This is a genomic window from Streptomyces sp. NPDC050422 (assembly GCF_044458665.1).
Classification (GTDB): domain Bacteria; phylum Actinomycetota; class Actinomycetes; order Streptomycetales; family Streptomycetaceae; genus Streptomyces.
Genome location: NZ_JBITIE010000004.1, coordinates 130,033 through 186,683, shown reverse-complemented (window position 1 = coordinate 186,683; position 56,651 = coordinate 130,033). Strand labels below are relative to the sequence as shown.

Annotated in this window: 46 protein-coding genes (1 of these 46 running past the window's edge); 25 read left to right on the top strand and 21 right to left on the bottom strand. The window is 71.8% G+C overall.

The genetic code is table 11. The annotated features are described in order from the left end of the window. Positions 1-55 precede the first annotated feature (55 nt). Together ACIBJG_RS07170 and ACIBJG_RS07165 are read right to left on the bottom strand one after the other, a co-directional pair. A complete protein-coding gene (locus tag ACIBJG_RS07170; RefSeq protein ID WP_399304889.1) occupies positions 56-577 on the bottom strand; it encodes a lamin tail domain-containing protein in 522 nt (173 codons plus the stop codon). A gap of 392 nt (positions 578-969) precedes the next feature. Beyond that, entirely contained in the window at positions 970-1,590 is a 621-nt protein-coding gene (locus ACIBJG_RS07165) for a DUF6629 family protein (protein ID WP_399304886.1), read from the bottom strand. Between the two features lie 284 nt (positions 1,591-1,874). On the opposite strand from ACIBJG_RS07165, the gene ACIBJG_RS07160 reads away from it, so the two are divergent. Together ACIBJG_RS07160 and ACIBJG_RS07155 are read left to right on the top strand one after the other, a co-directional pair. After that, positions 1,875-2,459 (top strand): RICIN domain-containing protein, encoded by a 585-nt coding sequence (locus ACIBJG_RS07160; protein WP_399304883.1) that lies wholly within the window; start codon positions 1,875-1,877, stop codon positions 2,457-2,459. Further along, on the top strand, positions 2,380-3,036 hold the full coding sequence (locus ACIBJG_RS07155; protein WP_399304880.1) for a pectate lyase: 657 nt from the start codon (positions 2,380-2,382) through the stop codon (positions 3,034-3,036). Before ACIBJG_RS07160 ends, ACIBJG_RS07155 begins: the two co-directional genes overlap by 80 nt. Before the next feature lie 88 nt (positions 3,037-3,124). On the opposite strand, the gene ACIBJG_RS07150 is transcribed toward ACIBJG_RS07155, so the two are convergent. Beyond that, the gene (locus ACIBJG_RS07150) at positions 3,125-3,424 is read right to left on the bottom strand and encodes a DUF1876 domain-containing protein (RefSeq protein ID WP_399304877.1); all 300 of its coding nucleotides are present in this window, start codon (positions 3,422-3,424) and stop codon (positions 3,125-3,127) included. A gap of 277 nt (positions 3,425-3,701) precedes the next feature. Between ACIBJG_RS07150 and ACIBJG_RS07145 the strand changes: the two genes are divergently transcribed. Both ACIBJG_RS07145 and ACIBJG_RS07140 read left to right on the top strand, forming a co-directional pair. Next, positions 3,702-4,535: a PP2C family protein-serine/threonine phosphatase gene (locus ACIBJG_RS07145; protein ID WP_399304875.1), complete on the top strand. Its 834-nt coding sequence runs from the start codon at positions 3,702-3,704 to the stop codon at positions 4,533-4,535. A gap of 63 nt (positions 4,536-4,598) precedes the next feature. Beyond that, a complete protein-coding gene (locus ACIBJG_RS07140) occupies positions 4,599-5,594 on the top strand; it encodes an MASE1 domain-containing protein (RefSeq protein ID WP_399305390.1) in 996 nt (331 codons plus the stop codon). A 22-nt stretch (positions 5,595-5,616) separates the two neighbouring features. Here ACIBJG_RS07140 and ACIBJG_RS07135 read toward each other — a convergent pair whose 3' ends face one another. Next, a complete protein-coding gene (locus ACIBJG_RS07135) occupies positions 5,617-6,876 on the bottom strand; it encodes an FAD-binding protein (protein ID WP_399304872.1) in 1,260 nt (419 codons plus the stop codon). Between the two features lie 418 nt (positions 6,877-7,294). Here ACIBJG_RS07135 and ACIBJG_RS07130 point away from each other — a divergent pair, with 418 nt between their 5' ends. Beyond that, positions 7,295-8,797, top strand: coding sequence for a sugar transferase (locus ACIBJG_RS07130; protein WP_399304869.1), 1,503 nt, complete (start codon positions 7,295-7,297; stop codon positions 8,795-8,797). A gap of 100 nt (positions 8,798-8,897) precedes the next feature. Here ACIBJG_RS07130 and ACIBJG_RS07125 read toward each other — a convergent pair whose 3' ends face one another. Continuing rightward, on the bottom strand, positions 8,898-9,881 hold the full coding sequence (locus tag ACIBJG_RS07125) for a GDP-L-fucose synthase family protein (protein ID WP_399304866.1): 984 nt from the start codon (positions 9,879-9,881) through the stop codon (positions 8,898-8,900). 113 nt (positions 9,882-9,994) lie between these two features. Here ACIBJG_RS07125 and gmd point away from each other — a divergent pair, with 113 nt between their 5' ends. The 5 genes from gmd to ACIBJG_RS07100 are packed head-to-tail and all read left to right on the top strand — an operon-like array spanning position 9,995 to position 17,553. Beyond that, positions 9,995-11,008 carry a GDP-mannose 4,6-dehydratase gene (gene gmd / locus ACIBJG_RS07120; RefSeq protein ID WP_399304863.1) on the top strand — a complete coding sequence of 338 codons (1,014 nt, stop codon included), beginning with the start codon at positions 9,995-9,997 and terminating at the stop codon, positions 11,006-11,008. Continuing rightward, on the top strand, positions 11,005-13,794 hold the full coding sequence (locus ACIBJG_RS07115; RefSeq protein WP_399304860.1) for a LamG-like jellyroll fold domain-containing protein: 2,790 nt from the start codon (positions 11,005-11,007) through the stop codon (positions 13,792-13,794). The genes gmd and ACIBJG_RS07115 overlap by 4 nt, the downstream gene beginning before the upstream one ends. Further along, positions 13,791-16,046 (top strand): LamG-like jellyroll fold domain-containing protein, encoded by a 2,256-nt coding sequence (locus ACIBJG_RS07110; protein WP_399304857.1) that lies wholly within the window; start codon positions 13,791-13,793, stop codon positions 16,044-16,046. Before ACIBJG_RS07115 ends, ACIBJG_RS07110 begins: the two co-directional genes overlap by 4 nt. Beyond that, complete coding sequence (locus tag ACIBJG_RS07105) at positions 16,043-16,729, top strand: hypothetical protein (protein WP_399304854.1); 687 nt, start codon at positions 16,043-16,045, stop codon at positions 16,727-16,729. Before ACIBJG_RS07110 ends, ACIBJG_RS07105 begins: the two co-directional genes overlap by 4 nt. Then, positions 16,726-17,553 carry a glycosyltransferase family 2 protein gene (locus ACIBJG_RS07100; RefSeq protein ID WP_399304851.1) on the top strand — a complete coding sequence of 276 codons (828 nt, stop codon included), beginning with the start codon at positions 16,726-16,728 and terminating at the stop codon, positions 17,551-17,553. The genes ACIBJG_RS07105 and ACIBJG_RS07100 overlap by 4 nt, the downstream gene beginning before the upstream one ends. Here ACIBJG_RS07100 and ACIBJG_RS07095 read toward each other — a convergent pair. Then, on the bottom strand, positions 17,525-18,715 hold the full coding sequence (locus tag ACIBJG_RS07095; RefSeq protein ID WP_399304848.1) for a glycosyltransferase: 1,191 nt from the start codon (positions 18,713-18,715) through the stop codon (positions 17,525-17,527). The genes ACIBJG_RS07100 and ACIBJG_RS07095 overlap by 29 nt on opposite strands. A gap of 115 nt (positions 18,716-18,830) precedes the next feature. Between ACIBJG_RS07095 and ACIBJG_RS07090 the strand changes: the two genes are divergently transcribed. Continuing rightward, the gene (locus ACIBJG_RS07090; protein WP_399304845.1) at positions 18,831-20,348 is read left to right on the top strand and encodes a hypothetical protein; all 1,518 of its coding nucleotides are present in this window, start codon (positions 18,831-18,833) and stop codon (positions 20,346-20,348) included. Here the strand turns inward: ACIBJG_RS07090 and ACIBJG_RS07085 are convergent. The 3 genes from ACIBJG_RS07085 to ACIBJG_RS07075 are packed head-to-tail and all read right to left on the bottom strand — an operon-like array spanning position 20,317 to position 24,559. Further along, on the bottom strand, positions 20,317-21,561 hold the full coding sequence (locus ACIBJG_RS07085; protein WP_399304842.1) for a hypothetical protein: 1,245 nt from the start codon (positions 21,559-21,561) through the stop codon (positions 20,317-20,319). The genes ACIBJG_RS07090 and ACIBJG_RS07085 overlap by 32 nt on opposite strands. Further along, complete coding sequence (locus tag ACIBJG_RS07080) at positions 21,558-23,300, bottom strand: lipopolysaccharide biosynthesis protein (RefSeq protein WP_399304840.1); 1,743 nt, start codon at positions 23,298-23,300, stop codon at positions 21,558-21,560. Before ACIBJG_RS07080 ends, ACIBJG_RS07085 begins: the two co-directional genes overlap by 4 nt. Continuing rightward, on the bottom strand, positions 23,297-24,559 hold the full coding sequence (locus tag ACIBJG_RS07075) for a glycosyltransferase (protein ID WP_399304837.1): 1,263 nt from the start codon (positions 24,557-24,559) through the stop codon (positions 23,297-23,299). The genes ACIBJG_RS07080 and ACIBJG_RS07075 overlap by 4 nt, the downstream gene beginning before the upstream one ends. A 215-nt stretch (positions 24,560-24,774) precedes the next feature. Here ACIBJG_RS07075 and ACIBJG_RS07070 point away from each other — a divergent pair, with 215 nt between their 5' ends. Beyond that, entirely contained in the window at positions 24,775-25,221 is a 447-nt protein-coding gene (locus tag ACIBJG_RS07070) for an adenylyltransferase/cytidyltransferase family protein (RefSeq protein WP_399304834.1), read from the top strand. On the opposite strand, the gene ACIBJG_RS07065 is transcribed toward ACIBJG_RS07070, so the two are convergent. Continuing rightward, complete coding sequence (locus tag ACIBJG_RS07065; RefSeq protein ID WP_399304831.1) at positions 25,190-25,921, bottom strand: CDP-alcohol phosphatidyltransferase family protein; 732 nt, start codon at positions 25,919-25,921, stop codon at positions 25,190-25,192. The two genes, ACIBJG_RS07070 and ACIBJG_RS07065, sit on opposite strands and share 32 nt — an antisense overlap. Before the next feature lie 154 nt (positions 25,922-26,075). Beyond that, a complete protein-coding gene (locus ACIBJG_RS07060; protein WP_399304828.1) occupies positions 26,076-26,768 on the bottom strand; it encodes a ribonuclease H in 693 nt (230 codons plus the stop codon). A gap of 192 nt (positions 26,769-26,960) precedes the next feature. Between ACIBJG_RS07060 and ACIBJG_RS07055 the strand changes: the two genes are divergently transcribed. From ACIBJG_RS07055 to ACIBJG_RS07045, 3 genes are all read left to right on the top strand, one after another. Beyond that, positions 26,961-27,143: a DUF6381 family protein gene (locus ACIBJG_RS07055; RefSeq protein ID WP_399304825.1), complete on the top strand. Its 183-nt coding sequence runs from the start codon at positions 26,961-26,963 to the stop codon at positions 27,141-27,143. A 170-nt stretch (positions 27,144-27,313) separates the two neighbouring features. After that, positions 27,314-28,048 (top strand): SDR family NAD(P)-dependent oxidoreductase, encoded by a 735-nt coding sequence (locus ACIBJG_RS07050; protein WP_399304822.1) that lies wholly within the window; start codon positions 27,314-27,316, stop codon positions 28,046-28,048. Positions 28,049-28,070: 22 nt separating this feature from the next. Then, on the top strand, positions 28,071-28,598 hold the full coding sequence (locus ACIBJG_RS07045; RefSeq protein WP_399304819.1) for an HAD domain-containing protein: 528 nt from the start codon (positions 28,071-28,073) through the stop codon (positions 28,596-28,598). 15 nt (positions 28,599-28,613) lie between these two features. On the opposite strand, the gene ACIBJG_RS07040 is transcribed toward ACIBJG_RS07045, so the two are convergent. Beyond that, positions 28,614-29,486 carry a UbiA family prenyltransferase gene (locus ACIBJG_RS07040; RefSeq protein ID WP_399304816.1) on the bottom strand — a complete coding sequence of 291 codons (873 nt, stop codon included), beginning with the start codon at positions 29,484-29,486 and terminating at the stop codon, positions 28,614-28,616. A 118-nt stretch (positions 29,487-29,604) separates the two neighbouring features. Between ACIBJG_RS07040 and ACIBJG_RS07035 the strand changes: the two genes are divergently transcribed. The 6 genes from ACIBJG_RS07035 to ACIBJG_RS07010 all read left to right on the top strand — a co-directional run bounded on the left by ACIBJG_RS07035 (position 29,605) and on the right by ACIBJG_RS07010 (position 34,338). Continuing rightward, positions 29,605-30,660, top strand: a complete 1,056-nt coding sequence (locus ACIBJG_RS07035) for a type III polyketide synthase (protein ID WP_399304814.1) — start codon at positions 29,605-29,607, stop codon at positions 30,658-30,660. Between the two features lie 12 nt (positions 30,661-30,672). Next, positions 30,673-31,194 (top strand): isoprenylcysteine carboxyl methyltransferase family protein, encoded by a 522-nt coding sequence (locus ACIBJG_RS07030; RefSeq protein WP_399304811.1) that lies wholly within the window; start codon positions 30,673-30,675, stop codon positions 31,192-31,194. Further along, a complete protein-coding gene (locus ACIBJG_RS07025; RefSeq protein WP_399304809.1) occupies positions 31,191-32,204 on the top strand; it encodes an NAD(P)/FAD-dependent oxidoreductase in 1,014 nt (337 codons plus the stop codon). Before ACIBJG_RS07030 ends, ACIBJG_RS07025 begins: the two co-directional genes overlap by 4 nt. Positions 32,205-32,353: 149 nt before the next feature. Continuing rightward, positions 32,354-33,139 (top strand): SAM-dependent methyltransferase, encoded by a 786-nt coding sequence (locus ACIBJG_RS07020; protein WP_399304806.1) that lies wholly within the window; start codon positions 32,354-32,356, stop codon positions 33,137-33,139. A 30-nt stretch (positions 33,140-33,169) separates the two neighbouring features. Then, the gene (locus tag ACIBJG_RS07015; RefSeq protein WP_399304804.1) at positions 33,170-33,802 is read left to right on the top strand and encodes a class I SAM-dependent methyltransferase; all 633 of its coding nucleotides are present in this window, start codon (positions 33,170-33,172) and stop codon (positions 33,800-33,802) included. A gap of 188 nt (positions 33,803-33,990) precedes the next feature. Then, positions 33,991-34,338 carry a DoxX family protein gene (locus ACIBJG_RS07010; RefSeq protein ID WP_399304801.1) on the top strand — a complete coding sequence of 116 codons (348 nt, stop codon included), beginning with the start codon at positions 33,991-33,993 and terminating at the stop codon, positions 34,336-34,338. A 34-nt stretch (positions 34,339-34,372) separates the two neighbouring features. Here the strand turns inward: ACIBJG_RS07010 and ACIBJG_RS07005 are convergent, their stop codons facing one another. Further along, a complete protein-coding gene (locus ACIBJG_RS07005; protein ID WP_399304798.1) occupies positions 34,373-35,479 on the bottom strand; it encodes a DnaJ C-terminal domain-containing protein in 1,107 nt (368 codons plus the stop codon). A gap of 254 nt (positions 35,480-35,733) precedes the next feature. Between ACIBJG_RS07005 and ACIBJG_RS07000 the strand changes: the two genes are divergently transcribed. Beyond that, entirely contained in the window at positions 35,734-36,426 is a 693-nt protein-coding gene (locus ACIBJG_RS07000) for a hypothetical protein (RefSeq protein WP_399304795.1), read from the top strand. 90 nt (positions 36,427-36,516) lie between these two features. Here the strand turns inward: ACIBJG_RS07000 and ACIBJG_RS06995 are convergent, their stop codons facing one another. Continuing rightward, positions 36,517-37,032 carry a MarR family winged helix-turn-helix transcriptional regulator gene (locus ACIBJG_RS06995; protein ID WP_399304792.1) on the bottom strand — a complete coding sequence of 172 codons (516 nt, stop codon included), beginning with the start codon at positions 37,030-37,032 and terminating at the stop codon, positions 36,517-36,519. Between the two features lie 120 nt (positions 37,033-37,152). Between ACIBJG_RS06995 and ACIBJG_RS06990 the strand changes: the two genes are divergently transcribed. Further along, complete coding sequence (locus tag ACIBJG_RS06990) at positions 37,153-37,566, top strand: organic hydroperoxide resistance protein (RefSeq protein WP_399304789.1); 414 nt, start codon at positions 37,153-37,155, stop codon at positions 37,564-37,566. Between the two features lie 70 nt (positions 37,567-37,636). On the opposite strand, the gene ACIBJG_RS06985 is transcribed toward ACIBJG_RS06990, so the two are convergent. From ACIBJG_RS06985 to ACIBJG_RS06975, 3 genes are all read right to left on the bottom strand, one after another. Next, positions 37,637-39,421 carry a serine/threonine protein kinase gene (locus ACIBJG_RS06985; RefSeq protein WP_399304786.1) on the bottom strand — a complete coding sequence of 595 codons (1,785 nt, stop codon included), beginning with the start codon at positions 39,419-39,421 and terminating at the stop codon, positions 37,637-37,639. 81 nt (positions 39,422-39,502) lie between these two features. After that, positions 39,503-40,261, bottom strand: a complete 759-nt coding sequence (locus ACIBJG_RS06980) for an IclR family transcriptional regulator (protein WP_399304783.1) — start codon at positions 40,259-40,261, stop codon at positions 39,503-39,505. Positions 40,262-40,393: 132 nt separating this feature from the next. Then, positions 40,394-41,038, bottom strand: coding sequence for a DUF1345 domain-containing protein (locus ACIBJG_RS06975; protein WP_399304780.1), 645 nt, complete (start codon positions 41,036-41,038; stop codon positions 40,394-40,396). A 268-nt stretch (positions 41,039-41,306) separates the two neighbouring features. On the opposite strand from ACIBJG_RS06975, the gene ACIBJG_RS06970 reads away from it, so the two are divergent. Next, positions 41,307-43,640: an FdhF/YdeP family oxidoreductase gene (locus tag ACIBJG_RS06970; protein WP_399304777.1), complete on the top strand. Its 2,334-nt coding sequence runs from the start codon at positions 41,307-41,309 to the stop codon at positions 43,638-43,640. A gap of 48 nt (positions 43,641-43,688) precedes the next feature. On the opposite strand, the gene ACIBJG_RS06965 is transcribed toward ACIBJG_RS06970, so the two are convergent. Together ACIBJG_RS06965 and ACIBJG_RS06960 are read right to left on the bottom strand one after the other, a co-directional pair. Beyond that, the gene (locus ACIBJG_RS06965; RefSeq protein WP_399305387.1) at positions 43,689-46,172 is read right to left on the bottom strand and encodes an ATP-dependent Clp protease ATP-binding subunit; all 2,484 of its coding nucleotides are present in this window, start codon (positions 46,170-46,172) and stop codon (positions 43,689-43,691) included. A 122-nt stretch (positions 46,173-46,294) separates the two neighbouring features. After that, the gene (locus ACIBJG_RS06960) at positions 46,295-46,507 is read right to left on the bottom strand and encodes an MbtH family protein (protein ID WP_399304774.1); all 213 of its coding nucleotides are present in this window, start codon (positions 46,505-46,507) and stop codon (positions 46,295-46,297) included. Between the two features lie 119 nt (positions 46,508-46,626). On the opposite strand from ACIBJG_RS06960, the gene ACIBJG_RS06955 reads away from it, so the two are divergent. Further along, the gene (locus ACIBJG_RS06955; RefSeq protein ID WP_399304771.1) at positions 46,627-47,742 is read left to right on the top strand and encodes an alpha/beta hydrolase-fold protein; all 1,116 of its coding nucleotides are present in this window, start codon (positions 46,627-46,629) and stop codon (positions 47,740-47,742) included. 169 nt (positions 47,743-47,911) lie between these two features. Here ACIBJG_RS06955 and ACIBJG_RS06950 read toward each other — a convergent pair whose 3' ends face one another. Both ACIBJG_RS06950 and ACIBJG_RS06945 read right to left on the bottom strand, forming a co-directional pair. Beyond that, the gene (locus ACIBJG_RS06950; RefSeq protein ID WP_399304768.1) at positions 47,912-49,612 is read right to left on the bottom strand and encodes an ABC transporter ATP-binding protein; all 1,701 of its coding nucleotides are present in this window, start codon (positions 49,610-49,612) and stop codon (positions 47,912-47,914) included. Then, positions 49,599-56,651, bottom strand: partial view of an amino acid adenylation domain-containing protein gene (locus ACIBJG_RS06945; protein ID WP_399304765.1) — the 3' portion only. It continues 3,849 nt past the right edge of the window; 7,053 of the gene's 10,902 nt are visible here — the last part of the coding sequence; its start codon lies beyond the right edge, outside the window — the gene reads right to left on this strand; the stop codon is at positions 49,599-49,601. The genes ACIBJG_RS06950 and ACIBJG_RS06945 overlap by 14 nt, the downstream gene beginning before the upstream one ends.

Genomic DNA, 56,651 nt, shown 5'->3' with positions numbered 1-56,651 from the left:
GCCGCGGTCAGGGCGTCGGCAGGCGCCCAGGGTTCAGGGGGCGGCTGCCGACGGGTCAGCGGCGGCCGCCGTAGCGGTGGCCCCAGGACTTGGAGTCGACCTTGTGGCCGTTCGTGTCACGCAGGGTCGCCGTGTCGCTGTTGTCCCAGACGTAGCGGCGGAGGTCCTGGTAGACGTCGGTGCGGGTGTCGCGGCCGACGCCGGTGTGCACACGCACCGAGGAGCGGCCGGGCAGCCGGAGGTCGAACCGGTAGGTGCGGCGGCTCTCGTCGCGGAGGGTCCAGCCGCGCAGGTTGACCGAGTGGCGGCTCGTGTTGGTGACGGTGACCCACTCGCCGTTCAGGCTCCGGTTGGAACCGTTGTCGCGGCCGGGGCTGTTGTACTGGATCTTGCCCAGAACGACGGCCGAGTGTTGGGCGTGACCGCGTCCGTGGCCGTGGCCGTTGCCGTGGCCGTGGCCGTTGCCGTGGCCGTGGCCGTGGCCGTGGCCGTCGGCGACCGCCGGGAGGGCGGCGGCAGCGACCAGTGCGCCGGAGGCGAGAACGGCGGCGGTGATCCGTCGTGCGGAACGGGACATGAAGACCCCTCAAGTGCAGGCCCGGGCCTGTGGTCCGGGCGTTGTTCGGCCCCGGCGTGGTGCCGGGAAGGCATACTTTGACCCGGTTGCCCGGTGGCCGGAAAGTGCCCCGGAGTCGTGTTACAAGATGCAGACATTTCCGTCACACGCGGTTGTAAGCGACATCCACCGAAACCTCCGGGTACCTGTCAATCGCTGCCCGCTGCACCCACCCCTACGACGCCGGGTTGACGGAAGCCGGGGCGCCGCCGACCGCCCGTCACGCGTCCGCCGGGGCCCGGCCGGCCGGGCCCCGGAATCCGTAACAGCAGCCGCCCGGCCAGATCTGAACACCCGTTCCGCTACCCCGGGAAAGCAGCACGAAAGTTCCCTCGAACACCGGCCGAGGACCGTCACATCCGTCCGTCCGGACGCCTCCCGGACCAGCCGAGCAGGACCACCGAGCAGACCGCGGCGAACGCGCACCAGGTGGAGATGAACTCCAGGCGCCACAGCGCGGCGCAGACCGCGGCCCCGCCCGCGGCCAGCACGCCGAGCCACACCAGCACCCGGTCACCGGACAGGAGCAACGCTCCGACGGTGGCCAGGAGGTAGCCCGCCACGAGCAGTTCGGCACGCGGCAGTTCGAGGACGTACCCGAGGGTGTGCCCACGGACCTGCGCCGTCACCGGCCGGGTCGCCAGACTGTGCGCGAGGGCGGCCGAGGTCGCCACCCCCGCCGCCAGCGGCACCGCGAGCCGGCGCCGGGCCTGCGGCGGGGCCGCACACAGCACGCCCAGCGGCACCCACAGCGCCAGGACCGGCAGGGCGATGACCGCCCAGGCAACGGTCGCCGGTCCGGCCCCGCCGTCCGTCCGCCAGACCACGGACTCGATGATCTGGTGGGCCCCCAGGAGCAGCGGCAGCGCCGCCAGCGGGAGGTCCCGGGCCCGGCGGGCGCGGGCCACGCAGGCCGCACCGACCGCCGCAATCGCCGTACCCGCGACGAGGTCGGCGGTCGCACTCCAGCACATGGCGTCACCCGGGGTTTCTCGTCCGTTGGCAGCCGGTCTCCGCCACGGCCGCTCCCCCGGTCACGCTACGGCCCGCTCCGGCGGCCACCGAACCATGACACTCCCACTTCTTGACCGGTCCATGCCGTTGACGTACCGTCACCGCTGTTCGCACACAAGAACTCAGTTCACCATACGGAACATCATGGGACGTCGTTCCGATGGTCGAGGGATTGCCTGCCACCGCACCAAACCACTCATTGGTGCCTGTGGAGGACACCGCAGGCGGTGAAGGGAACACCCCAGTGCGTACCAGAAATCAGCATGCCAGACGCAGAGGCGGCCATGCAGCCGCCGCGTTCGTCGCGATCGCCTCGCTCGTTCTCGCGGGGCTCACGGCCCTCTTCGCGACCGGTTCCGCGACGGCGGCCCCCGCGGCCGGCTCGTACAGCCTGTCGAACGCAGGAAGCGGACTGTGTCTGGAGGTTCCCGGCGCGGGAACCTCCGACGGCGTCCAGCTCGGCCAGCGGTCCTGCAACGGCGCCGCGAACCAGACGTGGCAGCTCAGGACCTCCGGCGCCGGCTACACCCTGGCCGCCGCGCACAGCGCCAAGTGCGCCGGGGTCCGCGGCGCATCGACGAGCGCGGGCAAGGCCGTGGAGCAGCAGAGCTGTTCCGGCGGCGCCGGCCAGGTGTGGACGCTCGCGCAGGTCAGCGGCAGCACGTACCAGGTCGTCAACGCCAACGGCGGCAAGTGCCTGAACGTGAAGGACAGTTCGACCGCGGCCGACGGCCGGCAGCAGCCAGGCCGTGACCTCGACGATGAAGGTCTCCGGCACCTACGACGGGGGCCTGAAGGGCTGCTACGGGAGCGGCGACCTGGGCAGTGACGGCCAGGACGAGGACCAGCCGGCCCTGATCGAACTGGCGGACGGGGCCACGCTGCAAAACGTCATCCTCGGCTCGCCCGCGGCGGACGGGGTGCACTGCCTGGGCGCCTGCACACTGAAGAACGTGTGGTGGGAGGACGTGGGCGAGGACGCCGCCACCTTCCTCGGCAGCTCCTCCTCGCTGGTGCGCACGATCGACTGCGGCGGCGCGAAGCTGGCGGACGACAAGGTGTTCCAGCACAACGGCGGCGGCACCCTGATCATCAAGAACTTCCAGGTCAGGGACTTCGGGAAGCTCTACCGCTCGTGCGGCAACTGCTCGACCCAGTACTGCAGGCACGTCCAGGTGCAGAACGTCTGGGTCACCGCGCCGGGCGACGGCCTCGTGGGGATCAACCCCAACTACGGTGACACGGCCCGCCTCTCCGGCGTGACGGCCTACGACGACGGCGACCGCGACATCGACATCTGCACCACGTACAAGGGCGTGACCAGCGGCGAGCCCAGTAAGACGGGCACCGGCCCGGACAGCACGAACTGTCTGTACGCCACCTCCGACATCACCTATGTCGACTGATCGATGGTGACGCGCCGGGGCTGCCCGTCCCGGACACCGGGGCGGGCGGGTCCTCGGCCGTGACCCGCCCGCAGGAACCGGCGCGGCCTCAGGCCGTCGCATCCGACCACGCGTACGGCGGTGGAACGGGACCGCCCCCCGGCCCCGCGCCGGCCTGGCCCAGCTCGCGGTCGGCCACACTCATCAGCTGACCCGCCACATCCCGCATCGCGCGGCTCGCCGCCAGCTCGTCACCGATGGTGGGCACGTCCGGGTCCTGCGGACTGCATCGGGCGACCCCGTGACCGGTGAGTTTCGCCGTACCCGTGTCCAGCACCGCCTCCGCCTTCGTCGTCCCGTCACCCTCCGACAGATCGACGTGGACCGTCCACTCCATCGTGCGGTTCATCGCGCACCTCCCGGCTCGCACCGGCAGGCAGGCGCCCGCCGCCGTACGGGTCCGTCTCCAGCATCCACCCAACCGGCCCGGCACGCCCGTTCCCGTCCACCGGGTCCGGCTCGGCCTGCGCGGAGCCCCGGACCGAAATAGGATGCAGGGGCCGGGCCCGCAGCAGCAGGGCCGCGGCCCTCGCCCTCCGGGTCGCCGGCGTCGGCCTCCCGGATCGACCCCGCCACGACGGACCCCCGTGGTGCGGATGGCCACCACCTGCCCTGCGGAGCGGCCCATGAACCGGCGTCGTCCTCCCCGCCCGGCCAGTGCCGAGGAACTGCTCACCACGCTCCAGCACCTGACCTCGCGGGCCCGCCGGGAGGTGGAACTGCATCAGGCGCGGGTGGAGCTGGCGGAGGCGTTGCAGCGGGGGATGCTCCCCTCCGCACTGCCGTCCCTGCCCGGTCTGCAGACCGCCGCCCGGTACACCCCCGCGCGCAGCGGCCTGGACATCGGCGGTGACTGGTACGACGGGTTCCAGCTGCCGGACGGTTCGCTGGCCTTCGCCATCGGGGACGTACAGGGCCACGACGTCGAGGCGGCCGCCTTCATGGGCCAGATCCGGATCGCGATGCGCGCGATCGCGGCCACCACGGCCGATCCGGGCGAGGTGGTGGGCCGGACCAATGACCTGCTGCTGGCCGTGGACTCCGGCCTCCTGGCCACCTGCACCTTCGTCCGGCTCGATCCACGGACCCGGGAGTTCCAGAGCGCCCGCGCCGGTCATGTGGGTGCGGTGTGGGCGACGGCCGACGGGCAGTCGGGCGTCGCCGAGGACGAGGGTGGTCTGCCGCTCGGGATCCAGAGCGGTGAGGAGTACCCGGTCACCACCCGGCGGCTCACCGCCGACGGGGCCTTCGTCCTGCTCACGGACGGCGTGATCGAAGGACCCTCGTACCCCATCGACGAGGGGCTCGACGCCGTCGTGCGGCTGGTGCGCTCGCGCGTCGGCGACGACGCGGACGAACTGGCGGACGCGATCCTGGGGACGGCGGAGCGTACCGGGCACGAGGACGACGCCGCCGTACTCGTCCTGCGGCACGCAGCGTTTCCCGCCGCCGCCGGATGAGGCCGCAGCACCGGCGCGTGTCACGCAGCAGCCTCCCCTCACGGCCGGTGTCTCATGAGAACCGTGATCCACAGCGAGAAGAACCGACGCAGGGCCATGGCTTCACTGCGCATCCTGGCCGTCGCCGGTGCCTACTACGCGGCCGCGGACCTGGGCCTCCTGCGGCAGGTGGACGTCCACGGGGCAGTGGTCACACCGCTGTGGCCACCGACCGGGATCGCGCTGGGCGCCCTGCTCTACATGGGACTGCGCGTTTGGCCCGGGATCGCACTCGGCTCCCTGCTCGTCATCGCCACGCTCAGCGGAGCGGTGACGGCGTCCACCACCCTCGTCGTGGCGGGCAACACGCTCGCGCCCGTCTGCGCCTTCCTGCTGCTCCGCAGCGTCGGCTTCCGTACGGAGCTGGACCGGCTGCGCGACGGAATCGTCCTGGTCTTCCTCGGCGCACTGGCCGGCATGATCGTCAGCGCGACCACGGGAACCCTTGTGCTGCTGCTCGACGGCAAACTGCCCGCGAGCGGGTTCTGGTCGGCCTGGGCGGCGTGGTGGGCCGGGGACGTGATGGGTGTGCTGGTGGTCACCCCGCTGCTGCTCGTCCTGCGCAGGCTGCGGATGCCGCGGCTGACCGACCGGTGGGCTGAGGGCGGTGCGCTGCTGGTCGTCGCGGTGGTGGGTACGCTGCTCGCCACCCGCAGCTCGCTGTCGATGCTCTATCTGGTGTTCCCGATCCTCATCTGGGCGGCGCTGCGCTTCCAGCTCGCGGGCAGCGCGCCGTGCGCGTTGCTGATGTCCGTCCTGGCGATCCTCGCGGGGACGGACCGGGTCGGCCCGTTCGCCGGCCACTCCATGCTCGAGGTCATGGTCAATCTCACGATCATGAACGGGGCCGTCGCGCTGACCGCCCTCCTGCTGGCCGCCCTCGTCGCCGAACAGCAGAACGTCCGCCGCCGGATCGAGCGTGCCTGCGAGGAGCTGGCCGACCTGGTCGACCAGCTCGCCCCGGGCAGAGCGGCGGCCGCCTGGCCGTTCCGGTCGAGGGACGAACGCGAGAGCCGCTGATCCCTGGGGAGACGTGTCCGGGTCACCGCCGGAAGTGCATGTCCAGGAAGTCGTTGCGGAAGGTGCCTGCGGGGTCGTAGCGGGCCGTCAGCTTCTCGAAGTCCTCGTAGTGCCCGTACAGCGTGCGCAGGACGTCGGGGCCGGTGCCGAAGACCTTGCCCCAGTGCGGTCGGGCGCCGAAGGGAGCCAGCGCCTCCTCGATCTCCGCGAGCACCGGCGCGACCGCCGCGCCGTCGGGCACCCAGGTGAAGTGGAAGGCCACCGAGTCCCGGCCGGACGCGGGACTCAGCCACAGGTCGTCGCCCGCCACGGTACGGATCTCGGAGATCTGGAGCAGCGGGGTGATCCGCTCGCGGAGCCGGCCCACGGCCTCGTACGCCGCGGCTCCGTCCTCACGTGCCACGAAGTACTCGGACTGCAGTTCGTCGCCGTTGCTGGGGGTGAACTCCAGCCGGAAGTGCGGCAGCCGTTGGTGCCAGGCCCCGGGGACGCCCTGCTGACGGGTGCAGTTCCCGGCCGGCACACCGGGAATGGGGTGGCGCGGGCCGTCGGCGAGCCGTGCGCCGAGCCAGTCGGCAGGCGCCTGCTGCGGCCCCTCGTCCCCCACGCGTTGCTTGAGCCACACCTGACCGACCGGTCCCGGCCGCCAGCCGGTGAAGACGCTGACGCTGTACGCGGCCGACATCACCTCGTCGAATCCGCCGGTCAGCACGGACTCGGGCAGGTCCTCGTAGACCCATTGCCGGACGTCGAACGCGGGAACCAGGTCCAGAGTCAGCCGGGTCACCACACCGAGAGCGCCCATGGACACCACCGCGCCGGGGAAGTCCGCGTCGCCGCGCCGCAGGGTGAGCGTCCCGCCGTCCGCCGTCACCATGTCCAGGGCCCGGACGGCCCCCGCGAGAGAGCGGTTGCCGACCCCGGAGCCATGGGTTCCGGTCGCGCAGGCACCGGCCACCGAGATGTGCGGCAGCGAGCCCAGATTGTGCAGGGCGAAGCCGTTCTCGTGCAGCTCACCGGCGAACTCGCCGAAACGCAGCCCTGCACTGACCGTGACCGCCTGCTCCGCCCGGTCGATGTCGACCACCCGCGGCAGTCCGGCCACCGAGACGAGGTCCCCGGCGGTGTCGGCGACCGTGTTGAACGAGTGCCGGGTACCCAGGGCCCGCACCTCGGTGGAGGCGGCGACCGTCTCCCGCAGTTCGGCCTCGGTACGGGGTACACACAACCGCCTCGCACCGAACGTGATGTTGCCGGCCCAGTTCGTCTCCGCGGGAGTCACCGTGCGTTCCCTCTTTCGCTCGTGCCGGGCACTGTCATCCGGCACCGCATTCTCCCAGACGGCGGCGGTGACCTCGACGGCGAGCGGGCCGGAACGATCAACCGGGCCGCCACGGAAGGTAGTTGGCGGGCAGACGTACATATCCGCACACCATCCGATTCCCGCACGTCCCAAATACCAACAGCCGCCCACAGAACCTGAGATCCAGTACGGAACGGGACGAGTTCCGGGTCGATCCGGCTGTCTGAACTTCACTGGAACTCCAGCGAAATGGCACGTGTGTGGATATCGTGCACCGAGCGAGGGCGCATCCGTCAGTCCACAGGATCGGCGGATGCGCCCCGTTTGTGGAGATGCAACTGTGACTGGGGGGTTCATGGGGCATGTCGAGCTACCCGAATCCGAAATATCAGGACCCGTGGGACTGGCGGGGGCGCCTCGTCCACGGACTGCTTCGAAGCGGCCTCGCAGCCAGGAGTTCGACCGCCTGCGGCAGGGCCCGACCGTTCAGCGCGACCGTTCCGCCCGGCCCGGGCCGAAGTACAGACCCGGCCGGTATCTGCCACTCGTCATCGGTTTCGACCTGTTCGGCCTGGGGATTCCCGCCTGGCTCGTCCTGCGCACCGACGGACAGCCCAGGGCCCTGGCCGGTGCGGTGGCGGCCGCGCTGGTGTGGTCCGGCGTACGGGCCGCGCGCGGCCGGTACGCGGTGCGGGCCGCGGCCCGGCCACCGGGTGCGCTGACCGCGACCGGCGACTGGCTGCTGCTCATCGGGCTGATGGCGGTGCTCTGGACCGTGGCCGACGGCACCATCGACCCGGCGACGGCCGTCGTGGCACTGATTCCGGGGCTGCTGGCGACCGCGGCGGCATCCGGCGCGCGCCGCCTGCCGTGGGCCGGGCGGCGCCGGACCGTCCGCCGCGTACTGGTGGTCGGTGAGGCGGTGGCGGTGGACCGGGCAGTGCGGCTGCTCGCCTCGCGGGAGGACCACGGCTACCTCGTGGTGGCCGCCGTGCCCGTGGGAACAGCGGCCCTGACCTGCGAGGCACCGGTGCCGGGGCGGCTCGCGCCCCAGCCCGCCGACGACGACGCCTCCACGGTGCTGGGGGCCGCCTTCGCCCACGAGGCGGACCTGGCGCTGGTGGTGCCGGGACCGCAGCTCGCCGAGGAGCGGTTACGCCGACTGTCCTGGGGGCTGCATGACGGCGGGCTCGACCTGTCCGTGCTGTCGCACCTCTCGGAGATCGCCGAGAGCCGGGTCCGCCCCTCGTCGGCGGCGGGGCTGACCCTGCTGCACATCGTGCCGCCACTGCGGCGCGGGCCGCAGCAAGCCCTCAAGGCGGCGGTGGACCGCACCGGCGCCGTCCTCGGCCTGATCGCGCTGGCGCCCCTGCTGCTGATGGTCGCGACCGTGGTCCGGTTCACCTCGGCCGGGCCGGTCTTCCACCGGCAGATCCGCCAGGGGCAGCACAACCGGCCGTTCACCATGTGGAAGTTCCGCACGATGGTGGTGGACGCCGAGCAGCACAAGGCACAGCTGGTGACATCGAACGAGAACGACGGTCCGATGTTCAAGATGCGCCGGGATCCCCGGGTGACCCGCATCGGCCGGCTGCTGCGCCGCTCGTCCCTCGACGAGCTGCCTCAGCTCTTCAACGTGCTGCGGGGTGACATGTCCCTGGTCGGCCCACGGCCACCGTTGCCGGACGAGGTGTCCCGCTACGACGAGCGTGAGCTGAGGCGGCTCGCGGTCAGGCCGGGGCTGACCGGCCTCTGGCAGGTCAGCGGGCGGTCCGACCTGTCCTGGCAGGAGACCGTGTCGCTGGATCTGTGGTACGTCGACAACTGGTCGGTGGCCACGGACGTGGGACTCATGGCCCGAACGCTGCGCGCCGTCACCGACGGCCGCGGGGCGTACTGAGAGCGGGCGGGGTCGGATGAGGGGGAAGAGAGCGGGCCGGGTGGAGGGTCGCGCTGCCGCGGCCGCCCACCCGGCCCGAGGGTCCGGTCCCAGGGGCCGGTCAGACCTGGGAGCCCCGCTGTTCCAGCCACCAGGCGTGGGTCCGCGCGATTCCGTCACGCAGCGCGACCTGCGGCTCGAAACCGAGGGAGGACAGCCGGGACACGTCCAGAAGCTTGCGCGGCGTGCCGTCCGGTTTGGTCGTGTCCCACTCGACCCGTCCCTGATACGACGTCACATCAGCGACGGTAGCCGCGAGTTCACGGATCGTCAGGTCCTCGCCGGTGCCGACGTTGACGGGTGCGTCACCGTCGTACCGCTCCAGCAGCAGTACGCAGGCGGCGGCGAGGTCGTCGACGTGCAGGAACTCCCGGCGCGGGCTTCCGGAGCCCCAGAGCGTGACGGCCGGGGCGTCACGCTGCCCCGCCTCGTGGAAGCGGCGGATCAGTGCGGGCAGGACGTGCGAGGTCTCCAGGTCGAAGTTGTCGCCCGGCCCGTAGAGATTGGTGGGCATGGCGCTGATGTACGAGGCGCCGTACTGGCGGCGGTAGGACTGGATCTGCACGATTCCGGCGATCTTCGCGAGGGCGTAGGCCTCGTTGGTCGGCTCCAGCGGGCCGGTGAGCAGCGCGGTCTCGGGTATGGGCTGTGGGGCCAGCTTGGGATAGATGCAGGAGGAGCCGAGGAAGAGGAGCCGCCCGGTCCCGGCCGCGTGCGCACCCGCGATCACGCTCAGCTGGATGCGCAGGTTGTCCTCGATGAACTGCACGGGATACGTGCTGTTCGCCATGATCCCGCCCACCTTGGCGGCGGCCAGCACCACGGCGTCGGGACACGCGTCGCGCAGGAAGGCGCCGGTCCGCTCGGCGTCGCGCAGATCGAGGCGGTCGCGCCCTCGGGTGATCACTTCGTGGCCGTCGGCGGTCAGGCGGCGCACCAGCGCCGAGCCCACCAGACCGCGGTGGCCGGCGACGAACACCCGGGCACCGGGGCGTAGCAGGGACGGGACGGATTCCTGGGGAGGGCCGGGGAGATCAGTCGTCATGGCTCGGATTGTGCCAGCAGCTCCATGACGCGGTGACGTTTTACCGCAGATCGCTCAAACTCTGAAATTTCGGATGACCGACCGCCTCGCAGGCGACCACAGAAGGGGGAGACGTGGCGAAGACCGCGCTCATCACCGGCGTGACCGGACAGGACGGTTCCTACCTGTCCGAGCTGCTGCTCCAGAAGGGATACACGGTCCACGGCCTCATCCGCCGCTCGTCGAGTTTCAACACCGAGCGGATCGACCACATCTACCAGGGCCCGGAGGAGGAGAACCGCTCCTTCGTGCTGCACCACGCCGACCTCGCCGACGGAGTGGCGCTGGTGAACCTGCTGCGCGACATCCGGCCCGACGAGGTCTACAACCTCGGGGCTCAGTCGCACGTGCGGGTCTCGTTCGACGCCCCGCTGTACACGGGTGACGTGACGGGTCTGGGCACGATCCGGCTTCTGGAGGCCGTACGGGCCAGCGGCATCGACACCCGCGTCTACCAGGCGTCCTCGTCGGAGATGTTCGGCGCCAACCCGCCGCCGCAGAACGAGCACACCCCGTTCCACCCGCGCAGCCCGTACAGCGTGGCGAAGGTCTACTCGTACTGGGCGACGGTCAACTACCGCGAGGCGTACGGGATGTTCGCGGTCAACGGGATCCTTTTCAACCACGAGTCGCCGCGCCGTGGAGAGACCTTCGTGACCCGGAAGATCACGCGCGGGGTGGCCCGGATCAAGGCGGGTCTGCAGACGCACCTGCACCTGGGGAACCTGGACGCGGTGCGCGACTGGGGGTATGCCCCCGAGTACGTCGACGCGATGTGGCGGATGCTCCAGTGCGACACCCCGGACGACTACGTGGTGGCGACCGGTGAGGGCGTCAGCGTCCGGCAGTTCCTGGAGTACGCCTTCGAGCACGCCGGTCTCGACTGGCGCGAGCACGTCCGATACGACGCGAAGTACGAGCGCCCCAGCGAGGTCGACGCGCTGATCGGGGACGCTTCCAAGGCCGCGGAGCTGCTCGGCTGGAAGCCCGCTGTGAAGTCGCGGGAGCTGGCCCGGATCATGGTCGACGCCGATGTCCGGCAGCTGACCGACCAGCTCACCGGAGCGGCCGTACGGGTGGACCGATGAGCCGCCCCCGACGACTCAGACGCAGCCGGAGCGGCGTTTTCGCCGCCGTTCTGGCCCTCGCGGCCGGGGTCCTGACCGCCTCCGCGGTGACCGCTCCCCCGGCCGCCGCACTGACCCCGCCGGTCGGCTTCACGGCCGACAGCCTCGCCACGTACCAGACCAACGGCATCGTCTGGTCGCTCGCCGAGGCGAACGGGGTCGTCTACGCGGGCGGTACCTTCACCAACGTCCGCCCGGCCGGCTCCCCCGCCGGAAGCAACACCACCTCCGCCGTCAACTTCGCCGCGTTCAACGCGGCCACCGGGGCGCCCACCGGCTGCTCGCTCTCCTTCACGCGTTCCAGCGGCACCGCGACGGTAAGGGCGCTGGCGGTCTCACCCGACAAGTCCACGTTGTACGCGGGCGGTTACTTCAACGCGGTGAACGGGAGCGCCGCGGGCGGTCTGGTCGCGATCAACACCGCCACCTGCACTGTGCGTCCGGGCTTCGCGCCGAACTTCGGTGCGACCGTGCGGGCGCTCGACGTGGCGGCGAACGGCACGGTCTACGCGGGCGGCGACTTCCAGAGCGTCAACGGCCAGACCCGGCGCTTCTTCGGCGCGGTCACGGCGGCCGGTGCGCTGACGGCCTGGAATCCGGACGCCGATGATCCCGGACGGACGCTGAAGGTCACTCCGGACGGGCAGAGCGTGCTGATCGGCGGGGACTTCTTCACGGTGGGCGGTGCGAACTCGCACGCACTCGCGGTGACCGCCGCCGGCGCGGGCACCCTGACCCGCGCGTACCCGGACAACTTCATCCCGTCGTCCGCCGTGATCAAGGACATCGTCACCGACACCGCGTCCGGTGGCTGGTACGTGGGCGGCGAGGGGGCCGGCGGGGCCTCGTTCGACGGACGGCTCGCGATGGATCTCACCACGTTCGACCAGCGCTGGCGCGACACCTGCCAGGGCGCCACGCAGGCTCTGCGGGTCTACCGCGGGGTGCTGTACGCGGGCAGCCACGTCCACGACTGCTCCACCATGGGCGGCTTCCCCAACCAGGTGCGCAAGCACCTGACCGCGCAGTCCGTCGACGATCCGGCGATGCTGGGCTGGCTGCCGGACACGAAATTCGGCATCGGCGAACCGGTGGGGCCGCGCACGCTGACCGTCTCGTCCCGGGGCGGACGCGATTTCCTGTGGGTGGGCGGCGAGTTCACCACGGTCAACGGCGTCGCGCAGCAGGCGCTGACCCGGTTCGCGAACTCCCCGGACACCGGGGCGCCCTCCGCACCCGTGGTCAGCCTCTCCGCGCCGCGGGCCGGCGAGGTGCGCGTGAGCTGGCGTACGAGCCTGGACCTGGACGACAGCCGGCTCACGTACCGGGTGTACCGCGACGGCGGGTCGACGCCGGTCCACACGACGACCGGTTCCTCGCTGTTCTTCAGCCGGCCGCAGCTGACCTTCACCGACACCGATGTGGTGGCGGGCCGCGGTTACGCGTACCGGATCTCCGCGAGCGACGGCACCAACACCAGTGCCCTCTCCGCCAACGTCTCGGTCACCGCGTCCGGTTCGGCGAGTCCGTATGCGGAGCGTGTGCTCGCCGACGGGGCGGATCTGTACTGGCGCTACGACGAGGCGGGCGGCGCGTTCGCGGCGGATGCCTCGGACAACGACGACGGCGGGGTGTACATGAACGCCCCCTCGTACCGTTCCACGCCGTCCGCAGTGACCGGCTCGACGGCGCTCTCCCTCAACGGCACCGACGAGTACGTCTACAGCGACCGGCTGCACCACTACACCTCGCCGACCCCGTACTCCATCGAGACGTGGTTCCGAACGAGCACGACGCGCGGCGGGCGGATCGTCGGGTACGGCAGCAACATCGGCACCGCGCAGGGACACACCAGCGGGATCTCCGACAAGATCCTCTACCTCACCGACAACGGGCGCCTCGCCTTCGGTGTCCAGGTCGGCAGCTCCAGCAGCCGGCCGACGATCACCTCGGCCGCGTCCTACAACGACAACACCTGGCATCACGCAGTCGCCACCCAGGGCCCGTCCGGCATGCGGCTGTACGTGGACGGCGTACAGGCCGGCACGAACACCACCACCGGCAACCGGTCGTACAACGGCTACTGGCGGGTGGGCGGGGACGCCATGGCCACCTCCTGGCCGAACCGTCCGACCAGCACCTACTTCGCGGGACAGGTCGACGAGACGGCCATCTACCCGTCGGCGCTGACCGCCGCTCAGGTGGCCGCGCACCACGATCTGGCGGACACCCCGTCCGCTCCCGGGGACAGCACGGTCACGCTGACGCCGACGGAGGACGCGTACGTCAACGGGGTCGCAGCGAACACCAACTACAACGACAACCAGCTGGCCTCCCGGGGCGCCACGCCCTACCTCGGCTACCTCCGCTTCGCCCTGCCCGACGCCCCGGCCGGCCAGGAGCTCAAGAGCGCCCGCCTCGCCTTCCGTACCTCGTCGGACTCCACGGCGGGCTCGGCCGATCCCCACACACTCGTGCCGGTCACCGGCGCGTGGACCGAGTCGGCGGTCACCTACAACACCCGCCCGTCGCTCGCCACAACGGTGCTGGGCACGATCTCCGGCGCGACCGCCGTCTCCACCGACTACGCGGTGGAGCTGAACGCGCCGGCGTTGGGCGGGGCCCTGGGCTCCGCCTACTCACTCGCCCTCACCAGCAGCGGGACGGACAGTCTCCGCATCTGGTCGGGCGAGGTCGCAACCGCGGCCTACCGGCCGCAGCTCGTTCTCACCTTCGGAGCTGAATGATGAACGAAAGTACGGGGCGCAGCCCACGGGCACGCGGCCGCACGCGTGCCGTGGCCGCCGCGCTCTGCCTGCTCGCCGGGGCCCTGAGCGCCGCTGCCGGGGGCTCCCCGGCAGCGGCCCTCACCCCGCCGGTCTCGCTCACCGCGGACGACCTGTCGACCTGGCAGACCAACGGCATCGTCTGGTCGATGGCCGCATCCGCCGACGGGGTCGTCTACGCGGGCGGCACCTTCTCCACCGTCCGGCCCCCGGACGCGGCGGCCGGGACGTCGGAACAGCCCGCGGTGAACTTCGCCGCGTTCGACGCCGCGACCGGCGCGCCGACGGGCTGCAGCCTGTCGTTCACCCTCTCCTCCGGAACCGCGACCGTGCGGTCCCTCGTGCTGTCGCCGGACGGTGACACCCTTTACGCGGGCGGCCAGTTCGGGGCGGTCAACGGGGTCGGGGTCAGCAACATCGCGGCCGTCGACACGGCGACGTGCACCCCGCGCCAGGACTTCAAGGTCGCCGTCTCGGCGACCGTGCGGGCGCTCGCCGTCACCGACGACACGGTGTATCTCGGCGGTGACTTCAACAGCGTCGCTGGGCAGACCCGGAACAAGTTCGCCGCCGTGACCACCGGCGCCCAGCTCACACCGTTCACGGCGAACACGGACGAGGTCGGCCGGGCCGTGGAGGTCACCCCCGACGGCTCGCACGTGGTGATCGGCGGCGACTTCTTCACCGTCAACGGGACCAACTCGCATGCGCTGGCCGTGGTGGACGCCACCACGGGCGCCCTGGACAAGAGCTATCCGGGATTCATTCCCAACACCTCGACGGTCCAGGACCTGACCTCGGACGCCACGCAGTTCTACACCGCCAACGAAGGCACCGGGGGCGGTGTCTTCGACGGCCGGATCGCGCTCGACCTGACCACCTTCTCCCAGGTCTGGCGGGACACCTGCCTGGGTGCGACCCAGGCCCTGCTGGTGCACAACGGCGTTCTGTACAGCGGCAGTCACGCCCATGACTGCGCGTCGATGGGCGAGTTCCCGGACCAGCCGCGCAAGCACCTGCTGGCCCAGTCGGTCGACGACCCGAAGCTGCTGCCGTGGTTCCCGGACACCAATGACGGCATCGGGGAGCCGGTCGGCCCGCGGGTGATGGCGCAGACGGACAAGGGCGGCCACCACTACCTTTGGGTGGGCGGCGAGTTCACCACCGTCAACGGTGCGGCACAGCAGGGCCTGACCCGGTTCACCGACGGCCCCGACACGGGGGCGCCCTGGGTGCCCAACGCCAGTGTCTCCACGGTCCGCACGGGCGAGGTGGACGTGAACTGGCAGACGAGTTTCGACACCGACGACGGGGAACTGACCTACCGGATCTACAAGGACGGTGCGAGCACTCCCGTACACACCGTCACGGGATTCTCGGTGTTCTGGAACCGTCCGCAGCTCACGTGGACGGACCGTGACGTGGCACCGGGTGAGACGCACACCTACCGGATCAGCGCGAGCGACGGCACCAACACCAGTGCCAAGTCGCCTGCGGTGACGGCGCTCGTGGCATCCGCTCCGGAGGCGTACCCGGCCAGGGTGATCCTCGACGGCGCGTCGCTGTACTGGCGCTACGACGAGGCCACCTCGACGTTCGCCGCAGACGCCTCGGGCAATCTGAACAACGGCTTCCTGCGCAACGCGCCCTCCTACCGGCAGACTCCGGCCGCGATCGCCGGTCCGTCGACCGCCATCGGTTTCAACGGAACGGACGAGTACGCGTACAGCAACACGCCATATCCCTCGTCGGCCACGTTCTCGGTGGAGACGTGGATCAGGAGCACGACCACCAGGGGAGGAAACATCATCGGGCTCGGCAACCTGACCATGGAGAACAGCGGACAGCACGACAAGCACGTGTACATGCGCAACGACGGACGCCTGGCGTTCGGGGTCAACAGCGGTGGCTACCGGGCAGTGGCCACCTCCGGCGCGTACAACGACGGGGCCTGGCACCATGTGGTGGCCACCCAGGGCTCGGGAGGCGTGGCCCTGTACGTCGACGGGCAGCTCCGTGCCACCAACGCGTCGTACACCGGCAACCGGAGCTACCAGGGCTACTGGCGCGTCGGCGGGGACAATCTGTCCGGCTGGCCGAGCCGCCCCACGAGCAACTTCTTCGCCGGGCAGATCGACGAGACGGCGGTCTACCCGACCGTGCTGAGCGGCGCCAAGGTCGCCGCCCACTACGCACTGAGGACGGGTGGATGAGGTATCCGTTCCTGGCCGGCGCCGCCGTCATCGTGATGACGGCGGCGCTGGCCGCCTGCGGCTCGTCCTCGGACGGTGACACGGAGAAGGCGGCCGGCGCAGGTCCGGCGGCCGCGTCGGGCCCGGTGGCCGGATCCGGGAGCCCTTCCTCCACGGGCCCACAGGCCTCCCCCACCAGCGAGACCCCGAAGATTCCCCAGAGCGAACTCACCCCGGCCACCGGCTCGTTCTCGAAGAAGCAGAAGGAGTACCTCGTCGACCGGGTCCCCGAGGGCATGGACCCCGCGGCCGTGCTCCAGACCGGCCAGGAGACCTGCGACCGGCTGACGTATCTCGTCAAGGTGGACCGGGACACGGCCGTCGGCGCGATCGTCACCGGTGAGATCGCCGACGCGAAGCCCGCCGTCGAGCACCTGTGCGTGCGACACAAGGACCTGGTGGAGCGGGCGTCCAGGGGCTACGCCGACGGCACGTACGAGGGCAAGCAGCTCCGTGCGGGGCGCTACCGCGACGTCACCCCCACCAGGAACTGCAGCTGGCAGATCACGGGGGCCAACGGCAAGGACCTGGCGTCGGGCTCGTCCGACGACGGGAAGCGGACGTTGATCACGATTCCGGAGGCGGCCCGCGCCTTCACCTCCACAGGCTGCTACGCCTGGCTGCCCGAAGGGGACAACGGATGAGCAAGCTCCCGATAGCCGTGGCGATTCCCACGAAGAACGAGGGGCTCAACATCGCCGAGGCGGTGAAGTCGGTCCTCGGTCATTTCGAGGCGGTCGTCGTCGTCGACTCGCACAGCACCGACGACACGGCGAAGATCGCCGCGGAGTGCGGGGCCGAGGTCGTCATGTACACCTGGGACGGCGGGCACCCCAGGAAGAAGCAGTGGTGCCTGGACCATGTCCGCACGGACCTGGACTGGATCCTGCTGCTGGACGGGGACGAACGCCTCAGCCCCGGTCTGCTGGCCGAGCTGCGGCAGGTCTTCGCCGATCCGGACGCGCCCAGGCCGGCGGCGTACGACATCCCGCTCGGGTACTGGTTCTCGGGGAAGCGGCTGCGGCACGGCTACACCATCCGCAAGCGCTCACTTACCGACCGCACCCGCAGCCACTACCCGGAGGTGGGCGATCTCGACGCGCCCGGCATCGGTGAGGTGGAGGGGCACTACCAGCCCGTCGCGGAGAGTGCGGGATCGCTCCGCAACCCGATCGAGCACCAGGACCTCGACCCGGTGACCGCCTGGTTCGAGCGGCACAACCGGTACTCGGACTGGGAGGCGTGGCTGGAGCACCACCCCGACGTCAAGGAGCAGGTGCGGCGGGTCAAGTCCCGGCAGGGGCAGCTGTTCCACAAGGCACCGTTCAAGCCGCTGGTGTCCTTCGCGTACATGTACGTGTACCGGCGGGGCTTCCTGGACGGGCGGGCGGGGCTCGACTTCGCCCTGGCGATGAGCTTCTACCGGTGGCAGATCGCTCTCAAGTCGCGGGAGTCCCCGGCTGTCTGACTGATCGGCGCTTCCGGCGGACCACGTCCTCGTAGGTCCGCCGGAGCGTCCGGGTCACGACGTCGATGGTGAAGTGTCCGTTGACCAGCTCCCAGGCAGCCCGCCCCGCTTCGGCGTTGGCTCCCGGCTCCAGCAGCTCCAGGACCGCCTGTGCGACGTTCTGCGCGTTGGCCCCGTCCTCACCCACCCGGCTGTCGATCACCCGGCCGGCGCCGGCCTGTGCGACGTCCGGGCCGAGGCCGCAGGTGCGGGTGATGACCACAGGGGTGCCGACGGACATCGCTTCGAGGACCGAGACGCCCAGGGGTTCCTCGATCGACGGCAGGACGTACACATCGGCCTGCCGTCCGGCGGCCAGCACCTCTTCGTGGCCCAGTGGTCCGACGTGGTCGAGCGAGTCCAGCACGCCCAGGCTGCGGGCCAGCCGCAGCGTGCCGGGGAGCGCGCCGGTGTCCGGCCCGGCCAGGACGAACCGTGCGTCCGGGTGGGTCGCCAGGACCGCGGGCATCGCGGCCACGAAGTCCTCCGGCCGCTTGCGCTCCTGGATCCGGGCGAGGAAGAGCACGGTCGGCGGACGGGCGGGGTCGCGGGCGGGCTTGAACTCCTGCGGACGCACGCCGTTGACCAGGCGCACGGTCCTGGTGAGCGCGACGGGGGCCGCGACGGCGTTCACATCGATCCGTTCGGCCTCGGTCAGGTGGAGCACCGCGTCCGCGCCGCGCAGGACCTTGCGTACGCCGAGCAGGTCGGTCAGCTGCGCGACCCGCTTCTCGGTGGGGTCCACCATGCCGTGCGTCTGGACGACGAGCGGGGTGCGGGTGGCCAGCGCGAGCAGAGCGGCCGGCAGCGTCACCAGGTCGCGCATCAGGTGGACGTGGACGAGGTCGGCGCCGCGCATCATGCGGCGCGCGGTCCGCAGGAGGGCTCCGGAGGTGATGCCGCTGACCTCGAACATCGGCAGCAGGTGGCGGGCCTGGAATAGGTGGACGGGCACCCCCTCCACCTCGTCGGGCAGCGGGCCGTCGAAGCCGTCGCCCAGGGCCATGATCCGAGCGTCGTCACCCCCGGCGCGCTGGACCTTCGAAAGGTTCAGGGCCACCCGGGTCGGACCGCCGAAGGCGTGGTCCGGGGTGTGCAGTGTGACGATGTGCAGGATCTTCACCAGGGTTCCCCTCGACCTCGGCCGGCTGTTCACAGACTAGTCATCACATCACCTCAAGTGGGTTGATTCGTTAAGGTGTTCACAGGCTCACACGTTCACGGAACGGGGGGGAACGATGACGTCCGTGCACCAGGCGCCGCCGTCCGCTTCCGTCCGCGGCAGCGGTCCGCGCCCTACGGTCGAGCCGCCCGCCAAGCCGATGTCCTGGGCGATGCTGTCGCGGGCGATGGCCGTCCCGCTCATCCTGGGGCTGGTCGGCTTCCTGCCTGCGCTGATCGCCGCCCAGCCCGGGACCGGGTCACGGGACACGGCGTACTGGCTGCAGCTGGTGCTGACGTGTTACGCCGGGGCCCGGCTCGCCACCATGATCCTTTCCACCCGGCGGCGGCTGCTCCAGGGCGTCTTCTGGATGTTCGTGTACATCGCGATGGGGGTGGCTCCGTTCGCCCAGGCGGTCATCGGGCAGACGCCGACGCCGCTGGTCGGGCCGCGCTCCGACCTGGTCACGGCGATCGCGCTGATCCTGGTGGGGTGCGCCGCCTTCGACCTGGGGGCGCTGCTGGCGTCCCGGCGCCCGCTGCGGCGGCGCACCGCGGCCCGCGGGGGTGGTGGCGGTCCCGCCACGGCGCACCCGGTGAGGCTTCGGCTGCTGGTGCTGCTCGCGTTCGCGGCGATCGGCTACTACGTGCTGAAGCTCGGCGGGCCCGCCGTGTTCTTCTCCAGCAGGCAGGAGATCAGTGCGTCGGTCGCGGAGAGCGGCGTCGCGTCCGGGGAGTCCAATGTGGGCTCGGCCTTCCTCAAGGGCTTCGGCACGGTCCCGGCCCTCCTGGCGCTGCTCTTCTACACGCGCCGGCTGGTGACCTCGCGCCGGGCGCGGCGCGCGCCGTCCACCGTCCTCGTGTGGATCGCGCTGGCAGCGGTCAACCTGGTCGTGAACAACCCGGTCTCCAACGCCCGTTACTGGTTCCTGACCGTGCTGGTCTCGCTGCTGTTCACGGCGTTCCCCAGCAGCGCGGCGATGTACCGCTCGGTGCTGGCCATGGGGGTGATCGGCGCCCTGGTGCTGTTCCCGTACGCGGACAGGTTCCGCTACGACGACTCCGGGTACCGGCCGGTGCAGTCGTCGTCCGTGTTCGAGCCGCTCGCCACCAAGGACTACGACCAGACGGTGATGTTCGCCAACACCATCTCCTGGGTCGACACCCGCGGCCACACGTACGGCCGCCAACTGGCGGGCTCCGCCTTCTTCTTCGTTCCGCGGGCGGCGTGGAGCGGGAAGCCGGAGGACACCGGGGTGCGCGTGGGGCAGTGGATGGGGATGAACATGACCAACCTCTCCGCGCCGCTGTGGACCGAGCTGTGGGTGGACTTCGGGGCGCCGGGCCTGATCGGCGGGCTCGCCCTGATCGGTTACGCGGCCGCGCGCACCGACCGCCGGTACGCCCGGGCGGTGTCGCGGGACGGGCCGGGGCCCGGCAGCGTTCTGGCGATCGCGGCGCCGCTGATCGCGGGATACACGTTCATCCTGCTGCGCGGGCCGCTGCTCCAGGCCGTCGGGAAGCTCGCCATCGCGGCGTTGTGCCTGGCGCTCGTCACGAGTTTCACGGACCGGAGCCGACGGCGGTCGCACTGACCGGGGCGGGTCCGGGCCGGCTGCGGCGGGTCAGCCGGGCCACCCGGGTCCAGGTGGCGACCGCCTTGCAGACGGATCCCAGGCACAGGCCCCAGGCGGCGCCCATCACCCCGCCGACCAGATAGCCGCCGGCGAGGAAGGCGACCGCGGCGAGGGAGAACACCACCTGGATGGAGAGCGTGGTGCGCGGATCGAGCAGCCTGAGCGCCAGCAGTCCGCAGGTGCCGACGGCCATGGCCGCGTACTGACTGCCGGTCGCCGGGAGGAGCGCCGCCGCCGTCGGCCAGGTGTCGCCGAGCAGATGGCGGCCGACCGAGCCCGGCAGCAGGGCGAGGACCGTGGCCCAGCAGGCCGCGGTCAGTGCCAGCAGGGCTGCCAGGGCCGCGGTGGCCCGCACCCTGAGCCGGTCGGTGGCGAGCCGCCCGAGGAGCGGGGGGCCGAAGCCGGTGGCCGAGGAGAACAGCACGTTCAGCGGGCCGAAGAGGGTGGTGGCGCCTCGCAGGGCGCCGACGACGAGGGGGTTGCCGACCGTGCCGAGCCCGAGCACGGAGAGCTGGCTGGTCGCGTTGCCCACGCCGAACTCGACGACGAACCGGCGGCCGAGGTGCCCCTTCCCGAGCAGGGGCTTCAGCCGCACCGGGGTGCCGGCAGTCCTCCGGTGCAGCACGGCCGCGGACAGCAGGAGCGCAGGCAGGGCGGAGAGGCCCCAGACGACGACCAGCCGGGACGCCGGGGTGCCGTGCGGCTGTACGGCCAGCGCACCGAGGACGCAGATCAGCCGGAGCGTGTCGGCGGCCAGCGCCAGGTGCTGGGCGTGCAGGGTGGCGAAGGCGTACCGGGCCGTGTCCTGCGCGAGGACGACCGGCAGCACGAGTCCGAGCATCGCCGCGGCCCGTGCCGTCTCCCCCGGCAGCACCGCGCAGACGGCGGCGAGCAGGCCGCCGATGACAGCCGAGACGAGCAGCGTGAAGCCGACCGCGGACCGGCAGGCGCCGCGCGTCCCGTCGCCCGCCCCCCGGCGCAGCACCAGGGGCTGTCCCGTGTAGGCGCCGGACACCCCCAGCAGTACGGAGAAGACCAGGTAGACGGCGGAGAAGCGGGCGAAGTCGGCAACCGTGGAGAGCCGGGCGGCCACCACCAGGACCAGGATGTTGGTGAGCGCCGCCACCCCCTGGTCCGCGACCGAGCAGACTACCGCGGTACGTGACCTCATCTGTGTCCCGCGGTGCTGCTGTGGTTGCTGCCGCCGTGTCCGTTGCCGCTGTCCAGCGTGCGCAGGCCGAGCGTCTCGGTGGGGTCGCCGGTGTGGGCTGCGCCGTCCGCCCGGTCGATGCCTTCCGCCTCCGCGCCGTCCTGCCCCTGCGGGGGTTCCGACCGGCCGCGGCCGCGGCCTTTGGCCGCCTTCCGGCGGGCCCGTCGCTCCACGCGTCCGTAGCCGGGGTGCAGCAGGGTGCCGAGGACGGAGCCGCCCGCGGCGCCGATGATCTCGCGGATCCGCTCCAGGTCGCTGCGGTGCACCTCGCGCGGGTCGCAGACCACGACCACGCCCTCGACGCGGTCGATGAGCGCGACGGCGTCGGCGTACGAGAGCACGGGCGGGGCGAGCACGATGACGACGGCTCCCGGCCGGCCGCCCTCGGCGAGGATGCGGCCGACGGGCGCGGAGGTCAGGGCACGCGGCACGTTGTCCGTACGGCGGCCGGCGACCAGGGTGAAGGCCCCCGATCCCGGCACGTCCACATTGGTACGGCTGTCCGAGGGCCAGGTGCGCTCGTCGCGCTCGGCGGCCCAGCTCGGCCGGCCGCGGCCCGCCGCGCCGAGTGTCCCGGCCAGGGTCGGGGCCCTCAGGTCCGCCTCGACCAGCAGGACGTCGCGCCCCATCTCGGCGAAGGCGGCGGCGAGGTTGGCCGCCGCGGCGGTCGCCATGTGGTTGTCGCCGCGGGGCGCCGTGACCAGGAGCCGGCGGCGTTCGGTGAAGGAGGGGTCGTACGCAAGCCGGAAGGCCACCGCCCGGTACTCCTCGGCCAGTCTGCTGCCGCCGCGCCCGATGGCGAGCAGGGTTCCGGCCGCGGCGCGTTCCCTGGGCAGGGTGCCGAGCAGCGGGGCTCCGAGCGAGCGGACGAGTTCCCTGGTGGAGCGGACGGCGGGGTCGAAGACGAGCCGTACCCAGGACAGCAGCAGGCCGAGCGCGAGACCGACGACGCCGCCGAGTCCCAGGAGCAGGGGCAGCCCGGCACCGCTGGGTGTCTCTGGTGCGACGGGCTTCTTGTTCAGATAGCCAGGTGTGGTGTCGAGGGCCCGCAACTCCGAGATCTTCTGGCTCAGTTCGGAGATGGACACGATGAGGTTGGCCCGCGCGCTGGTGACGTCGTTGCCCACGGTGCCGGTCTCCTGCTCGGCGAGCCGGTCACGCTGTTCGGTGAGCGGCTTCAGCTGGGCGCGGTAGCCGTCGGCCATGTTGTCGATGCTGTTCTCGGTGCGTTCCCGGCGTATCTCCAGATAGGCCTCGGCGAGGGCCTGCGCGCGGGCCCTCGCCTCTTCGGGAGTGCGGCCGGTGTAGGAGAACCTGAGCACCAGGGTGTTGGGCGGGTTGGTGACCTGGAGTCCGGAGAGCAGCGCCCCGACGTCCACGGCGTCACCGGACTTGGCCAGTGAGCCGACGGCGATGGTGCCGACGGCGTCGCTGACGGCGGTCTGGCGCTCGGAGCCGATGTTGATGCCCTTGTCGGCCGAGGCGCCCGCGGCGAAGGGGTCCGAGGTGGCGGAGCGTACCGACACCTCGCCGGTGGAGGTATAGGTGTCCTCGCCGCTCAGGGCGAGCCAGCCCGCGCCGAGCAGTCCGACGACGACGCCGCACGCGAGCAGGGAGCGGTAGCGCAGGAGCTGACGGAACTGGTCCCTCAGCAGCGCGGGTTCGTCCTGGTCCTCCAGGGCGCGGATCGGGTGGGTCATCGGCGGTTTCTCCCTTCGGCGTCCTGAAGGACCTCGGTGAGCAGTGCGTCGAAGCGGGCGAGACCGGCTTCCCGGCTGAGATGACGGACCACGTACCGCGGTCCGTGGGCGCCGAGTTCGGCGGCGGCGGCGGGTTCCTCGATGAGTTTGCGGACCGCGGCGAGCACGGCGGCCGGGTCCTCGGGGGCGACGAGGAGTCCGGCGCCGGAGCGCTGCACCTCCTGGGCGGTGCCGCCCCCGTCGGCCACGGAGGCGATGACGGGGCGGCCCGAGACGAAGTACGAGGTCAGCTTGGAGGGCACGCTCATGTCGAGCACGGACGCGCGCTGGGTCACGGCGAGGACATCGGCGGCGGCCAGGACGTCGGTGAACTCGTCCGCGGCGGCGGGCGGCAGGAAGTCGAGGTTGGGCAGGCCGGACGCGCGGGCCAGCAGGGCGTCGCGCTGGTTGCCGTCCCCCATCAGCACGATGCGTATCTCCGGGGCGAGCCGCGCCGCGTCGACGAGGACCTCCAGCCCCTGCTTGAGTCCCATGTTGCCGGAGTGCAGGACCACCGGCGTGTCCTCACGCCAGCCGAGGCGGGCCCTGGTCGCGGCACGGTCGGCCGAAGGGGCCTGGACATGACACCAGTTGGGCACCAGCCGGATGCGGTCCGGGTCCACGCCGTAGGCGGTGATCCGGGGGACGAAGCTCTCGTGGATGACGCCGACCACTGCCGCGGCCCCGAGCGCGTACCGCTCGGCCCGTGACGCCAGGGCCGCCGCCCTGCCCCCGCCCCGGATGCCGCTCTGCGCGGCGGCGGCGCCCATCAGGTCCTGCACGACGGTTATGTAGGGGACGCCGTGGCGGCGGGCGAGCCGGGCACCGATGACGCCGCCGGCAAGGCTCGGCAGCTGGGAGATCACCGCGTCGGGCCGCAGCGGGGGCGGGGCGGCGATCCCGTGCGCGAGCACGCTCGCCTCGAACACGGCTCTGCGCAGGGCGCTCTGACGGGGCGGTACATAGTGTCTTCGCCGGTGGACGGTGACGCCCGCGCGCTGCTCCTCGGCCCGCCAGACCCCCCGGTACGCCGCCTCGGTCCGCCAGGAGGGGTAGTGCGGCATGCCGGTCAGCACATGGGTGTCGGCCCCGGAGCGGGCCCAGTGCTCGGCGAGCTGTGCGGCGTACGGGCCGATGCCGGTCAGCTCGGGTGCGTAGTTCGTCGAGACCACCAGCAGACGGCGGCCTTCGAGCGGCTTGCGGTGCTCAGTTTCTGGCATCGGACGATCGCCTTCCCCCCGGAGCCACCTGTGTTCCCCCCAAGGAACAGCCCCAAAAGTGAGCTTATCCGTTCACGAGATGCGCAAGTGGTCTTCACAGTAAGGTCGTTGCACCATCAACACCGATACCGATATCCCACCGGACCGGATGCCATGTCCGGACACCTTCCGGCGGGGCACGGACATCACGTTCACACCGTGGGGGGAGAGAACGGATGGTGCACAGGGTCGGCTACGCGCCGGGGGTCTACGACCTGTTCCACATAGGCCACCTCAACATCCTGCGACATGCCCGCAGTCAGTGCGACTACCTGGTCGCGGGGGTCGTCTCGGACGAGATGGCCGCACTCGCCAAAGGTCGTGGGCCGGTCATTCCACTGCCGGAGCGGCTGGAGATCGTCCGGAGCGTGCGGTACGTCGACGCGGCGTTCGTCGAGACCGTCCCGGACAAGGTGGAGACCTGGCAGCAGGTCAGGTTCGACGTCATCTTCAAGGGGGACGACTGGCGCGACACGGAGAAGGGCAAACGCCTGGAGCGCGACTTCGCCGAGGTCGGTGTGGAGGTCGTCTACTTCCCGTACACCGTGCACACGTCCAGCACCCAGCTGCGCCGGGCGCTGGACACGCTGGTCAGTCCGCCCGGAGCGCTCTCAGCTCCCTGAACCACTTGCCGAGGAACGCCACGAGGAACAGCGCGTGCACGGCGGCGAGTGCGGCGTATCCGATCCGGAACGCCGTCTCGTCGCCGAGCAGCAGGAACACCAGGCAGAACACGCCGTAGTCGGCCGGCAGCAGCGCCACGGCCCGCAGCCGGGAGACGGGTGCGGCCGGCGCCCCGCCCTCCGGTGCGGAACGAGCCGCGGCCTTGCCCAGCTGCTCACGCAGCAGCCCGGCGCAGAACGTGAGCACCGCGACGAACAGGAAGCCGAGCGGCAACAGCAGCCAGCCGTCGGAGCCGTGACCGAAGTAGCGGTGGAACGAGATCAGTACGACGGTGTGGACCAGGATCATCTTGGCGCAGTCGACGACGTGGTCCAGCCATTCGCCGTCGGGACCGCCCCGGCCGGTCAGCCGGGCGAGCTGCCCGTCCGCCGCGTCGAGGGCGAACCCCACGGCGAGCCCCAGGTAGACCAGGACCGCCGGCCCCCAGCCGGGGCGGACGAGGGCCACTACCGCCAGGGCGGCGAAGGTGAACGCCGCACTCACCAGGGTGACCTGATTGGGCGTCATCCCGAGGCGGTACGCACCGGCCGCGAAGATCCGGCCGGCCGGCCGGTTCACGTACCGCGAGTAGAGCGACACCCCTTTGGCCGACTTCTGCGCCCCGCGCAGCTCACGCAGCACCGCAACCGTGCTTTCCATACGCCCCCCAGCGTGTCGCCATCGGCTCCGGCCGCGTTTCGACCTCGCCGCCGGAGCCGCATCATGGCATGCACACCGCCCCGTGCGGGAGGGATCACCGTCACCCGGCCCGGACGGCGCGCGGAGCGCAGGCTCCGCGCGCGGGCGCGCCGCGTCAGGCGGTGGCGGTCCGGCACTCCGGGTGGCCCCAGCCCTGGTCGTTCTTGGCGATCATGTCCTTGGCCGCGTACGGCTTTCCGCAGTGGCACCGGCCGGCGAACTTGGCGCGGATGGTCGCGCCGCCGGAACGGGCCGTGCTCCCCGCCTTCTTCTTCGGCGCTCCCCCGGTCCGCCGCCCCTCGGTGGCGCGGGAGGGTGCGGGGACGGGCAGGTCCGCGGAGCCCTGGGAGGTGCCCGCCGCACGCTGGGCGACGGCCACTTCGCTGGCGGCCTGGTCGGCCAGAGCGTTCAACGGGTCGCCGTCCACCTGGTGGGCCGGCACGTACACGAAGGTCACGGCCCGGCCGGTGAGCAGGGAGTCGATACGGGCCACCAGGTCACGGTTGGCGACGGGTTTGCCGGCCGACGTCTTCCAGCCGTTGCGCTTCCAGCCCGGCAGCCACTTGGTCACGGCGTTCATCGCGTACTGCGAGTCCATCCTGACTTCGAGCGCCACGGCCGGGTCGAGCGACTCCAGCAGTTCCTGCAGGGCGGTGAGCTCGGCCACGTTGTTGGTGGCGGTGCCCAGCGGCCCGGCCTCCCACCGCAGCGGCCTGCCGTCCGCGTCGGCCACCACGTAGCCCCAGGCGGCCGGTCCCGGATTACCCTTCGACGCCCCGTCACACGCGGCGATCATGCGCTCGTTCATACCCCTGATCATGCCAGCGCCGGGCCGCCCCGATCACGCCGGTTCCGCAACGGGTGCCCGAACCGCGCCGGTCCGGTCCCCGCACCCACCTCACCTGGCACTTTCACCGTACGTAGCGGTTCGGAATGCGATGCTCACGCAGCGCTGCTTCCCTGAGGGGGCCCGCTCTTCCCTACCGTTCAAGGAGCGACGATGAGCGTTGCAGGAGAAACCGGCCGAGCCCAGCAGATGCGCGAGAAGGCCAAGCACATGACCGAGGCCGCGGAGCGCACGAGCGACCCGGAGCAGCGGCGCCGGCTCCAGGAGAAGGCCCGGAAGCTGCACGAGCAGAGCGAGCAGCCGGCCGGCCGGGGCGGCAGCGACCGCCCCCTGTAGTCACTCGCGGCGCACTCGCGAACGATGGGCTGCCACCCTTCCATGAGGGGGTGGCAGCCCATCGGCGTGCGCGCGGGCGCGGCCCGCCCGGAGGACAGTTGATCAGCGCTCCTTACGATGAGGCCTCACCGAGGACGTCATGTCGTCGTCGCAGAAGTGAGGGGCCCCGCATGAGCCGTCATCCGGTCACCGTCGTCACGGGCGGCAGCAGAGGCATCGGAGCCGCCGTCTGCGCCCGTCTGGCATCCGACGGCCACGACATCGCGCTCGGATACCGCTCCGACGCCCCGGCGGCGGAGAGCGTCGCCGAGGCCGTTCGGAAGACGGGCCGGCGCTGTGTCACGGTGCGGATGGACACGACCGACGAGGCCGGCGTCGACCTGCTGTTCGACACGGCGGCCTCGGAGCTCGGCCCGGTCACCGGTCTGGTCAACAACGCCGGGGTGAGCGGCCCGACGGGCCCCCTCGCCGATGCCGACGCGGCCGGCCTCCGGCGCGCGCTGGACGTCAACGTCGTCGGCTATCTGCTCTGCGCGCGGCGCGCCGTGCGCGACATGAGCCGGTCGGGCGGCGGGGCCATCGTGAACATGTCGTCGGCGGCGGCCACGCTCGGAAGTCCGGGCGAGTACGTGCACTACGCCGCGGCCAAGGCAGCCGTGGACACGATGACCGTCGGACTGTCGAAGGAGGTCGGGCCGGCCGGCATCCGCGTCAACGCGGTGGCCCCCGGCATCATCCGGACCGGCTTCCACGCGGACCCGGAGCGCCCCGACAAGGCCGCCGCCGGAATCCCGCTGGGCCGGCCCGGGCAGCCCGAGGAGATCGCCGGCGCCGTCGCCTGGCTGCTCTCGGACGACGCCTCGTACGCCACGGGAGCGATTCTGCGGGTGGCGGGGGGCCGTTGACCTCCGGCCGTACGGTGCAGCCGTGACCGGTCCCGGCGGGCTCCCGCTGCTCTTCCTCGATGTCGACGGCCCCCTCGTCCCGTTCGGCCCGCGCACCGGCGGGCACCCGGTGTACCCGGCAGGGCCGGGGCCGGCGGGAGCCGGGGCGAACCCGCTGCTGGACAGGATCGACCCGGCGCTCGGGCCCCGGCTGGCCGCCCTCGCGTGCGAGCCGGTCTGGGCGACGACGTGGCAGGACGAGGCGAACGCGGTCGTCGCACCCCGGCTCGGGCTGCCGGAGCTCCCCGTGGTCATCTGGCCCGCCCCTTCCGATGAGGACGAGCGGGACGTGCGGGACGCCCGAGCCGGGTTGCACTGGAAGACACGCACGCTCGTCGGCTGGGCGGCGGGGCGGGCCTTCGCGTGGGTGGACGACGAGATCACCGACCGGGACCGGCGCTGGGTCGCCACACACCACAACGGGCCGGCCCTGCTCCATCGCGTCGATCCCGCGCCGGGCCTGACCGACGCCGATCTCCGGCTGCTCGACACCTGGCTGCGCACCGTGTGACGGCCGCGGGCCGGGTCACACCGGGGCGGTGCCGCGGACCAGCAGGAGCGTCACCGCCGCTGCCGCGACCACGGCCGCCGCGGCGAGCGGCGCCTTGCGCCAGGTCCGGGCGAACAGGAGTCCCGCGAGTGCTGCCGGAGCCGCGACGGCGAGCGTCGCGGCTCCCCAGGGCCCGGGCGGACCGGGCGGGCCGAGGGCCAGGACCGCGGAGGCGGCCACGAGGGGCACCGGCAGCAGCAGTGCGGTGGTGGTGGCTCCCAGCCGGTGCGGGAGGCCGGTCACTCCGTGGCACAGGTCGTCCTCGATGTCGGGCAGGACATCGCCCAGGTGGGCCGCCAGGCCCAGCAGCGCGCCCGCGGTCACCGCCCACCACGTCGGGCCGGGGCGGCCGGGCAGGGTCAGGGCGGCCACGGCGGGCAGGGTGCCGAATCCGATGGCGTACGGCAGCCAGGACAGGACCGTGGCCTTCAGCTTCAGGTTGTACGCCCAGGCGGCGGCCACGGCTGTCAGATGCGTCGCGCCCGCGAGCGGGCCGCAGGCCAGGGAGAACGGAACGCACAGCAGGGCGGCGGTGAACGCCGCCGTCCAGACCGTCCGGCGGTTCACCGATCCGTCGGCCACCGGTTTGCCCCTGCGGCCGGCGGCGGCGTCCCGCCGGGCGTCGAAGGCGTCGTTGCACCAGCCCACGGACAGCTGCCCACTCAGCACAGCAGCCACGAGGAGAGCGCAGCGGAGGGCGTCGAGGCCGACGCCCGCGCCGAGGGCGCCCGCGATGGCCGTCACCGCGACCACCGGCCCCGGATGGCAGGAACGGGCCAGCGCCCCCGCTGTGCGGCGGAGCGGCCACGCGGGCGCGACGTAGGCGCGGGACGGATCCGGAGTGCCCATCGCGTGATCGTAGGTACTCCTGATACGGCGGACCAGACAGCCGCACGGGTTGTTTGCGGTGTTTTGTCCCTCAGGCGGGGCAGGGATGGGCCATGACGCCTGAGAAGCAGGGCCCCGGATGACCCGGATCGCAGCCGTGCACGGCACCCTGGCCCCGTACCGCCACACCCAGCGCGAGGTCACCGACATGGTGGCCCGCACCTGCCTGCCGCCGGGCGCCGACCGTCGCGTCCTGGACCGGCTGCACGAGAACGCCCGGGTGCGTACCCGGAACATGGTGCTGCCTCTGGAGCGCTACGCGGAGCTGGACGGTTTCGGGGACGCCAACGACGTGTTCATCAAGGCGGCCGTGGATCTCGGCGCCGAGGCGCTGCGCGGTGCGCTGCGGACGGCGGGACTGCGGCCGGCCGACGTGGACCTGCTGATGTTCACCTCGGTCACCGGCGTGGCCGCTCCCTCCGTCGACGCCCGGCTCGTGGGCCGGCTCGGCCTGCGCCCGGACGTGAAACGGCTGCCGGTCTTCGGGCTCGGCTGCGTCGCCGGGGCCGCGGGGATCTCCCGGCTCCACGACTATCTGCTGGGCCGGCCCGACGACGTGGCGGTGCTGCTCTCGGTCGAACTGTGCTCCCTCACCTTCCAGCGCGGCGACGCGTCGCCCGCCAACCTGGTGGCGACCGCACTGTTCGGTGACGGGGCCGCCGCCGTGGTGGCGCTCGGCGAGGGCCGGGCGCCGGAGACGGGCCCCGAGGTGGTGGCCACGCGCAGCCGTATGTACCCGGACACCGAGCACGTCATGGGCTGGGACATCGGCGACTCGGGCTTCAAGGTGGTGCTCGATCCCGGCGTCCCCGATGTCGTGCGCCGCCATCTGGCGGACGACGTGAGCGAGTTCCTCGCGGAGCACGGGCTCAAGCCGAAGGACGTGGCCCACTGGGTGTGCCACCCGGGCGGCCCCAAGGTCCTGGAGGCCGTCTCCGACGTCCTCTCGCTCCCCGACGGCGCCCTCGACATCACCTGGCGTTCGCTGGCCGAGGTGGGGAACCTGTCCTCCTCCTCCGTGCTCCATGTCCTGCGGGACACGCTGGAGCAGCGGCGGCCCGAGCGGGGTTCTCCCGGTCTGCTGCTGGCCATGGGGCCCGGTTTCTGCTGCGAACTGGTGCTGCTGCGATGGTAGGTCGGAGGACACATGATCTGGTACACGGCACTGGTGCTGGCCGTGGCGGGCGAGCGCCTGGCCGAACTCGCCGTCGCCCTGCGCAACACGCGCTGGGCGCTGGCCAGGGGCGGAACCGAGTCGGGCCGCGGTCACTATCCGGCGATGGTCGCCCTGCACACCGCGCTGCTGGCGGGGTGTCTGGCCGAGGCCGGGCTGACGGACCGGCCGTTCGTCCCGCTGCTCGGCTGGACGATGGTGGTCGTGGTGGTGGCCGCCCAGGCCCTGCGCTGGTGGTGCATCCGTACGCTCGGACACCGGTGGAACACCCGCGTCATCGTGGTGCCGGGGCTGCCCCTGGTGACCGGAGGACCGTACCGTCTGCTGCGCCACCCCAACTACGTCGCCGTCGCCGCCGAGGGCATCGCGCTGCCGCTGGTCCACGGCGCGTGGGTGACGGCGGTGCTCTTCACCGTGCTCAACACGGCACTCATGGCCGTGCGGGTCCGGTGCGAGGAGGCGGCGCTTGCCTCGGCCGGGGGCGTGCCGGCGTGATCGATCTCCTGATCGCGGGCGGCGGCCCGGCCGGCCTGGCGGCGGCGATCCGGGCAGCCTCGCTCGGTATGGAGGCCGTCGTCGTCGAACCCCGTACCGCCCCCGTCGACAAGGCGTGCGGCGAGGGCATCATGCCCAGCGGGGTGGCCGCACTGCGCGCCCTGGGCGTCGAGGTGTCAGGCCACCCCCTGCGCGGGATCCGTTACGTGGCGGGCGCGCGAAGCGTGGCGGCGGCGTTCCGCGGCCGGGCCGGGCTCGGGGTGCGGCGGACCGCACTGCACACCGCGTTGCACGCGCGGGCGGTGGAGCTCGGCGTCCGGATCGTGCCGGGGAAGGTCGGGGACGTGCGGCAGAGCGCTGACCGGGTCGGTGCCTGTGGACTCACCGCCCGCTGGCTGATCGCGGCCGACGGGCTGCACTCCCCCGTCCGCCGCGGGCTCGGTCTGGACGGTCCCGGAACGGCGGTGCGCCGGTACGGGCTGCGCCGGCACTACCGCGTCGCCCCCTGGACGGAGCTCGTGGAGGTGCACTGGTCCCGGCACGGTGAGGCATATGTGACGCCGCTCGAGGACGGCCTGGTGGGTGTGGCCGTGCTCAGCGGGGGGCGTCTTGCGTACGAGAGCCAACTGGCGGCCTTCCCCGGCCTGGCCGCCACACTTCTCGGCCGGGAGGCCGGTGCCGTGCGGGGCGCCGGGCCCCTGCGTCAGCGGGCGCGGGTTCAGCGGGCGGGACGGGTCCTGCTGGTCGGCGACGCCGCGGGCTATGTGGACGCGCTGACCGGCGAGGGAGTCGCTCTGGCCGTGGCGACGGCCGGTGCGGCGGTGGACTCGCTCGCCGCAGGCCGACCGCAGGACTACCCGGCCGGGTGGGCACGCCTGACCCGACGTCATCGACTCCTCACCGAGGGGCTGTTGTCGCTGGCCCGGCGTCCCGCCACGGCACAGATGATCGTGCCCGCCGCGCATCGCGCTCCGGCCCTGTTCGGTGCGGCGGTGCGCGCACTGCAGTAGGGGCCGTGTTATACCGGGTTCCCGGACAGTGCAGGTCACCCGCCCGGCAGGCGCCCCGGGCACCCCGCAACACCACATGATCATCCTGGCGTTGTTGTGGCAGACTTCGCCGCAGGAGCGGTTTCACCTCATCTGCAACGGAGTTCGCCATGACGACAGGGACGTCCCAGCCCCCGATAGACACCAGCAGGCCGCAGTCGGCGCGCGTCTACGACGCGCTCCTCGGAGGCAAGGACAACTACCCCGTCGACCAGGCGGTGGCGGAACAGCTCCCCATCGAGGCGAAGATCGGCGCCCATCAGAACCGCGCGTTCATGAACCGCGCCACGGCCTGGCTGGCCGGGGAGGGCATCGACCAGTTCCTCGACATCGGCACCGGCATTCCGACCGCGCCGAACCTCCACCAGATAGCCCAGGGGATCAACCCGGCCTCGCGGGTCGTCTACTGCGACAACGACCCGATCGTCCTGCGCCACGCCGAGGCACTGCTGATCAGCCGGCCAGAGGGAGCCACCGACTACGTCCCGGCGGACGTCCGCGAACCGGGCACCATCGTCGAGGCCGCCCACAAGGTCCTGGACTTCCGCCGTCCGGTGGCCCTCTCGATGCTCGGCCTGCTGCACTTCCTCCCCGACGACGTGGACCCGATCGGCATCGTCCGCACGCTGACGGACGCGCTGTCACCGGGCAGCTACGTGGTGCTGTCCCAGGGCGCGTCCGACGTCAACCCGGAGCGGGGACAGCAGGGGGCCGACGAGTACGACAAGGGCGGCATACGACTGGCGCTGCGCACCCGGGCCGAGTTCTCCCTGTTCCTGGACGGGCTGGACATCGCCGAGCCGGGGCTGGTGACGGCCCCCGAGTGGTTCCGTGGCACGCCCGCACCGGAGCCCGAGCACAGCGGGCTGTACGTGGCCGTGGCCCGCGTCCCGTAACAGAACAACAGGAGAAGAAGGGGATCCGCGATGGATTCGGCTCAGCACCCCACTGCCGCGTCGGTGTTCGACGCTCTCGGTACCGACTACGAACGGGCTTTCGGTGAATCGGCCGCACACCGGGCCTCGCTGGAACACCTGCTGGAGCGGCTCGCTCCGGGCAGCCGGGTGCTGGACGTCGGCAGCGGCACGGGGCGGCCGACCGCGCAGACCCTGGCCGAAGCCGGCCACGAGGTGCTCGGCGTCGACGTCTCCCCCGTCATGGTGGACATCGCGTCCCGGCAGGTGCCCGGGGCCGAGTTCCGCTGCGCCGATGTCCGTGATCTGCCACTGGAGGACGGGAGTTTCGACGCGGTCTGCGTGTACTTCGCGCTCCTTCAGCTGCCCCGCGCCGAGCAGAGGGACGTACTGCGACTGGCCGCCCGGGTGCTGCGGCCCGGCGGCCATCTGGCCGTGGCGACGGTACCGCTGGACGTGGAGGGGGTGAGCGGCACGTTCATGGACCAGGCGGTGCAGGTGACGAGTTTCGGCGAGGAGGAGTTCACCGCGCTGGTCGCGGCGACCGGATTCACGGTCCTGGAAAGGGAGAGCACCCTCTTCACCCCGGACCACCCGGCGGCCGTACCGGAACCGCATCTGTTCCTGCTGGCACGGCGGACCTGACAGCACGGCGGACCTGACGGAGCGGCGCCGCGGGGGCGTGAAGTCCCCGCGGCGCCGCACGGAAAGAATCCGAAGGAATCTTCGCGGACGTGTCACGTTTTCCCGTCGGGGCGTTTCAGAGCAGTGCCGGACCGGCCACCGAGGCCGGCGAGAACACACCGGCACCCGCCCGATGAGGAGCTTCCACCATGTCCCTCGCCCACGTCGTCGTCACTCTCGTCGCCGCCGCCATGGCCGGCTACTCCGCCGGGGCCCTGCTCTTCCGCGCCCAGTGGGTGGTCCAGGCCCTCACCGACTACAGCGTCCCCCGCTCCTGGTGGACGTGGCTCGGTGCGGCGAAGGCCGCCGGGGCCGTGGGCCTGGTCGCCGGACTGTTCGTACCGGTCATCGGCCTCCTGGCCGGTGCGGGCCTGGTGCTGTACTTCGCCGGGGCGGTCGTCACCGTGATCCGGGCCCGCTGGTACACACACATCCCCTTCCCGCTGGTGTACGCGGCGCCGGTCGTCGGGGCCATGGTGCTGGGGCTCGCTGCCTGAACCCCGGCTCCGGGCCACCGGACGGCGGCCCGGTTCAGGAATCGCGAAGGCCTCCTGGTTCGCGGCGGGAGGCGAGGTCCAGGGCGATGCGTCCTTGGCTGTGCCGGTCGATCCCGGCGGCAAGGGCCTCCCAGTCCGCGGACGTGAACTTCCGGGAGTCGGCAAGGTGTTGCCGTCCCTGGCCGGCCAGGGACGCCTTCGGGGGGATCGCGTACAACGCCACCACCGGATCGTGCCGGTCGCTGTCGAACACCAGCAGGGCGATGTCCGGCCAGCGCAGTTCGTGCGTGGTCACCCACGCGTCGCGGCCTCCGGAGAAGCGTCGTTCCTCGCGCACGGTGACGCCCTCCCGGCCCGCCGTGATCCGGATGCCTCCGGCGTCGATGGTGACGGGACCGCTGCCCGCGTCCCGCGGAGCGGCCGCCCGGCCACGAGGCGGGGCGGTGCCCGCCGCCGGGCGCGACGGTGCGGGGGTTGTCCGCCGCCGGGGCGACGGAGCGCCCGTCCCGGGGCGCTGCACCGGCCCTGCGATCCGTACGGACAGGAGCAGGTCCCCCGCCGGTTCCGTTCCCCTCCCCGGTGTACCCCGGCCGCGCACCCGCAGAGTGCTCCCGTCCCGGACGCCGACGGGGAGGCGCACCGTGACCGTTCGGGGGCGGCTTCGGCCCAGGCCGCTGCCCCAGCACCGTGGGCACCTGCGCCCCGCGCCTCCTGCGCGGTCACCGGTGCCGGAGCAGTGGGGGCAGTGGGAGCGGGCCCGGAAGCGGACGGGCGTCGCACCGCCCGCGCAAGCCTGCTCGGCGGTCAGCGACACCCGCGCGCGTACCGGCCGCCTTGAACGACGGTCCCTGGCGGCGAGCCCGGCGGCGCCCAGTACGAGCAACGCACCGACGACCATTCCCCCCTTGCCCAGCGCGCGTTGGGAACGCCTCACGTCGTCGACCTCGGCCTGCGTGACCTTGCGGGCGGTGGACCTGTAGTCTCCCCCGTTCGTCGTGACGCAGGTGTTCCCGGCCATCACGCCGGTGTCGCCGCCGCACCTGGCCCCACCGCCGATGAACGTGGCCAGCCCCAGGAAGAGGGACAGGCATCCGACGACAAGGGCCACCAGGGACGCCTGGCGGGTCCTGCTGCTCACCATGGTTCCCCCACCCCTACTCCTCACGAGCGCCTCGGTACCCGCCCCGCGCCCGGTTCACGGTTCAGCGACACGCCACCGGGCGGGGTATGTCTGGTCTGACGCGCCTCACCTGTACGGCAGTTGCACCCGCACGGCCCCAGGATGGCCGAGCCGGTGCGGGAGCGCCCGGCGCGGTGCCGCCTGTCGCTGAGATGCCGAACCCCGCACGAGGACATACCGTCCATGTGGCTCGTACCGCACATCGGGAGGTGCTGATGCGGAAGACGAATCGCACCCGGGGCCGCGCCTCCCACGGATCGGCTCGGCGGGCGGTGGGCCGAAAGGTCACGCCGGGGCTCCGGCGCGTAGCGGCGTTCACCCGTACGGCCGCGCGTTGCGCGTCGGCCGTCGTGCTCACGGTCTCGCTCGTGCTTGTCGCCCCGGCCCCGCCTTCGTACGCCGGCACACCGCCCTTCCGGCCGTCGGGCAGCCGGGGTGCCGTCGCCGAGGGATGCGGCGACGGACCCGCGTCGTGCCACGGCGGCGTGAAGTGGCTGTACCGGTACGACTACTCCCTGGGCTTTCACCCCTTCACCAGCCCCCACGGCGTACGCCGGCAGCTCACTGACAACTTCTGGCTGTTCCCGGTGAGCGGTGGGTGTCCGTCCCGGATCCGGGCGGCGGACGAGTGCGATCTGCTGGGCGGAAACCCGGTCCGGGTGGAAGCCGTCGGTGCCACCGATCTGCAGATCGCGACCCTGCCCGGCCACGACCTGGGAGACGGCCTGCACATCCGCTTCTCGTTCACCCGCACCTTCGGCTTCCACTACCTGGTCGTGAGCGCCTGGCAGGACCGGCCGACCCGTTGCACGGAGAGCGCACTGTGCGCGGTGGCGAGCCGTACGGGTGCCTGGGCGCTGTGGACGGTGCTGTCCGGAACACTGGCGATCAGCGCGTACGCCGCCTGACCGGCCGGGCGGCAGTACGGCGTGCACAGGTGCTGATCGCCACGAAACGGTCATCCGAGCCGCGGGGCCGGCCGGCGCGGAAGGACGGTGCTACTCCTCCGCGCCCCCGCCACTGCCGTCCGGTCCCTCGTCCAGCGCGGACGCGTCCAGTGCGGCCGTGAGCCGGTCGAGGCGGTCGCGCAGTTCGCTGATCTCGTCGAGGTCGAAGCCGGTCGCGGCGGCGATCCGGCGCGGCACGAGCAGCGCCCGCTCGCGCAGGGCCGTGCCGTCGCCCGTGAGGTGCACCTGTACGGATCGCTCGTCGCGGGCGCTCCGCTCGCGCCGTACCAGACCCGCCGCCTCCAGTCGCTTCAGCAGCGGCGACAGGGTGCCGGAGTCCAGCCTCAGGTGCTGCCCCAAGGCCTTCACCGGCAGTTCGCCGTGCTCCCAGAGCACCAGCATCACGAGGTACTGGGGGTAGGTGAGTCCCAGGTCCTTGAGGAGCACCCGGTAGACACTGCCGAAGGCGCGCGACGCGGCGTTCAGGGAGAAGCAGATCTGCTGGTCGAGGCGGAGGTAGTCGGCCTCGGACGGGGCCTGGTGAGCGGGGCTGGGCGTGGCGGTCATGGATTCAGCATAACGCCGGACACCCCATTTGATTGTGCACAACTCAGTTGTGTGCTTCACTTCAGGGGAAGCGGCCGGACACCGCCCGCCGAACATGACCTCCGAGAGGAACGGTTTCCCATGGAATCGATCTACACCGCCGTCGCCACCGCCACCCACGGCCGTGACGGCCGTGCCGTCAGCTCCGACGGCACGCTGGATCTGCAGCTGGCCATCCCCGTGGAGATGGGCGGAAACGGGCACGGCACCAACCCGGAGCAGCTGTTCGCCGCCGGGTACGCCGCGTGCTTCGCGAGCGCCCTGGGCCTCGTGGGCCGTCAGGCCAAGGTCGATGTCACCGACGCCGCGGTGACGGGTGAGGTCGGCATCGGCAAGCAGGGCGAGGGCTTCGGCCTCGCGGTCACGCTGCGGGTGGAGCTGCCCGGGTCGGTCGACGCGGCCACCGGTCGCAAGCTGGTCGAGCAGGCGCACCAGGTCTGCCCGTACTCGAACGCGACCCGCGGCAACATCCCGGTCGAGCTCGTCATCGAGTAGTCGGGGCGGCGGAGTCCGGGCGGCGGTGGCCCCGCCGCCGGCTGCTTCCCTCCCCGCGCCGGGCCCCGCGTCAGGCGTGGAAACCGTTGCAGACGACGGAGGCGTACGCCGAGGGTCCGCCGTCCACGTGATAAATCACGACGGTCCAGTCGCCCCGGTCGTCCCCCACCGGGAGCGCGTCGACGGCGCGTTCACCGAAGTGGCCCCGGAAGTCGTCGGGGTACCTGAGCCTGACGGAGCCGCCCGAGGACCACCGCGCGTAGAGGTCGACCGGCTTGCTGGTGAACCCGATGCCCTTGCTGACGGACGTGAGCGGCCGGCCGGTGGCACGGTCCGTCTCGTGCGGGGGCCGCACCCCGACGGAGATGTAGTAGGGCTTGGGGCGCTTGCCCTCCCCCACGTCCTTGGGACGCAGGGTCACCGTGGCCGTGTCCGAGCCGGTGGTGTGCGAGACGGAGGAGAACAGGCCGTTCGGAGGCGAGTCCTCGGGAAGGCTGTCGAGATCGCAGGAGCCACTGCCGAGGGCGGCCTGCTCCGGATCCTCGGACAGGGTCCAGCGGTCGTGCGAGACGCGGTCGTTCACCAGGTAATCCGGCGGTCCGGCGGTCGTACCTCCGCCGTCAGGACTCCGGCCCCGCGACGTCCCGCCCGCAGACCCGGACGCCGCGGGCTGTCCGGACCGGGCGGCGTCGGGCGTGACCGTGGCGGCCCCCTTGCCGTCCGGTCCGAGGAGCAGCCAGGCCGTCAGCGGTGCGGCGAGCGCCACCGCGCACACGGCGAGCCACGTCGTGCCCCGCGGTGAGCGACGCCGACGTTCGGGGCCGCCGGAAGGGGCCGTGGTGCCGGGTGACCGCCCGGCCCCGTCCTTCGCCGGACCTCCTGCGCTGCTCGCACCCGGCCCGGGAGGCTCCGGCCGGGTGCCGGCCCCCGTTCCCGACGCCCGCACGGTGTCCGGCTCCGGACCGGGCGGGGGCGGCGGGCCCTCGTACTCGGGTACGAGCACGGGGCCGGCCGCCTGCGCCACGGAGCGGTAGTGCGGATCCGACGCCAGCGGTGAGTCCACCGCGCATCCGGCGATCACGGTGGCAAGGTCCGGCCGGTCCGCCGGATCCTTGGCCACACAGGCGCGGATCAGCGCGGCCAGGTCCGGCCGGACTCCTTCCAGGTCGATGTCCTCGTACACGGTCCGGTAGCTCACGGCCGCCGCGTCACCTGTGCCGTACGGTGGCCGGCCCGTCGCCGTGCAGGCGAGGGTCGCGCCCAGTGCGAAGATGTCCGCCGCCGGTCCCGCGTCGTTGCGCAGCAGCACCTCGGGGGCCGTGAATCCGGGTGTCCCGGACGCCGCCCCCTCCTGGGTGAGGATCGTCTGCTCCAGCCCCCGCGCGATCCCGAAGTCGATGAGCTGCGGCCCCTGCGCCGAGAGGATGACGTTCTGCGGTTTCAGGTCCCGGTGCGTGACGCCGTGGACATGGACGGCGGCCAGCCCTTCCGCGAGCGCGGCGAGCAGGCGCAGCGCACTGTCCGGCGGAAAGGGTCCGCCCGCACCCACGGCGCCACGCAGGGTGGGACCGGCGACGTACTCGGTGGCCAGCCAGTAGGGGGACGAGCCGAGGGAGACGTCGATCAACTGCGCCGTGTACGCGCTGCGGACCGTCGCGACCGTCGCGGCCTCCCGTCTGAAGCGGGCCAGCGCGTCGGGATGGTCACTGATCTCGTCACGGATGACCTTGACGGCCACCAGCCGTCCACCGGGAGAGCGGCCGAGGTACACCTGCCCCATGCCGCCCGCACCGAGGCGGGCGATCAGCTGGTAGGCGCCTATTCGCGCGGGGTCCCGGGGCCTCAGTGCGTCCACGGCCCGACTGTGCCACACCCGCTCTCGCGGCGGGCCGACCGGCCGTAACTCGCCTTCCCGTTCCGCCGGGCCCCCGCCAGGTCAGTCGGGAAGCGAGAGCCCCCTGGACACCCGGATCGCGGATGACAGCAGCCCCTCGCGGACCTGGACGGACCGGTACATCCGGTCCGACCGGAAGGAGATCCCGAGGGACCCGATCTGATCGCCGCTGTACACCGGCACCGCGATACACGTGGTGCCGCGGGCGTACTCCTCCCGGTCCATGACGAGCGGCGCGGCCGAAGGGGCGTCGAGCTGCCGGATGAGTTCCTCCCTGCGCGTGATGGTCCTGGGTGTGAGACCGGTCAGGGAGTGCCGGGACAGGTATTCGGCGCGCGCCTCGGCATCGAGTTCCCGCAGCACGCTCTTGCCCAGGGCAGTGGCGTGCCCGGCGTCCTCGAAGCCCACCCAGAGGTCCACGCGGGGGGTCCGGGCGCTGTCGACTATCTCCATGACCCGGATCTCGCCGTCCTCGTACAGCGTCAGATAGACGGCGGCCGACAGATCGTTGCGCAGCGCGGTCAGCACGGGCCGGACGCGCTCCAGCAGGGCCTGGCCGTCCTGCGCCCCGCCCGGCCCGGCACTCGCGTCGGCAAGGACGAAGGTGCCGTCGGCCGGCTCCGTCACATACCCGTCCCGGACCAGGGCGGGCAGCATCTCCCTGACCACGACCAGGGGCAGCCCGGCCTCCCGGGCCAGCTGCTCGGCGGCGGCACCGCCCCCGTGCGCCCCGGCGGCCTCCAGCAGGCGGAGCGCACGCCTGACAGCCGCGACGGGCTCGGGCTCCGCTTGGTCAGACATGCACTCAAGCATCACCCCGGGAAGCCGGAGCGGCAACGCGTCCCCGCGGCGCCGGGCGGGAATACCGTCCGGCGTCCCGGGAGGGGCGGCTCGTCGACGTCGCCCCGGGCCACGCAGACCGCCCACGCCGGTTCAGCCCGTGACGATCCCGGCGACGAGGTTGATCGTGGTGGCCAGGATGCTGGCGCCGAAGACGTACGACAGCAGACAGTGCCTCAGGACGATCGCGCGGAACGTGGAGCTCGACACGTTGGTGTCGGAGACCTGGTAGGTCATTCCGAGGTTGTAGCTGAAGTAGAGGAAGTCGATGTAGCGCGGCAGGGCTTCGGAATTGAAGTCGATGCCGCCCTTCGGCGGCCGGTAGTAGAGGTACGCGTAGCGGGTGGCGTACATCAGGTGGAGTGCGGCCCAGGCCATGAACACGCCGCACAGCGCCGTCGCGGCCGCCGCGTGACCCAGGTCCGACCGGCCGACCAGGAGCAGCAGCACGATGCCGACCAGCCCGCACAGGGCGGAGGTGACGACGACGAGTTCCTCGGTGACGGGGCGGAACTCCTCTCGCCGGGCGTTGTGATGCGTGGTGGCGGCATCCATCGGCCACAGGACGAGCCAGCCCGCCACGACGAAGGCCGTCTCCACCGAGGCGATCCCGGCGAGCAGGCCCAGCGGGGTGTTGGTCAGCGCGCCGACGATCACACCGGTCGCCGCTCCGACGACGGCCGAACCCGCGAGTCGGGAAACCGCGGACAGCGGCAGTCCATGCCTGACGAACTTCAAGATCGACCGCCTCGGTGGCTCGGTGGCTCGTTGGCTCGGTGGCTCGGTGAAGGTCTCGGACTTCCTCCGCGGATACGAGCCGCCCGCAGGCCGGAAGCGTCGTCCTCCTGTGGCAGTACAACGCGATTCCGAAGCCGTCGCGAGAGGTACCGGAGCAGGCCGCCGCCGAGGACCGGGATCCGGGGCTGCGGGGCCTCCGGGACCGGATGGCGGGCCTGGAGGACCGGGCATAGCCTGCCCGAGAGCACCGATGTGTCAGCCACCCCACATGGTTGAAGGGTTGAGGAACTTGAGCGCCACAGGTGACGGCCAGGAGCCCCGGGAGTCCGAAATCGGGCCCGCCCCGGAGGGAAAGCCCGAGTTTCGCCCTTACCACCACCCCGCGGCGGGCTGGGGCGCGGCCAAGAGCGTGAGCCGCTTCCTGGTACGCGAGGGCGCGCTGGTGGACGGCCCGCGGGCGATCATGCGGATGAACCATGAGAACACCGGGTTCGACTGCCCCGGATGTGCGTGGCCCGACGACACCAAGGGCCTGCATCTGGACATCTGCGAGAACGGCATCAAGCACGTCACCTGGGAGATGACGCGCAAGCGGGTCGGACGCGAGTTCTTCGCCGCCCATTCGGTGACCGAGCTGTCCGGGTGGAGCGACTACGAGCTGGAGAACCAGGGCCGGCTGACCGAGCCGATGGTGTACGACCCCGATTCGGACCACTACGTCCCGATCAGCTGGAAGGACGCGTTCGAACTGGCCGGGCAGGCTCTGCGCGAGCTGGCCGACCCGAATCAGGCGGCGTTCTACACCTCGGGGCGGCTAGGCAACGAGGCGACGTTCCTGTACCAGCTGATGGCTCGCGAGCTGGGCACGAACAACCTGCCCGACTGTTCCAACATGTGTCACGAGGCGAGTGGCCGCGCACTTCAGGCGTCCCTCGGCACGGGCAAGGGGACGGTCGACCTCAAGGACTGGGAGTCCGCCGACGCGCTGTTCATCCTGGGCGTCAACGCCGCCTCCAACGCACCGCGGATGCTCACCGCCCTCGCCGAGGCCCACGACCGCGGCGCCCGGATCGTGCACGTCAATCCCCTGGTCGAGGCGGCCGCCACGCGCACCATCGTCCCGCACGACTTCGTGGACATGGCGCTGTTCAAGCCGACCCGGACCAGCACCCTGAACCTGCAGCCGCGCATCGGCGGCGACATGGCGCTGCTGCGCGGCATGGCCAAGGCGATCCTGGAGCAGTCGGGGACCGACCCCAAGGCGCTGGACCAGGAGTTCATCGACCGTCACACCGTCGGCTTCGAGGAGTACCGCACGGTGTGCGGGGCCACGCCGTGGGAGGAGATCGAGACCCAGTCGGGCCTTGGCCGCGCCGACATCCTGGAGGCGGCCCGCGTGTACCGCGAGGCCGACCGCTCCATCGTCAGCTGGTGCCTCGGACTCACCCAGCACGAGCACGGCGTGGACACCGTCCGGGAGATCGTCAACCTGCTGCTGCTCCGCGGCAATCTGGGCCGGGAAGGGGCCGGCCCCTCACCCGTACGAGGACACAGCAACGTCCAGGGCAACCGCACCTGCGGGATCGATCACCGCCCCACCGACGCGTTCCTGGACCGCCTCGCCGAGGTCTGCGGCATCGAACCGCCCCGTGAGCACGGTCTGGACACCGTCCGCACCATCCACGCGATGCGCAGCGGCGAGGTGAAGGTGTTCGTCGCCATGGGTGGCAACTTCGCCCTTGCCGCGCCCGACACCCCGTACACCTACGAGGCGCTGCGCGCCTGCGACCTCACCGTCCAGGTGAGCACGAAGCTCAACCGCAGCCACATCGTCCACGGCAGCCGGGCCCTGATCCTCCCGTGCCTGGGCCGGACCGAGAAGGACCATCAGCGCAAGGGGATCCAGAGCACGTCCGTCGAGGACTCGATGAGCATGGTCCATCTGTCGATCGGGATGAAGCGGCCCGCCTCACCGCACCTGCTGTCCGAACCGGCCATCGTCGCCGGCCTGGCGCGCGCGGCTCTCCCCGGCAGCGCCACGCCGTGGCACTGGTACATCGAGGACTACGACCGCATCCGGGACACCATGGCCCGGGCGCTCGACGGCTTCGAGGACTTCAACCGCCGGGTGCGCCTGCCCCTCGGCTTCCGGCTCAGGCAGCCCGCCCGCGAACTGGTCTTCCGCACCTCGTCCGGGCGCGCCGAGTTCTCCGACGCCGCCCTGCCGGACGTCGTCCCCGCCGCCGGCACCCTGGCCCTGGGGACCATGCGCTCGCACGACCAGTGGAACACCACCATCTACTCCGACAACGACCGCTACCGCGGTATCAAGAACCTGCGCGCACTCGTCTTCATGAACCGGGCCGACATGCGCGAGCGCGGCATCGCCGACCTCGGTCCCGTCGACATCACGAGCACCGCGAAGGACGGCAGCCGGCGCTCCCTCAACGGCTACCTCGCGATCCCGTACGACATCCCCCGAGGCTGCGCGGCCGGGTACATGCCGGAGATGAACGTGCTGTGCGCGATCGGCGACTACAGCACCCAGAGCGACCAGCCGATCATGAAACACGTCAAGGTCACCATCGACCCCGCCGCCTGAACGACGCAGCCCCGGCGGAGATCCGCCGGGGCTGCGTCCTCTCTGCCGTCAGGCCGCGCCGCGAACCGTGCAGTGCAGCGAGTTGTCCCGCACGTCGGCGACGATCGTGTCCCCGGGCTCGGTCTCGCCGCCCAGGAGCAACGAGGCGACGCGGTTGTCGAGCTCGGTCTGTATCGTGCGGCGCAGCGGCCGGGCGCCGAACTCCGGCTGATAGCCGTGAGCGACCAGCAACTTCTTCGCCGCGTCGGTGACTTCCAGGGTCAGGCCCTGTGCGTGGACGCGGTGCTTGCTCCGGTCCAGGAGGTGTTCGACGATCGCCGACAGGTCTTCCTCGGTGAGGCTGTGGAAGATGATGATGTCGTCGATGCGGTTGAGGAACTCGGGCAGGAACCGCCCTCGGAGGTCCTCCATCAACTCGTCCTTGAGCTCGGCCGCGTCACCCTTGTGGGCCAGGATGCGATGGGCGCCGATGTTGGACGTCATGATGACGACGCAGTGCCGGAAGTCGACCGTGCGGCCCTGTCCGTCGGTGAGGCGGCCGTCGTCGAGGATCTGGAGCAGCGTGTTGAAGACGTCTGGGTGCGCTTTCTCCACCTCGTCGAACAGCACCACGCTGTAGGGCATGCGGCGGACCTTCTCGGTGAGCTGGCCGGCCTCCTCGTAGCCGACGTATCCGGGAGGCGCGCCGACGAGCCGGGCGACGGTGTGCTTCTCCTGGAACTCGCTCATGTCGAACCGGATCATGCGGTCTTCCTCGCCGAAGAGCAGTTCGGCCAGTGTCTTGGCGAGTTCGGTCTTGCCGACTCCCGTGGGCCCCAGGAAGAGGAACGAGCCCACCGGACGGTTGGGGTCCCCCATGCCCGAGCGATTGCGGCGCACGGCTTCGGAGACCGCGGTGACCGCCTCGTCCTGGCCGACGATCCTGGCGTGCATCTCCTCCTCCAGCCGGAGGAGCTTCTCCTTCTCGCCCGCGGTGAGCTGGGAGACGGGAATCCCCGTGCGGCGCGAGACGATGTCGGCGATGTCGGAGGCGGTGACCGAGACAACGCCTTCACGGCGCTCCTCGATGCCCGCGAGCTCGCCCTCCACCTCGGCGATCTGCCGCTTCAGCTCCGAGGCCTTCTCGAACTCCTCGCCGGCCACGGCCTGGTCCTTCTCCCGTCGCAGCTTCGCGAGGCGGTCCTCCCGGCTGACGACCTCGGTGGAACGACCGGCGCTGCGCAGCCGTACGCGGGCGCCTGCCTGGTCCATGAGATCGATGGCCTTGTCGGGCAGGAAGCGGTCGCTGATGTAGCGGTCGGAGAGTTCCGCCGCCGCGGTCAGGGCGCCGTCGGCGAAGCGGACCTGGTGGTGTGCCTCGTACGCGTCCCGCAGCCCTTCGAGGATCTGCACCGCTTCCTCGACGGTCGGCTCGGGGATGAGGACGGGCTGGAAGCGGCGCTCCAGGGCGGCGTCCTTCTCGATGTGCTTGCGGTATTCGTCGATCGTCGTCGCTCCCACGACGTGGAGCTCACCGCGTGCCAGTGCGGGTTTGAGCATGTTGCCCGCGTCCATCGAGCCCTCGCCCGTCGCGCCGGCGCCGACAACCGTGTGCAGTTCGTCTATGAAGAGGATGATGTCGCCGCTTGCCGCCTGGACGTCCTCGATGACCTTCTTGAGCCGCTCCTCGAACTGCCCGCGGTACTGCGCACCGGCCACCATTCCGGACAGGTCCAGGGAGACGACCCTCTTGTCCTTCAGGGTGTCGGGCACCTCGCCGGCCACGATCCGCTGGGCCAGTCCCTCCACGATGGCGGTCTTGCCGACACCGGGCTCCCCGATGAGCACCGGGTTGTTCTTGGAACGCCGCGAGAGGATCTCGATGGTCTGCTCGATCTCCTCGGCCCTGCCGACGACGGGGTCGAGCCTGCCCGCCTTCGCTTCCTCGGTGAGGTCCATGCCGTACTCGTCCAGCGTCGTCGACGGCGGCTTCCCGGCGGCGGGGGCACCGTCCCCCCGGGCCGCCTGCTCCGTGTGGCCCTTCAGCTTCTGCGTGTCCATGTCCTCAGCGCGCAGGAACCGCGCGGCGCCGGAGTCGGGGTCCTCCAGGAGTGCGCTCAGGATGTGCTCGGGGCCGATGTAGGACACCCCTGCCGCCTGCGAGTCGCCGTAGGCGGTGGCGAGGGTGCGCTTCGCCGCCGGGGTGAGCCCGGGCTCCGCGGACGGTTCGCCCGCCTCGCGGGGCAGCACCTCGGCGATCCGGGCCGCGAGCGTGTCGACGTCGACACCGGCCTGGGTGAGCAGCCTCCGGGCGGGGTCCACCTGGGTGGCCGCCCAGAGCAGGTGTTCCGTGTCGAGGTCGGCGGTGCCGTTCTCGGCCGCCTTCCCCGCGGCCAGGCCCAGGAGCTCGTGCGAGGACTCCGTGAGCAGGCGGCCGATGGGTACACGTTGCACGGCAGGTGGCGACGAGGAGGGCGACATACCGAAGAACCGGTCGAACATCTCGCTGAACGGATCGGACGAACCGAAGGGTGAACCGAACGCCATCGACATGTCAGCTCCAGACAAGCATGGGGTCCTCCCACTGAAACCCCATGTGCGCCGCTCTGCAAACGGAGTGGAACCACCCGTCGAAGACGCTGCGGTCGCCCTGGGCGACTGGAGGGACGGGCCGGTCAGAGCTCCGTGGCTGCCGTGAGGGAACGCGGCCGCAGATCGGTCCAGTTGGCCTCGACGAAGTCCAGGCACGTCTGCCGGCTGTTCTCGTCGAGGGCGACCGTCCAGCCTCCGGGCACCGCCACGAAGGAAGGCCACAGCGAGTGCTGGCCCTCACCGTTGACCAGGACCAGGAACCGGCCGTCGGGGTCGTCGAACGGGTTGGTGCTCATATGTCGGTACCTCGCTCGGGTCATGGGTCGAGGATGGAAGGAGAAGTCAAGCTTAGGTTAGGCTCCCCTAATCGACATGAGCTTAGCCGGTCCTTCTTACCTCTCACAAGGAGACGTTCATGCCCCCGGTGACCGAACGGATCCGCACCGAGGACGACTTCGCCGCGTTCGGACTGCACGGCGCACCCGGCACCGACGCGTTCTGGGCGGCGGCGCGCACACCCGTGTCGGTGCCCGCCGGCGACGGCGGCTGGGTGACCCTGTTCCTCCGGCGCGGCTCGCCCGCGAGCATCGGCTTCGAGAGCTGGTCGGAGCCGGTCCCCCTGCGCCGGTGGCGCGACACCGACTGCTGGTACGCCGAAGTTCCCGTGCCCGCACGACTGCGGGTGACGTACCAGTTCCTCGCGGACGGTACTGCGTACGCGGACCCGCTCAACCCGGCCGGTGCCGGCCCGGACCGTTCCGTCGCCTCGGCCCCGGACGCCCCTGCCCAGCCGCACTGGCCGCTCGTCGGCGCCGACGACGTACTCCCCCTCCCCGGTACCCGGCTCCGCTGGAACAGCGAACGGCTCGGCGGGAGGCGTACCGTGCGCGTCCACCCGGCGGGCGGCGGCGGGCCGGTGGTCCTGCTGCTGGACGGGGACGACTGGCTGTACCTGCATCCGGCCATGGCCGCGTTCGACTCGGCCGTCGCCGTCGGCGAGATTCCGCCCGTCACACTCCTCTTCCTTCCCGCCAGGGACCGGGCTGCCGAGTTCCGGGCCGGGTCCGGGCTGTGGGAGGCGGTCCGGGACGAACTGCTGCCGCTGGTCACGGAGTCCGGAGTGAGCGCGGACCCGGACCGGCTGGTGGTCGCCGGACAGAGCCTCGGCGGGCTGAGCGCGCTCAACGCGGCCCTGGAGTTCCCGGAACTGGTGTCGCGGGTCGCCTGCCAGTCGGGGTCGTTCTGGTGGACACCTGCCGCGAGGGATCTGGCGGACCCCTTGGGCGGCGCTCCCGGCGGTTCCGTGGCCGCACGCCTGCGGGCACGCCCCGACCTGACCGGGCTGCGGGTCGCGTTCGACGTCGGGGAGCACGAGCCACGGATGCTGCCCCACTGCGAGCTGGTCGAGAGCCTGACCGCAGAGGCCGGCGCGACGGTACGGGTGTCACGGTCGGCGTCCGGCCACGACCGGGCCGGCTGGCGGCACGCCCTGCTCAGGGATGTCGCCTGGGTACTCGGCGAGAGCTCCTAGTGCCACGGCAGGCAACGTTTGCCCCGTCGCGACGCCCGGCACGCACTCTCGCCGCACCGGCCGAAAGCCCGAGTACGTCCGGTACGAGGACTTCCGTCCGGCACGCCGAGAGCACGCACCGGACGCCGCTCCTTCACGGGCAAACGTTGCCCGCCGAGGCACTAGCCACTCACCTCGCCACCGCCCGGCAGTAGGCCTCGTCGGTGGCCAGCAGGTTGCGGTGCGTGTCCTCGGCCGTGATGACGCCGTCGTCCAGGACGAGAACCCGGTCTGCCGCGTCCAGGACGGCCGGACTGCTGGTGATCACGACGGTCGTGCGGCCCCGGCGGAGCTTCACGAGATTGCGCGCGATCAGCTGTTCCGTGACCGCGTCGACGGCCGTGGTCGGGTCGTGCAGCACCAGGACGTCGGTGTCGGCGGCCAGGGCGCGGGCCAGGGACAGCCGCTGGCGCTGCCCGCCGGACAGGTTCGCCCCGCGGTCGCGGACGCCGTGGTCGAGCCCCGCCCGGTGCAGGGCGACGACGTCGGTCAGCATGGACGCCTCCACGGCCTCCGGGACCATCCGGCTGGTGCCCGACGGGTCGATGTTCGTACGGAGGGTGCCCGCGAAGATCTCCCCGTCGTACGGGTTCACCAGCATGTGCTCACGGACCGCTTCGACCGGCAGGTCGGCGATCTCCGTCCCGCCGACCCGTACCGCTCCCTCGTAGGCGTGCGGCGGGACGCTCACCGCCAGAATCGACGCGAAGTCCGCTGCCGCACGCGGCTGGTAGGCGGTGATCGCCACGAACTCGCCTGCCGCCACGCGGCACTTGAGCCTGCGCAATGTCCCGTAGCGCACGCAGTCGATCTCCAGGTCACCGCCGGGGGCCGGGCGCCCGGTCCCCGGTGTCGTCACCGGCGGCGCCGCCAGCACCAGTGCCATCCGCTCGGCCGAGGCGCGCGCCATCATCACGTACTTGGGCATCTCGGAGAACATCTTCAGCGGTTCCATGATGAACTGTGCGAGGCCCACCGCCATGACCAGCTCCCCGATGGTGATCCGCCCCTCGAATGCCAGCCAGCCGGCGGTCAGGGTCACGGCGGCGGCAAGGACCGCGTTGAGTGCCTGTGCGGCGCCGGCGTACGCGCCGTTCACCCTGGCGACGGTGACCGCCTGGTGCTTCGCCTCCGTACTCACCTTCCGGTAGGACACGAACGCCGCGTGGTTGCCGCCGAATCCGTGCAGCGGGCGCAGGCCGGTGATCAGGTCGGCGACCTTCGCACCGGCGCGCGCCACCCGGGCCTGCTGCTCCTGGGTACTGGCGCCGATCCGTTTGGACATCACGCTCAGGATCGTGAGGATCACGACGGTGCCCATGATCACCAGGAGTCCGAGCCGGAGTTCCGCCAGGCCCAGTGCGACGGACGCGACCAGCACCGCGACCAGCGAGCTGATCAGCAGCGGCACCACCTCGATGATGTCGGCGGTGGAGTCGGCGTCCTCGGTGGCGATGGTCAGCACCTCACCGGACTTCAGGTCGATGTCCCTGTCCACCGGCTGGAGTCCGCACGCCGCGACCTCCACCCGCCAGCGGTGCGCCTCGGTCGTGTTGGCCTTCTGCAGGACGCGCATCCCGAACCGCCACGACAGCGACACGGTCGTGATGATCACGGCCAGCGCGCCGATCGACACCCCGAGGGAACCGAGGCTGCGGTCCTGCAGGGTGTGCTCGACGATCAGACCGAGCGCGATGGGGAAGGCGGTCTCACCGGCCTGGTACAGGCCCATGAGGACGGTGCCCCAGGCCATGGCGCCGATATTGCGGCGCAGGGCGCTCCGCAGGATGCCGGCTCCTCGCAGGGGCCCGCGGGTGTCAGCAGTTCGCATCGAGGTGACCGGCAATCGCTTCGGGGGTACGCAGGGTGAGCAGGTCGCGGATCGTGATCACTGGGCCGTACTCCCGGCGGAGCAGCCCGGTCAGGCGCACCGCCAGCATGGAGTGTCCACCGAGGGCGACGAAGTCACTCACCGCGCTGACCTCGTCGTCGTCCAGGTCCAGGGCCTCGGCGAAGAACTCGCACACCGTGATCTCGGTGCCGGTCTGCGGTGCGCGTTCGGACACCGTGGTCAGCACACCCAGCGGCTTGGCCTCCGGCAGCGCCTTGGTGTCGGCCTTGCCGTTCACGGTCAGCGGGATGCGGTCGACCTGCGCGTAGTGCGTGGGACGCAGGAAGTCCGGTAGCGCGGCGGCCACTTCGGCGGCGACGGACGCCAGGCCGGAGCCCTCGAGCACCAGGTAGGCGGCCAGCCGGTACGCTCCGTCGACCTGCGGGTCCGGCTGGGCGACCGCGGCGGCGAACCGCACCGCCGGGTGCGCGGCGAACGCGGCCTCGACCTCGCCCGGTTCGACCCGGTGGCCCCGGATCTTGACCTGCTGGTCGGTGCGGCCCAGGTACATCAGGTTGCCGTCGGGCCGCCGGAGAACCAGGTCCCCGGTGCGGTACATGCGCTCGCCGGGTGCGCCGAACGGGCAGGCGACGAACCGGTGCGCCGTCTGCGCGGGCTGTCCGAGGTAGCCGCGTGCGATGCCGACGCCCGACACGTACAGCTCGCCGGGAACGCCGTCCGGCAGGGGGCGCAGCCACGGGTCCAGCACGTACACCTCGGTGTTGTCGATCGCGACGCCGACGACCGGGTCCTCGCACTCGAAGGTACCGACGCCGAGGGTGTTGATGGTGTACTCGGTGGGACCGTACAGGTTGTAGCCGACCGTGCCCTCGGTCTCCGCGAGCCGCTGCCACAGGGCCGGGGTGACGGCCTCGCCGCCCAACAGCACCAGGGCGGGCCGCCGTTCGGCGTGGTCGAGCAGCCCTTCCGCCACCAGTTGTTGCGCGTAGGTCGGGGTCACGTTGATGACGTCGATCCCGTGCTCCAGGCAGTAGGACACCAACCGGGGTGCGTCGCGCCGCAGTTCCTCGTCGCAGATGTGCACCTCGTGGCCGTCGGCGAGCCACAGCAGCTCCTCCCACGACATGTCGAAGGCGAACGACACGGTGTGCGCGATCCTGAAGCTCCGGTGGCCGTGTTCCGCCAGCACCGGTTCGAAGATCCTCCGCTGATGGTTGATCAGCATGTTGGTCAGCCCGGCGTACTCGGTCACCACGCCCTTGGGCTTCCCGGTCGATCCGGAGGTGAAGATCGTGTACGCGGGGTGCCGCAGGCGGTTCGGATCGTCGGGCGCGTACGTCCGGTACGGTTCGGCCCCGGGCAACGGACGGTCGAGCTCGATCAGGTCACCGGTCAGCCGGGGCGACACCGCGCTCACCGTGAGGATCACGTCCGGGCGGGCGGCGTCGACGATCGCGGCGATCCGCTCGTCCGGGTGGTCGAGCTCCAGCGGCACGTACGCGGCCCCGACGCGCAGCACGGCGAACAGGGCAACGATCGAGTCGAGGGAGCGCGGGATCGCAAGGGCCACGGTCCGTTCCGGCCCGATGCCGCGACCGGCCAGCACTCCCGCCACCGCACGGCTGCGGTCCCGGAGCTGGGCGAAGGTCAGCGCCGAGCCGTGGGCGACGAGGGCGACCCGCTGCGGGTCGCGGTCCGCCGCCCGGTCGAACCGGTCGACGACCGTGTCCGTACCGACGTCCGTACGCGCGGCGGCCTCGGGCAGTGCGCCCACCCCGCGCAGGGCCCCGACCGGGCCGGTGGACGTGGCCACGTCCTCCAGCACACGCAGGTAGTCGTCCAGGAGCCGGCGGGCGCCCACGGGGTCGTCGTCGCGGTGCTCCAGCTTGACGGTGAGCCGGTCGCCGGGCGTGACGACCCAGGTGAACGGGTAGTGGGTCGAGTCGTCGGCCTGCACCGAGGTGATGCCGTGCCTGGCGTTCATCCCGGCGAGCGCGTCCAGGTCCAGGAAGTTCTGGAGCACGAACAGGTTGTCGAACAGGGTGTCGTGTCCACTGGCCCGCTGGATCTCGCCGAGCCCCAGGTGCTCGTGTTCCATCGCCGCGACCCGGGACGCCTGGACGGCCATCAGGTACGCGCCGACCGTGTCGTCCGGCCGGGCCCGCGTCCACATGGGCACGGTGTTGAGCAGCACGCCGACGATGCCGGACAGGCCCTCGCCCTCCCGCCCCGAGACGGTCACCCCGAACACCGCGTCACTGCGGCCGGTGTGCGCTCCGAGCAGGAGGCCGAACGCCCCGGTCAGCACGGAGTTGAGCGTGACGCCGTGCGACTTGGCCGCGTCCCGCAGCAGGTCCGACAGGTCGGCGGACATCGTGTGCACGAGCGCGCGCGGAGTTGCGTCCGTGACGGCCGGCTGCGGCCCGGCGAGCAGCGTCGGGCCGGTCAGGCCGTCCAGGTGCTCCGCCCAGAAGCGTTCCGCGACGGCGGGGTCCTTGGCGGCGAGCGTCCGGGCGTAGTCCTCGAAGCCCGGGGTGAGCGGGGGCGCGTCCAGTGGTTCGCCCGCGACGACGGCCCGGTAGGCGTCGAACAGGTCACGCAGCAGGATCTCGCGGGACCAGCCGTCCCACAGCAGGAGGTGGTAGCTCAGCAGCAGGCCGTCGCGCCCGCCGGGCAGACGTACCACGGTCAGCCTGACGAGCGGCGGCTCGCCCGGGTCGAATCCGGTGTCGCGGTCCTCGGCGCGCAGCGCGTCGGCTTCGGCCTCCGTCGCGAGGGTGACCGTGCGGACGTCGACGCGACGGCCGGCCCGGAGGACCTGGACCGGGTTTCCGCGGTCGTCCGTGGTGAACCCGGCGCCCACGCCCGGGTGCCGCGCGATCACGTACGCCATCGCCTCGGCCAGCGCGTCGGTGTCCAGGCGCCGGTCGAAGGTGAAGTAGCTCTGCGCGACGTAGTGTCCGGCCGTGCCCGCCATCTGGGCCTGGAAGTACAGGCCGCGCTGGAGAGGAGTGACCGGTGCGGTGCGCTCGGCCGTCGTGGAGGCGTCCGCGATGCGCTCCAGCGCGGCCAGCCAGTGCCCGGTGATCGCGTCGGGGATGCCGTCGGCGAGGGTGAAGGCCGCGTGCAGGCTTCCGGTGGCCTCGTCGGTCCAGGCGTTGACCTCGACGCCGTACGGGCTGTCCTCGTCCGCGCCGGTGATGTCCAGGGCCTGGGACTCGTTGCCCCGGCCGAGGTAGTTGAACAGCACCTGCGGGCGGGCGGTCAGCAGCGGGGCCGTCTGCGGGTCGAGGTACCTGAGCCGGCCGTAGGCGACGTGCCCGTCCTCGTCCGGCTGCCGTGCGGCGACTTCGCGCGCCGCCTCGACGGGGTCGGTGTGCGCGGTGAGCCGGACGGGAGCGATGGCGGTGAACCAGCCGACCGTACGGGTGTAGTCGTGGTGTTCCCGCATAGGGACCCGGCCGTGGCGCTCCAGGTCGACCGCGAGATCGGTGGGCGACGGCTGGACCCGGGTGAGCGCGGTGCGCAGGGCGCCGCAGAGCAGCTCGGTGAGACCGATGCCGAGCGCGGCGGGCGCGGTACGTGTCACCCGGGCGCTCACGTCGGGCGCGAGCACGACGGTGGTCGCGCGCAGGCCCTCGACGCAGGGCAGCAGCGCGGGCGCCCCGAGGGTGGTGATCCAGTCCCCCAGGCCGGACGCCCGGGCTGAACGGGCACTCAGCGCTTCGGCGTACTCGGCGTAGGAGGTGGTCGGCGGCGCCAGGACCCCGCCCCTCAGGGCGGCGGCCAGGTCGTCGAGCAGGATCAGCCACGACACCGCGTCGACGGCGAGGTGGTGCACGGTGACCACGAGGGTGCGGCTCTCCGGCATCCAGGAGAACGCGATGACGTCCCCGGACTCGGCATCGAGGCGCCCGGCGGCCTCGTTCGCGACGGCCGTCGCGTCCGTCGTCTCCGCCCGGACGACGGAGACCTCGCGGCGGGGTTCGGTGCGCAGGCCCCACACGCCGTGCTCGATGTGCAGCCGGAGCCGCAGGACGGGGTGCGCGGCCACGACGGCGTGCGCGGCACGTTCGACCTCGGCGAATCCGGCGCCCTCCGGCACCACCAGCGTTCGGGCCTGGGCGAACCGGACGAGCGAGCCGCCCAGTTCGCGCCTGCGCAGGATGATCGGCGTCGCGGGCAGTGGGCCGTCCTCACGTCGGACCGGCTCGGCGGCCGCGGTCTGCGGCGTACGCGAATCCAGCTGCTCGGCGAGTGCGCGCGGGGTCTTGAACAGGAAAACGTCCCGCGGTGCGATGAGAAGTCCGAGGGCCCGGGCCCGGTTGATCACGGTGATGGCGAGAATGCTGTCGCCGCCGGCCATGAAGAAGTCGGTGTCGGCGTCCACGGTGGATCCGGGAAGCACGTCGCCGAAGACACCGACCAGTGCGGCGAGCGCGGAGCCGGTCGCGGCCTCGGGGAGAGCGTCCGTCCCGGCATGCTCGGTCAGCGCCTTGCGGTCCAGTTTGCCGTTGACCGTCAGCGGCAGCGCGTCGACGCGTCGCACCCGGCCCGGCACCATGTGCACGGGCAGCTTCGCGCTCAGCAGACCCGTGAGATCGTCGGGCACCCCGCCCACGACGTGCGCGACCAGGTGGTCGCCGCTGTCCGCCACGGTGACGGCCACGTCGACCACACCGTCGAGTCCCCTGATCGCCGTCTCCACCTCGCCGAGCTCGATCCGGAACCCCTTGAGCTGGACCTGGTCGTCGGCGCGGCCGGCGAACTCCAGCTCCCCGTCGAGCGTGCGCCGGGCGAGGTCGCCCGTGTGGTACATCCGGGAGCCGTCTCCCGCGAACGGGTGGGCCACGAACCGGCCCGCGGTGAGTCCCGGCCTGCCGAGATAGCCGAGCGCCACCTGGTCGCCCGCGACGTAGATGGCCCCCACCCTGCCGGGCGGCACCGGCCGGAGCCGGTCGTCGAGGAGATAGGTGTCGAGGCCGGGGACCGGACCGCCGATCGGACTGACACCGGTTCCTGCGCCGACGTCTGCGCCGAAGGTCTCGTCGCTGAGCACCCGGTGGGTGACGTGGACGGTGGTCTCGGTGATGCCGTACATGTTGACCAGCTCGGGCGAGCCGGTGCCGTACCGCTCGACCCAGCCGCGCAGCCGCGCCGGATCCAGCGCCTCTCCCCCGAAGATGATCCGCCGCAGTGTGGTGGCCGGTTCACCGGCGTGCCGGTCGGCCTCGATGAACCGGTAGAACGCCGATGGCGTCTGGTTGAGCACCGTGACCCCGCGCTCGCGGACCATCCGGTGGAAGTCGACCGGGGAACGCGTCAGCGCGTAGTCCGGTACGAGCAGCTCACCGCCGTGCGCCAGCGCGCCCCACAACTCCCAGACGGCGAAGTCGAAGGAGTACGAGTGGAACTGGACCCACACGTCGTGCGGGCCGAAGCCCATGCCGGACCGGGTGTTCGCGAGCAGCGCCACGACGGAGGCGTGCGGGACGACGACGCCCTTGGGGCGGCCGGTGGACCCGGAGGTGTAGATCACGTACGCGGGGTCGTGCGGGCCGGGGCTCGAAGTCTCCGGCACCGGCCCGTCCGCCTGCGGCAGTTCGTCCCCGAGCACGAGCACCTGGGCCTGCACGCCGGCCCTGGACAGGAGTCCAGTGAAGCGGTCACGCTGCTCACGGTCCACGAGAACGGCCTGCGGGCCGGAGTCGGCGAGGATGTACTCCAGCCGCTCGTCCGGGTACGCCAGGTCCAGCGGTACGTAGGCGCCGCCCGCGGTGACGATCGCGATCAGCGCGACGACCTGCTCCAGGGAACGCGGCACGGCGACGGCGACGCGTGCGCCCGGCCCGACACCGGCCACTCGCAGCGCCTGAGCCAACTCGTCCTTCGCTGCGGTCAGTTCGCCGTAGGTGAGCGACCGGGTGCCGCCGTCGAGGGCGCACTGGGTGACGGCGACGGCGGCCGGGTCGCGGAGTGCGGCGGCGTCGAACAGTGCGCCCAGGGTCGTCGGGATGACCGGTGCGGGAGGCTGGTCGCCCTCGGAGGCCAGGTCCTCGACCCGTGCGTCCGGCCGGGTGAGCAGGCCGGTCAGTGTGCGGGTGAACGTACGCAGGATCGCCTCGGCGCCCGATGTCCGGAGCAGAGCGCCGTCGTGGATCAGGTTGAAGCGCGGCCGGCCGTCGGTGGCGCGTTCCACGACCAGCGTCAGCGGGTAGTGCGGTGCTCCCTCGTTCACGATTCCGGTGATGACCAGTTCGTCGTCGGGTCCGCGCAGAGCGGCCACGTCGGTCGCGACGTCGAACACGACCAGGGTGTCGAAGCGGGCACCGGCGCCGGCCGACCGGCCGATCCGCGCCAGTGAGACGTGCTGGTGCGGCAGCACGGCGCTCTGGTGCTCCCGTACCGAGGCGAGCAGGCCGGACGCCGTCGTGGTCGCGGTCCAGCGCGCACGTACGGGGATCGTGTTGATGAACAGGCCCACCATGTCGGCGATGCCGGGCACATCCGCGTCGCGCCCGGACACGGTGGAGCCGAACACCACGTCCGTGCCGTGCAGGATGCCGCCGAGCGTCACCGCCCAGGCGCTGTGCACGGCCACGCTCAGGGGCACGCCGGCCGTCCGGGCGGCCGCGTCGATGTCGTCCGCCGGTTCCATGGCCGTGTCGGCGAACCGGTCGGACGGGGTGTGCCCCTCGGCGACCAGCGAGGGGCCGGAAAGGCCTGCCAGCTCGTCGCGCCAGACGCGGTCGCTCTCGTCGTCGTCGCGCCCGGCGAGCCACTGCACGTAGTCGGCGAAGCCGCCGGTCCCGTACGCGGCCCCCGGCCGGTGGTACTCGGCCAGCAGCGTGCGGAGCGTCGGCGGCACCGACCAGCCGTCGGCGATGATGTGGTGCACGGTCTGCACCAGCACGTTCCGGCCGGGCCCGCCGCGCAGGAGCGTGTATCGCATGAGAGGGCCGGTGGCCAGGTCGAACCCGGCGCGCCGGTCCCGCTCGGCGTACTCGCGGATCTCGGC

Bases quoted from the DNA above. Each gene is read 5' to 3' on its own strand.
- ACIBJG_RS07170 (WP_399304889.1), bottom strand. From the start codon at position 577: ATGTCCCGTTCCGCACGACGGATCACCGCCGCCGTTCTCGCCTCCGGC.
- ACIBJG_RS07165 (WP_399304886.1), bottom strand. From the start codon at position 1,590: ATGTGCTGGAGTGCGACCGCCGACCTCGTCGCGGGTACGGCGATTGCG.
- ACIBJG_RS07150 (WP_399304877.1), bottom strand. From the start codon at position 3,424: ATGAACCGCACGATGGAGTGGACGGTCCACGTCGATCTGTCGGAGGGT.
- ACIBJG_RS07145 (WP_399304875.1), top strand. From the start codon at position 3,702: ATGAACCGGCGTCGTCCTCCCCGCCCGGCCAGTGCCGAGGAACTGCTC.
- ACIBJG_RS07125 (WP_399304866.1), bottom strand. From the start codon at position 9,881: ATGACGACTGATCTCCCCGGCCCTCCCCAGGAATCCGTCCCGTCCCTG.
- ACIBJG_RS07115 (WP_399304860.1), top strand. From the start codon at position 11,005: ATGAGCCGCCCCCGACGACTCAGACGCAGCCGGAGCGGCGTTTTCGCC.
- ACIBJG_RS07110 (WP_399304857.1), top strand. From the start codon at position 13,791: ATGATGAACGAAAGTACGGGGCGCAGCCCACGGGCACGCGGCCGCACG.
- ACIBJG_RS07105 (WP_399304854.1), top strand. From the start codon at position 16,043: ATGAGGTATCCGTTCCTGGCCGGCGCCGCCGTCATCGTGATGACGGCG.
- ACIBJG_RS07100 (WP_399304851.1), top strand. From the start codon at position 16,726: ATGAGCAAGCTCCCGATAGCCGTGGCGATTCCCACGAAGAACGAGGGG.
- ACIBJG_RS07090 (WP_399304845.1), top strand. From the start codon at position 18,831: ATGACGTCCGTGCACCAGGCGCCGCCGTCCGCTTCCGTCCGCGGCAGC.
- ACIBJG_RS07085 (WP_399304842.1), bottom strand. From the start codon at position 21,561: ATGAGGTCACGTACCGCGGTAGTCTGCTCGGTCGCGGACCAGGGGGTG.
- ACIBJG_RS07080 (WP_399304840.1), bottom strand. From the start codon at position 23,300: ATGACCCACCCGATCCGCGCCCTGGAGGACCAGGACGAACCCGCGCTG.
- ACIBJG_RS07075 (WP_399304837.1), bottom strand. From the start codon at position 24,559: ATGCCAGAAACTGAGCACCGCAAGCCGCTCGAAGGCCGCCGTCTGCTG.
- ACIBJG_RS07070 (WP_399304834.1), top strand. From the start codon at position 24,775: ATGGTGCACAGGGTCGGCTACGCGCCGGGGGTCTACGACCTGTTCCAC.
- ACIBJG_RS07065 (WP_399304831.1), bottom strand. From the start codon at position 25,921: ATGGAAAGCACGGTTGCGGTGCTGCGTGAGCTGCGCGGGGCGCAGAAG.
- ACIBJG_RS07060 (WP_399304828.1), bottom strand. From the start codon at position 26,768: ATGAACGAGCGCATGATCGCCGCGTGTGACGGGGCGTCGAAGGGTAAT.
- ACIBJG_RS07055 (WP_399304825.1), top strand. From the start codon at position 26,961: ATGAGCGTTGCAGGAGAAACCGGCCGAGCCCAGCAGATGCGCGAGAAG.
- ACIBJG_RS07050 (WP_399304822.1), top strand. From the start codon at position 27,314: ATGAGCCGTCATCCGGTCACCGTCGTCACGGGCGGCAGCAGAGGCATC.
- ACIBJG_RS07040 (WP_399304816.1), bottom strand. From the start codon at position 29,486: ATGGGCACTCCGGATCCGTCCCGCGCCTACGTCGCGCCCGCGTGGCCG.
- ACIBJG_RS07035 (WP_399304814.1), top strand. From the start codon at position 29,605: ATGACCCGGATCGCAGCCGTGCACGGCACCCTGGCCCCGTACCGCCAC.
- ACIBJG_RS07030 (WP_399304811.1), top strand. From the start codon at position 30,673: ATGATCTGGTACACGGCACTGGTGCTGGCCGTGGCGGGCGAGCGCCTG.
- ACIBJG_RS07020 (WP_399304806.1), top strand. From the start codon at position 32,354: ATGACGACAGGGACGTCCCAGCCCCCGATAGACACCAGCAGGCCGCAG.
- ACIBJG_RS07015 (WP_399304804.1), top strand. From the start codon at position 33,170: ATGGATTCGGCTCAGCACCCCACTGCCGCGTCGGTGTTCGACGCTCTC.
- ACIBJG_RS07010 (WP_399304801.1), top strand. From the start codon at position 33,991: ATGTCCCTCGCCCACGTCGTCGTCACTCTCGTCGCCGCCGCCATGGCC.
- ACIBJG_RS07005 (WP_399304798.1), bottom strand. From the start codon at position 35,479: ATGGTGAGCAGCAGGACCCGCCAGGCGTCCCTGGTGGCCCTTGTCGTC.
- ACIBJG_RS07000 (WP_399304795.1), top strand. From the start codon at position 35,734: ATGCGGAAGACGAATCGCACCCGGGGCCGCGCCTCCCACGGATCGGCT.
- ACIBJG_RS06995 (WP_399304792.1), bottom strand. From the start codon at position 37,032: ATGACCGCCACGCCCAGCCCCGCTCACCAGGCCCCGTCCGAGGCCGAC.
- ACIBJG_RS06990 (WP_399304789.1), top strand. From the start codon at position 37,153: ATGGAATCGATCTACACCGCCGTCGCCACCGCCACCCACGGCCGTGAC.
- ACIBJG_RS06980 (WP_399304783.1), bottom strand. From the start codon at position 40,261: ATGTCTGACCAAGCGGAGCCCGAGCCCGTCGCGGCTGTCAGGCGTGCG.
- ACIBJG_RS06970 (WP_399304777.1), top strand. From the start codon at position 41,307: ATGGTTGAAGGGTTGAGGAACTTGAGCGCCACAGGTGACGGCCAGGAG.
- ACIBJG_RS06965 (WP_399305387.1), bottom strand. From the start codon at position 46,172: ATGTCGATGGCGTTCGGTTCACCCTTCGGTTCGTCCGATCCGTTCAGC.
- ACIBJG_RS06960 (WP_399304774.1), bottom strand. From the start codon at position 46,507: ATGAGCACCAACCCGTTCGACGACCCCGACGGCCGGTTCCTGGTCCTG.
- ACIBJG_RS06955 (WP_399304771.1), top strand. From the start codon at position 46,627: ATGCCCCCGGTGACCGAACGGATCCGCACCGAGGACGACTTCGCCGCG.
- ACIBJG_RS06950 (WP_399304768.1), bottom strand. From the start codon at position 49,612: ATGCGAACTGCTGACACCCGCGGGCCCCTGCGAGGAGCCGGCATCCTG.